The sequence below is a fragment of the Aeromonas sp. R5-4 genome (genome assembly GCF_040908215.1).
Classification (GTDB): Bacteria; Pseudomonadota; Gammaproteobacteria; order Enterobacterales; family Aeromonadaceae; genus Aeromonas; species Aeromonas veronii.
This window is the reverse complement of sequence record NZ_JBFODG010000004.1, coordinates 1-42,555: the sequence shown is the minus strand read 5'-3', so window position 1 is coordinate 42,555 and position 42,555 is coordinate 1. Positions and strand designations below refer to the sequence as shown.

The 42,555-nt window shown below is 60.7% G+C and carries 43 protein-coding genes; 18 read left to right on the top strand and 25 right to left on the bottom strand.

Annotated elements, in window-relative coordinates; translation table 11 throughout:
• Positions 1-321: 321 nt before the first annotated feature.
• Positions 322-861: a gamma carbonic anhydrase family protein gene (locus AB5Y83_RS02880; protein WP_110304598.1), complete on the top strand. Its 540-nt coding sequence runs from the start codon at positions 322-324 to the stop codon at positions 859-861.
• An 88-nt stretch (positions 862-949) separates the two neighbouring features.
• Here the strand turns inward: AB5Y83_RS02880 and polA are convergent, their stop codons facing one another.
• Positions 950-3,715, bottom strand: a complete 2,766-nt coding sequence (polA, locus tag AB5Y83_RS02875; RefSeq protein ID WP_368174668.1) for a DNA polymerase I — start codon at positions 3,713-3,715, stop codon at positions 950-952.
• 400 nt (positions 3,716-4,115) lie between these two features.
• On the opposite strand from polA, the gene elbB reads away from it, so the two are divergent.
• A complete protein-coding gene (gene elbB / locus AB5Y83_RS02870; RefSeq protein WP_005356063.1) occupies positions 4,116-4,766 on the top strand; it encodes an isoprenoid biosynthesis glyoxalase ElbB in 651 nt (216 codons plus the stop codon).
• 72 nt (positions 4,767-4,838) lie between these two features.
• Here elbB and AB5Y83_RS02865 read toward each other — a convergent pair whose 3' ends face one another.
• From AB5Y83_RS02865 to AB5Y83_RS02850, 4 genes are all read right to left on the bottom strand, one after another.
• The gene (locus AB5Y83_RS02865; RefSeq protein ID WP_005339554.1) at positions 4,839-5,048 is read right to left on the bottom strand and encodes a cell division protein ZapB; all 210 of its coding nucleotides are present in this window, start codon (positions 5,046-5,048) and stop codon (positions 4,839-4,841) included.
• Positions 5,049-5,294: 246 nt separating this feature from the next.
• Positions 5,295-6,575: a hypothetical protein gene (locus tag AB5Y83_RS02860; RefSeq protein WP_151286374.1), complete on the bottom strand. Its 1,281-nt coding sequence runs from the start codon at positions 6,573-6,575 to the stop codon at positions 5,295-5,297.
• 20 nt (positions 6,576-6,595) lie between these two features.
• On the bottom strand, positions 6,596-7,375 hold the full coding sequence (gene cysE, locus AB5Y83_RS02855) for a serine O-acetyltransferase (protein WP_005339552.1): 780 nt from the start codon (positions 7,373-7,375) through the stop codon (positions 6,596-6,598).
• 8 nt (positions 7,376-7,383) lie between these two features.
• Positions 7,384-8,295, bottom strand: coding sequence for a cation diffusion facilitator family transporter (locus AB5Y83_RS02850; protein WP_005339551.1), 912 nt, complete (start codon positions 8,293-8,295; stop codon positions 7,384-7,386).
• Between the two features lie 85 nt (positions 8,296-8,380).
• On the opposite strand from AB5Y83_RS02850, the gene AB5Y83_RS02845 reads away from it, so the two are divergent.
• The 3 genes from AB5Y83_RS02845 (at position 8,381) to trmL (ending at position 10,967) form a co-directional block, all read left to right on the top strand.
• Positions 8,381-9,076 (top strand): response regulator, encoded by a 696-nt coding sequence (locus tag AB5Y83_RS02845; RefSeq protein ID WP_005339549.1) that lies wholly within the window; start codon positions 8,381-8,383, stop codon positions 9,074-9,076.
• Entirely contained in the window at positions 9,058-10,428 is a 1,371-nt protein-coding gene (locus AB5Y83_RS02840; RefSeq protein WP_005339547.1) for an ATP-binding protein, read from the top strand. The genes AB5Y83_RS02845 and AB5Y83_RS02840 overlap by 19 nt, the downstream gene beginning before the upstream one ends.
• 74 nt (positions 10,429-10,502) lie before the next feature.
• Complete coding sequence (gene trmL / locus AB5Y83_RS02835) at positions 10,503-10,967, top strand: tRNA (uridine(34)/cytosine(34)/5-carboxymethylaminomethyluridine(34)-2'-O)-methyltransferase TrmL (RefSeq protein ID WP_368174667.1); 465 nt, start codon at positions 10,503-10,505, stop codon at positions 10,965-10,967.
• 13 nt (positions 10,968-10,980) lie between these two features.
• Here the strand turns inward: trmL and dinF are convergent, their stop codons facing one another.
• The 4 genes from dinF to lexA all read right to left on the bottom strand — a co-directional run bounded on the left by dinF (position 10,981) and on the right by lexA (position 14,505).
• The gene (gene dinF, locus AB5Y83_RS02830) at positions 10,981-12,342 is read right to left on the bottom strand and encodes an MATE family efflux transporter DinF (RefSeq protein WP_368174666.1); all 1,362 of its coding nucleotides are present in this window, start codon (positions 12,340-12,342) and stop codon (positions 10,981-10,983) included.
• 2 nt (positions 12,343-12,344) lie between these two features.
• Positions 12,345-12,971, bottom strand: coding sequence for an SCO family protein (locus AB5Y83_RS02825; RefSeq protein WP_005339543.1), 627 nt, complete (start codon positions 12,969-12,971; stop codon positions 12,345-12,347).
• A gap of 210 nt (positions 12,972-13,181) precedes the next feature.
• Positions 13,182-13,397 (bottom strand): hypothetical protein, encoded by a 216-nt coding sequence (locus AB5Y83_RS02820; RefSeq protein ID WP_019446524.1) that lies wholly within the window; start codon positions 13,395-13,397, stop codon positions 13,182-13,184.
• A 484-nt stretch (positions 13,398-13,881) separates the two neighbouring features.
• On the bottom strand, positions 13,882-14,505 hold the full coding sequence (gene lexA / locus AB5Y83_RS02815) for a transcriptional repressor LexA (RefSeq protein WP_005339540.1): 624 nt from the start codon (positions 14,503-14,505) through the stop codon (positions 13,882-13,884).
• A 204-nt stretch (positions 14,506-14,709) separates the two neighbouring features.
• Here lexA and plsB point away from each other — a divergent pair, with 204 nt between their 5' ends.
• Entirely contained in the window at positions 14,710-17,133 is a 2,424-nt protein-coding gene (gene plsB / locus AB5Y83_RS02810) for a glycerol-3-phosphate 1-O-acyltransferase PlsB (protein WP_164536707.1), read from the top strand.
• A 69-nt stretch (positions 17,134-17,202) separates the two neighbouring features.
• On the opposite strand, the gene ubiA is transcribed toward plsB, so the two are convergent.
• Positions 17,203-18,072 carry a 4-hydroxybenzoate octaprenyltransferase gene (gene ubiA, locus AB5Y83_RS02805; RefSeq protein WP_005339536.1) on the bottom strand — a complete coding sequence of 290 codons (870 nt, stop codon included), beginning with the start codon at positions 18,070-18,072 and terminating at the stop codon, positions 17,203-17,205.
• Positions 18,069-18,605, bottom strand: a complete 537-nt coding sequence (locus AB5Y83_RS02800; protein ID WP_005339534.1) for a chorismate lyase — start codon at positions 18,603-18,605, stop codon at positions 18,069-18,071. The genes ubiA and AB5Y83_RS02800 overlap by 4 nt, the downstream gene beginning before the upstream one ends.
• Before the next feature lie 145 nt (positions 18,606-18,750).
• Between AB5Y83_RS02800 and AB5Y83_RS02795 the strand changes: the two genes are divergently transcribed.
• Positions 18,751-19,185, top strand: a complete 435-nt coding sequence (locus AB5Y83_RS02795; protein WP_279489937.1) for a flagellar basal body-associated protein FliL — start codon at positions 18,751-18,753, stop codon at positions 19,183-19,185.
• Positions 19,186-19,297: 112 nt separating this feature from the next.
• A complete protein-coding gene (locus tag AB5Y83_RS02790; protein WP_005339525.1) occupies positions 19,298-19,462 on the top strand; it encodes a hypothetical protein in 165 nt (54 codons plus the stop codon).
• A gap of 20 nt (positions 19,463-19,482) precedes the next feature.
• Here the strand turns inward: AB5Y83_RS02790 and AB5Y83_RS02785 are convergent, their stop codons facing one another.
• From AB5Y83_RS02785 to waaF, 5 genes are all read right to left on the bottom strand, one after another.
• Positions 19,483-19,815 carry a DUF2799 domain-containing protein gene (locus tag AB5Y83_RS02785; RefSeq protein WP_042054791.1) on the bottom strand — a complete coding sequence of 111 codons (333 nt, stop codon included), beginning with the start codon at positions 19,813-19,815 and terminating at the stop codon, positions 19,483-19,485.
• Positions 19,816-19,952: 137 nt separating this feature from the next.
• Positions 19,953-20,078, bottom strand: coding sequence for a hypothetical protein (locus AB5Y83_RS02780; protein WP_255940094.1), 126 nt, complete (start codon positions 20,076-20,078; stop codon positions 19,953-19,955).
• Positions 20,079-20,151: 73 nt separating this feature from the next.
• Positions 20,152-21,132 carry an MDR family oxidoreductase gene (locus tag AB5Y83_RS02775; protein ID WP_368174665.1) on the bottom strand — a complete coding sequence of 327 codons (981 nt, stop codon included), beginning with the start codon at positions 21,130-21,132 and terminating at the stop codon, positions 20,152-20,154.
• A gap of 93 nt (positions 21,133-21,225) precedes the next feature.
• A complete protein-coding gene (waaA, locus tag AB5Y83_RS02770) occupies positions 21,226-22,491 on the bottom strand; it encodes a lipid IV(A) 3-deoxy-D-manno-octulosonic acid transferase (RefSeq protein WP_368174664.1) in 1,266 nt (421 codons plus the stop codon).
• Position 22,492: 1 nt separating this feature from the next.
• On the bottom strand, positions 22,493-23,527 hold the full coding sequence (gene waaF / locus AB5Y83_RS02765) for a lipopolysaccharide heptosyltransferase II (RefSeq protein ID WP_368174663.1): 1,035 nt from the start codon (positions 23,525-23,527) through the stop codon (positions 22,493-22,495).
• A gap of 287 nt (positions 23,528-23,814) precedes the next feature.
• On the opposite strand from waaF, the gene AB5Y83_RS02760 reads away from it, so the two are divergent.
• Complete coding sequence (locus AB5Y83_RS02760; RefSeq protein WP_033136376.1) at positions 23,815-24,591, top strand: glycosyltransferase family 2 protein; 777 nt, start codon at positions 23,815-23,817, stop codon at positions 24,589-24,591.
• A gap of 51 nt (positions 24,592-24,642) precedes the next feature.
• Here AB5Y83_RS02760 and AB5Y83_RS02755 read toward each other — a convergent pair whose 3' ends face one another.
• On the bottom strand, positions 24,643-25,680 hold the full coding sequence (locus AB5Y83_RS02755; protein WP_088868146.1) for a glycosyltransferase family 9 protein: 1,038 nt from the start codon (positions 25,678-25,680) through the stop codon (positions 24,643-24,645).
• Positions 25,681-25,814: 134 nt separating this feature from the next.
• On the opposite strand from AB5Y83_RS02755, the gene coaD reads away from it, so the two are divergent.
• Positions 25,815-26,300 carry a pantetheine-phosphate adenylyltransferase gene (coaD, locus tag AB5Y83_RS02750; RefSeq protein ID WP_005342079.1) on the top strand — a complete coding sequence of 162 codons (486 nt, stop codon included), beginning with the start codon at positions 25,815-25,817 and terminating at the stop codon, positions 26,298-26,300.
• 94 nt (positions 26,301-26,394) lie between these two features.
• Here the strand turns inward: coaD and AB5Y83_RS02745 are convergent, their stop codons facing one another.
• The 6 genes from AB5Y83_RS02745 to radC form a co-directional block, all read right to left on the bottom strand.
• On the bottom strand, positions 26,395-27,330 hold the full coding sequence (locus AB5Y83_RS02745; protein ID WP_323916117.1) for a VirK/YbjX family protein: 936 nt from the start codon (positions 27,328-27,330) through the stop codon (positions 26,395-26,397).
• 113 nt (positions 27,331-27,443) lie between these two features.
• Complete coding sequence (gene mutM / locus AB5Y83_RS02740; protein WP_021231536.1) at positions 27,444-28,256, bottom strand: bifunctional DNA-formamidopyrimidine glycosylase/DNA-(apurinic or apyrimidinic site) lyase; 813 nt, start codon at positions 28,254-28,256, stop codon at positions 27,444-27,446.
• A 24-nt stretch (positions 28,257-28,280) separates the two neighbouring features.
• Positions 28,281-28,736, bottom strand: a complete 456-nt coding sequence (locus AB5Y83_RS02735; RefSeq protein ID WP_279488678.1) for a hypothetical protein — start codon at positions 28,734-28,736, stop codon at positions 28,281-28,283.
• A gap of 93 nt (positions 28,737-28,829) precedes the next feature.
• On the bottom strand, positions 28,830-28,997 hold the full coding sequence (rpmG, locus tag AB5Y83_RS02730) for a 50S ribosomal protein L33 (RefSeq protein WP_005307500.1): 168 nt from the start codon (positions 28,995-28,997) through the stop codon (positions 28,830-28,832).
• An 11-nt stretch (positions 28,998-29,008) separates the two neighbouring features.
• A complete protein-coding gene (gene rpmB, locus AB5Y83_RS02725) occupies positions 29,009-29,245 on the bottom strand; it encodes a 50S ribosomal protein L28 (RefSeq protein WP_005307492.1) in 237 nt (78 codons plus the stop codon).
• Between the two features lie 136 nt (positions 29,246-29,381).
• Positions 29,382-30,056, bottom strand: coding sequence for a DNA repair protein RadC (radC, locus tag AB5Y83_RS02720; protein ID WP_118854398.1), 675 nt, complete (start codon positions 30,054-30,056; stop codon positions 29,382-29,384).
• Between the two features lie 147 nt (positions 30,057-30,203).
• On the opposite strand from radC, the gene coaBC reads away from it, so the two are divergent.
• The 5 genes from coaBC to pgi all read left to right on the top strand — a co-directional run bounded on the left by coaBC (position 30,204) and on the right by pgi (position 35,610).
• Complete coding sequence (gene coaBC, locus AB5Y83_RS02715) at positions 30,204-31,406, top strand: bifunctional phosphopantothenoylcysteine decarboxylase/phosphopantothenate--cysteine ligase CoaBC (RefSeq protein ID WP_193861455.1); 1,203 nt, start codon at positions 30,204-30,206, stop codon at positions 31,404-31,406.
• A gap of 81 nt (positions 31,407-31,487) precedes the next feature.
• Entirely contained in the window at positions 31,488-31,946 is a 459-nt protein-coding gene (gene dut, locus AB5Y83_RS02710) for a dUTP diphosphatase (protein ID WP_005339498.1), read from the top strand.
• 68 nt (positions 31,947-32,014) lie between these two features.
• Positions 32,015-32,611, top strand: coding sequence for a nucleoid occlusion factor SlmA (gene slmA / locus AB5Y83_RS02705; protein WP_005339495.1), 597 nt, complete (start codon positions 32,015-32,017; stop codon positions 32,609-32,611).
• A gap of 165 nt (positions 32,612-32,776) precedes the next feature.
• On the top strand, positions 32,777-33,613 hold the full coding sequence (locus tag AB5Y83_RS02700; RefSeq protein ID WP_005339493.1) for a mechanosensitive ion channel domain-containing protein: 837 nt from the start codon (positions 32,777-32,779) through the stop codon (positions 33,611-33,613).
• 347 nt (positions 33,614-33,960) lie between these two features.
• Complete coding sequence (pgi, locus tag AB5Y83_RS02695; protein WP_368174662.1) at positions 33,961-35,610, top strand: glucose-6-phosphate isomerase; 1,650 nt, start codon at positions 33,961-33,963, stop codon at positions 35,608-35,610.
• A gap of 156 nt (positions 35,611-35,766) precedes the next feature.
• Here the strand turns inward: pgi and ilvC are convergent, their stop codons facing one another.
• Positions 35,767-37,248, bottom strand: coding sequence for a ketol-acid reductoisomerase (gene ilvC / locus AB5Y83_RS02690; RefSeq protein ID WP_040069421.1), 1,482 nt, complete (start codon positions 37,246-37,248; stop codon positions 35,767-35,769).
• A 221-nt stretch (positions 37,249-37,469) separates the two neighbouring features.
• Between ilvC and ilvY the strand changes: the two genes are divergently transcribed.
• The gene (ilvY, locus tag AB5Y83_RS02685) at positions 37,470-38,363 is read left to right on the top strand and encodes an HTH-type transcriptional activator IlvY (protein ID WP_040069423.1); all 894 of its coding nucleotides are present in this window, start codon (positions 37,470-37,472) and stop codon (positions 38,361-38,363) included.
• Here the strand turns inward: ilvY and AB5Y83_RS02680 are convergent.
• Positions 38,352-39,212, bottom strand: a complete 861-nt coding sequence (locus AB5Y83_RS02680) for a hypothetical protein (RefSeq protein WP_368174661.1) — start codon at positions 39,210-39,212, stop codon at positions 38,352-38,354. The two genes, ilvY and AB5Y83_RS02680, sit on opposite strands and share 12 nt — an antisense overlap.
• A 192-nt stretch (positions 39,213-39,404) precedes the next feature.
• Between AB5Y83_RS02680 and AB5Y83_RS02675 the strand changes: the two genes are divergently transcribed.
• Both AB5Y83_RS02675 and AB5Y83_RS02670 read left to right on the top strand, forming a co-directional pair.
• The gene (locus tag AB5Y83_RS02675) at positions 39,405-39,596 is read left to right on the top strand and encodes a hypothetical protein (RefSeq protein ID WP_005339486.1); all 192 of its coding nucleotides are present in this window, start codon (positions 39,405-39,407) and stop codon (positions 39,594-39,596) included.
• A 73-nt stretch (positions 39,597-39,669) separates the two neighbouring features.
• Entirely contained in the window at positions 39,670-42,252 is a 2,583-nt protein-coding gene (locus AB5Y83_RS02670; RefSeq protein WP_368174660.1) for a GNAT family N-acetyltransferase, read from the top strand.
• Positions 42,253-42,555: the final 303 nt, after the last annotated feature.

The window sequence follows — 42,555 nt, the reverse complement described above, 5'->3', positions numbered from 1 at the left end:
GATTGCTTGATTCAAATTGTTAAAGAGCGACGCAACAGTGTGTTGCTGCGGGAGTGGAATTCTACTCAACCGCCTTCTCGAGTCAAGCCTTATTTTCAAAGGCTTTTCGAGGTTATCGACGAGGTTGTTTGCGTTGCCGCTTGCCCTGTCGATGGAGGCGCATTATAGGGAACAGATTCTTTCTGGCAACCCCTTATCGGCAATAAAATTGCAAAAAAGGGCACTTTTTTAGTTATTCATATCCAACCACAGTTTTTATACAAACTTATCCACAGAAACCGGTTCAAGATTGCTAGAATGGCCGGAAACAAGGAGGCCAAGATGGACTTGCGACTGAGACCCTATTCGGGAAAACGCCCGCAACTGGGCAAACGGGTGTATGTAGACCCCTGCGCGACACTGGTGGGCGATATCGAACTGGCCGACGATGCCAGCATCTGGCCCATGGTGGCGGCACGGGGGGATGTGAATCATATCCGTATCGGTGCCCGCAGTAACATTCAGGATGGCACCGTATTGCACCTGACCCGCAAGAGCGTCAGCAACCCGACCGGCTATCCGCTGCTGATCGGTGAAGATGTCACTGTGGGTCACAAGGCGATGCTTCACGGCTGCACCATCGGCAACCGGGTGCTGGTCGGCATGGGTGCCATTCTGCTTGATGGCGTCGTGGTTGAAGATGATGTGATGATCGGCGCAGGTTCGCTGGTGCCACCGGGCAAGCGACTCGAGTCGGGCTTTCTATATATAGGGAATCCCGTCAAACAGGCTCGTCCGCTCAAGCCCGCCGAGATCGCCTTCCTCAAGACCTCGGCCGACAACTATGTCCTGCTCAAGGATGAGTATCTGCAAGAGACCTGATAGGGCTGGCAGAAACAGGAAGCCCGGCATAATGCCGGGCTTCGCTTCTTATATAGCTATATAGCCGTGCAGAACGGCTGACCGGAAATCAGTGGGCCTGATCCCAGTTGTCACCGGTACCCGCTTCAACCAGCAGCGGCACATGCAGTTCGGCAGCGGCCGACATCTTCTCCTTGATGATGGCGGTGTACTCCTCCAGCTTCTCTTCGCGGATCTCGAACACCAGTTCATCGTGTACCTGCATCAGCATGCGGATCGACTCATCCTCGATACCGCGGATCCAGCTGTCCACGTTGATCATGGCGCGCTTGATGATATCGGCGGCCGTGCCCTGCATCGGGGCGTTGATGGCGGCCCGTTCGGCAGCCTTGCGCAGACCGGCGTTGCGGGACTTGATATCCGGCAGATAGAGGCGACGACCAAACAGGGTCTCGACATACCCCTGGGCTTCCGCCTGCTGACGGGTGCGCTCCATATACTCCAGCACGCCCGGGTAGCGTTCGAAGTAGAGATCCATGTACTTCTGCGCTTCGGCACGACCGATCCCCAGCTGCTTGGCCAGACCGAAGGCACTCATGCCGTAGATAAGGCCGAAGTTGATCGCCTTGGCGCTGCGGCGCATGTCGGTGGTGACCGCATCGAGCGCCACGCCGAACACCTCGGCGGCAGTCGCCTTGTGGATGTCCTTGCCCTCGGCAAAGGCGGTCAGCAGCCCCTTGTCACCGGAGAGGTGCGCCATGATGCGCAGCTCGATCTGGGAGTAGTCCGCCGCCACCAGCTTGTAACCGGCGCTCGGGATGAAGGCCTGACGGATCCGGCGCCCTTGCTCATTGCGCACCGGGATGTTCTGCAGGTTGGGATCAGATGATGACAAGCGGCCCGTAGCCGCTACCGCCTGATGATAGGAGGTGTGTACCCGCCCGGTCTGCGGCTTGATCATCAGCGGCAACTTGTCGGTGTAGGTGGACTTGAGCTTGGCCAGCCCACGATGCTCCATCAGCAGTTGCGGCAGCTCGTAGGTCTCCGCCAGCTCGGCCAGCACCTCTTCTGCGGTGGACGGTGCGCCCTTCGGCGTCTTTTTGATGATCGGCAGGCCCAGCTTGGTGAAGAGGATCTCCCCCAACTGCTTGGGCGAGGAGAGGTTGAACTCCTGTCCGGCCAGCTCATGGGCCTGCTTCTCCAACTCCCCCAACCGCAGCTCGATCTCCTGACTCTGCTGGTGCAGCAACTTGGGATCGATAGTGGTGCCGAGCAACTCCATCCGCGCCAGCACTGGCAGCAGGGGCAGTTCGATCTCGCTGAATACCTTGGCGAGACCCGGCACGGCCTCCAGCTGACCCCACAGGGTCTGGTGCAGACGCAGGGTGATATCGGCATCTTCCGCCGCATAGGGGGCGGCCTGCTCCAGCTCGATCTGGTTGAAGGTGAGCTGTTTCACCCCTTTGCCAGCGATATCTTCAAAGGAGGTGGTCTCGATCCCGAGATAGCGTTTGGCCAGCGAATCCATATCGTGACGGCTGGCGGTGGAGTTGAGCACGTAGGACTCGAGCATGGTGTCGTAGGCAATGCCCTGCAGGTCGATGTCATGGTTGAGCAGCACGTTGCGGTCGTACTTGAGGTTCTGCCCCACCTTAAGACGGGTCGGATCTTCCAACAGCGGCTTGAGCTTGCCCAACACCACGGCCTCGCTCAGCTGTACCGGTGCCCCCAGATAGTCGTGGCCAAACGGCACATAAGCAGCCTTGCCCGGCTCAACCGCGAAGGAGACGCCGACGATCCGCGCCTCCATGTAATCGAGACTGGTGGTTTCGGTATCGAAGGCAAACAGCGGTGCCGCTTTCAGCTGTTCCAGCCAGCCGTCAAACTCGGCTTCGTCCAGAATGCAGCGGTAGTCGGTTTCGATGGCGGCAACCGGAGCGGCGCTCTCATCGCCAGCCTCGTCTTGTCCGGCACTCTCGCTGCCCTCTTCACCACCGGATTCCAGCTCCTTGATCAGGTTGCGCAGCTCGTATTCGCGATAGACCGCCAGCAAGGACTCCTTGTCGACCGGCTTGAGCAACAGCTCTTCCAGACTCTGTTCCAGTTCGACGTCGGTCTTGATGGTCGCCAGTCGATAGGAGAGACGAACCTGCTCCTCCTGCTCGCGGAACTTGTCGGCGAACGCCTTGGAGCCACGAAAGCCGAGCGCGGCCACCTTGTCGAGGTTGGCAGCAATCTCGTCGATGCTGCCGATCCCCTGCAGCAGGGCAAGTGCAGTCTTTTCACCAACGCCGGTCATACCGGGAATGTTGTCGACCTTGTCACCCATCAGGGCCAGATAGTCGATGATGAGCTCGGGCGGTACGCCAAACTTCTCGATCACCCCTTCCCGATCGGTCTTCACATCTTTCATGGTGTCGATCAGGGTGACATGGTCGGAGACCAGCTGCGCCATATCCTTGTCACCGGTGCTGATCAGTACCGGCAGCTGCTTCTCGGTCGCCTGGCGGGCCAGGGTGCCGATCACGTCGTCGGCTTCAACCCCTTCCACCATCAGGAAGGGAAAGCCCATCGCCTTGATCATCTGGTGGATAGGCGCGACCTGGCTGCGCAGATCGTCCGGCATGCTGGCGCGGGTCGCCTTGTACTCGGGATAGATGTCGTCGCGGAAGGTCTTGCCCTTGGCATCAAACACCACGGCCACATGACAGTCAGGATATTGCTTGCGCAGGCTGCGCATCATGTTGGCCATGACACGGACGGCGCCGCTCGGCAAACCGGTCGATGTGCGCAGATCGGCCTGCTGGGAGGCGAAGAAGGCGCGGTAAAGATAAGAGGAGCCGTCGACCAGAATAAGGGGGTTGCTAGGGGCCATGAAATCGTCCTGCCAGAGATAAACAGCCGCTAGGATGCCACAGGGCCCCCCTCACACCAAGGGGCGCAGCAACAGCACACAGCGCCCGATAAAGGGACTCAATCTGTGGATAACTCTGTGTTCAAAAATGGGGCGCATCAGAGCTCACAGTGATAAAACTGTGTATAAGAAGATAAAAAGCCATTAAAAACAATGTATTGAGAACGTAAAAACCGATCGCGAGACAGTTAGAATGATCTCGATCAATGTGGAAAAAGATTTAAGGGAGTAGGTACGGCAGGATCCAAAACGAAACAATCCTAGCACAGCAAGATGACTTGACCAGCGGAGGGCGAGCGATAACCATACAAAAGTACAACAATCCATCCTGGCTCACATTTTCAACAACGAGGAGTTTGCCATGAAAAAAGTGGCCGTGATTTTGAGTGGCTGCGGTGTCTTTGACGGGGCCGAAATCCACGAGGCCGTCATCAGCCTGCTGGCGTTGGCCCGTCAGGGAGCCGCCGTCCAGTGCTTCGCCCCAAACGTGGCGCAGCTCCATGTCATCAACCACCTGACCGGTGAAGTGAGCGAGGGAGAGAGCCGCAATGTGCTGGTCGAAGCGGCCCGTATCTGCCGTGGCCAGATAAAGGATGTGGCCGAGCTGGATGCGGCCGATTACGACGCGCTGCTGGTGCCCGGCGGCTTTGGCGCGGCCAAAAACCTGTGTAACTTTGCTATCAAAGGAGCCGAGTGCCAGATCCAGCCCGATGTGCTGAAAGCATGCCAGAGCTTTGCCAAAGCCAACAAACCGGCCGCCTATATCTGCATCGCGCCCGCCATGATCCCGCTGATCTATGGTGCCGGGACGCTGGCGACCATCGGCCATGACGAAGGCACCGCCAACGCCATCGAGGCGATGGGCGGCAGCCATCTCAACTGCCCGGTCAACGAGTTCGTGGTGGATCAGGAGCGCAAGGTGATCTCCACCCCCGCCTACATGCTGGCCAACAATATTGTCGAGGCGGCAGACGGCATCGAGAAGACAGTCAAGCAACTGCTGGCGCTGTAATCTTCACCCTGCCAAAAACAGACGGGCCGCTCATGGAGCGGCCCGTTTTCAATTCTGCCTGAAGGCAATGAATTAGATGGTTTCGCCCATCTGATCCATTTTACCCAGCAGGGCACGCAGACGCTCCTGCCATGCAGTGTGCTCGTTGCGCAGCTGATGGTTCTCGTCTTGCAGCTTGCTGTTCTGCTCTTTCAGCTCGTCCAGCTCCATCTTCAGCAGGGAGATGTTGTCGACGGCGGATTGTACTTTGGATTCGAGTTGCTCAAGGACTTCTAGTGACATATGCATACCTGTTTGTTCAATTGCGATGCCCCACAGAGGGCGATTCAAGCGCGTGAAGCCAGCATACCCCGAGCGCATCGGCACAAACAAGCCAGTGCGCTGTAAAATGCGCCTTCCATAGATGTATTGTCTAAATATGCGTCTATTTTTCTCGCATCCTGCGCCCGAGCCGCGACAACACACTGAACCGTGCGTAAAAGACCCCGCCGCCCGCGCATCATTTGCACCCTCTCGACGGAATCGCCGTTATCCATGCAAGGCGATATAAGCCCCTAGCAACAGACAGGCGACGACATACATCAGCAGGCCGTAGAGCAGGTTCCAGCGCAGGATCAATCCGGCACTGAGGTTATAACGGGAGGCCAGCGCCAGATTGGAGCCGGAGAGCGGACTGGTGCCGGTGGCAAGCCCCCATCCCAGCAGGAAACACATACCGAGCAGGCTGGGATCCGGCGCCAGCGGCCAGAGCAGCGGCGCCAGCCCGGAGATACTGATGAGCGGATGCACCCCGACGATGGCCACCAGCAGGATCAGCAGCAGAGTGAGGGATGCTTCGAGCCAGCCAAAGTGGTTGAACAGTGGCAGGCCATGACCAGCACCGAGATCGATGACCGACAGCGCACTGTTGATGCCTGCCGCCAGCAAACCGGCCCCCAGAAACAACACCAGCTGACCGCCGATGGCGGGGAAGCGCTCCACCACCTGCCGCTTGAGGGCCGCCTTGCGCCCGGCCCTCGGCATAAAGAGCAACGCCAGCAGCGGGGCCACCAGCGCGATCACCGCCAGAATGCCGAGCTGGGGCCAAATCTGCTTGATGAGCAGCACCAGCAGCGCCAGCGTGACCGGCAACCCCAGGGTCTGCAGCCTCAGCGGATAACCGGCAAAGTCGGCTACCCCGATCCGCTCCACCTGCCAGGCAGTCAACCCCATCGCCAGCAAGGCGGCGAGGATCCCGAACGGCAGAATATGGGAGAGCTGCAAGCCCGGCGCATAGGTGAGCGCCACCGCCATGGCGACAAAGAAGGGTGACCAGAAGGCAGCGGCACAGAAGATCCGGCTCAGCACCATCACCTGACGCCGCTCCAGGGTGCCATTGCGCTCCAGTCGATCGCCGATGATAAAGAGCACCGAGAGGTTGATGACCGCCCCCAGCAGATTGAGGCTGGCCATGGTGCTCCACAGCCCCTTTCGCCCGGTCCAGGAGGTGGTGCCGGTCAAGAGACCCGAGGTGGCGAGGTTGAGGGTGCTCACCGCGGCAAACATGGTGAGCATATTGATGTTGGGCAACAGCCAGTCACCGGCGGTGAGGGTCGCTCCCCGCCACCAGGAGAAGATCAACAACAGCAGAGCGGCGCCATACAGGGCCAGCGCCTGCCGCTTGGCCGCCCCCACCAGCCAGGGCCAGGTGAGCAGTGACGCCCCCCAGGCCGCAATGGCAGCAGGCCAGGGGGAGAGTCCCAGATAGAGATGGAGCAGGTTGAGCAGCCACATCCCCAGGATCAGATAACCCGACCAGCGTTTGGCCATCGACTACTCCGGCCGGGAGATCAGAGACACTGATCCATATCCAGTGAAGGCTTGTCGCACTCCGGACGGCCGACGATCTTGGCGGGTACGCCAGCGACCGTGGTATGAGGCGGCACCGGGTTGATCACCACGCTGCCCGCGCCAATTTTAGCACCCACGCCCACTTCGATATTTCCGAGCACCTTGGCGCCCGCCCCTATCATCACCCCTTCGCGGATTTTGGGATGGCGATCGCCGCTCTCCTTGCCGGTACCGCCGAGGGTCACGCTCTGCAGGATGGAGACATCATCTTCAATCACCGCTGTCTCGCCCACCACTATGCCGGTGGCGTGGTCAAACATGATCCCCTTGCCGATGCGGGCGGCCGGATGCACATCCACCCCGAACACCACCGAGATCTGGTTTTGCAGATAAAGGGCCAGCGAGCGGCGCCCCTGACGCCACAGCCAGTTGGCGACCCGATAACCCTGCAGGGCATGGAACCCCTTGAGATAGAGCAGTGGGGTGGAGAAGAGATCGACCGCAGGATCCCGCTCCTGCACGGCGCAGATGTCAGCCGCCACTACCGTCAGCAGCTCGGGCTCGCTGCGCAGGGCCAGCTCGATCACCTCGCGCAGGGCGATGGCGGGCATGGTGGCGCTGTCGAGTTTGTTGGCCAGCTGGAAGCTGAGGGCCGAACGCAGATTCTTGTGATTGAGAATGGTGGAGTGGAAGAAGCTGGCCAGCATCGGCTCCTGGGCCGCCATGCACTCCGCTTCTTGCTGAATTTTGTGCCAGGTTTTGGCAACCAGTTCATCCATGTTGCAGCCTACTGTTGTTCTGGGTGAGGGCTCTGTTGTTCTTTTGTCAGCACCGAGATGGGGTCCATGTGGATGATGACATCCATCCGCTCGAATGCCTGGCGTACCGCCAGTTCGGCTTCATCGGCGATCTGATGGGCCTTGACCAGGGGGATCTGATCATCCAGTTCAAGATGCAACTGTACGAATCGGGTCGGCCCGGATTGACGGGTGCGCAGGTCATGTACGCCGTGTACACCTTCTACGGCACAGCAGAGCGCCATTATTCTCGCTTGTTCTTCCGCTGGCAACTGACGATCGAGCAGGGCCTGCACCGACTCGTAGCCGATGTGTCCCGCCCCCCACAACAGGAACAGTCCGATCAGGATGGCAAACAGGCCGTCGGCCCAGTACCACCCCTGCCCCGCCAGCACCAGCGCCAGCAAGACACCGGCATTGAGCAGCAGATCGGAACGGTAGTGCAGCATGTCGGCCTTGATGGCCACACTGTTGGTCTTGCGAATGACAAAGCTCTGGAAGCTGACCAGCAGCAGGGTCAGCACGATAGAGCCACCGCTGACCCAGAGACCCGCCTCCAGCCGCAGAATAGGCGCCTGATTGAGCAGGGATGAAATTCCGTGCATCACCAGCAGCAGGGCGGAGCCGGAGATAAAGGCCGACTGGATGAGGCCCGCCAGCGACTCCGCCTTGCCGTGACCGAAGCGGTGCTCGTCATCGGCGGGGGCAAGCGCATAGCGAATGGCCAGCAGGTTGATGATGGAGGCACTCACATCCATGAAGGAGTCGGTCAGCGACGCCAGCAGGGTCGACGAGTCGGTCATCAGCCAGGCGATCAGCTTGCCGATGATCAGCAAGGTAGCGGTGGTGACCGCCGCTATGCTGGCAAAGGTCACCCAACGGGAATATTGTTGATGGCTCAAAACCGGCTTTCCTCTGGCGATGAAAAACTTATTATACCCTGACCCCGGCGTCAGTTTGGCGCGAAAATCTGCGGAATAACACCAGATGAACAGAATACTCCTGGTCGACGACGATCTTGAATTGACCCAACTGCTCACCGAAATTCTGACCCTGGAGGGATTTCAGGTCACGGTCGCCGAGGATGGTGAAGAGGGGCTGCAACGGCTGGCGGAGCAGAGCTTCGATCTGGTGTTGCTGGATGTAATGATGCCCAAGCTCAACGGCTTTGCCATGCTGACCAAGCTGCGCAAGACCCACGACACCCCGGTGCTGATGCTGACCGCCCGCGGTGACAGCCAGGATCGGGTCAACGGTCTGGAAGCGGGCGCCGACGACTATCTGGCCAAGCCGTTCGACGACAGGGAGCTGCTCGCCCGGGTACGCGCCATCCTGCGCCGAACCCAGAGCGCCCCACCCCAGCGCGGCAACTCCTCGGACGAAGTGCACTTCATGGATATCGTGCTGCAACCCGGCCTGCAGCAGGCCCGCTGCGGCGAACAACTGCTGGAGCTGACCGCCACCGAATTCGGGCTGCTGGAGTGCCTGCTGCGTAATCCCGGCCAGATCGTCAGCAAGAGCCACCTCTCCGAGCAGGTGCTGGGCAAGAAGCTGGAACCCTTCGATCGGGCCATCGACATGCACCTGAGCAACCTGCGCAAGAAGCTGCCGGACCGCACCGATGGCCAGCCACGCTTCAAAACCGTACGGGGGCGCGGGTACCTGTGGCTAGAGCAAGAATAGAGCGCATCAACTCCCTCAACGGGATCTCGACCCACATCTTCCTCTGGTTCTGGTTCATGCTGCTGGTGATGCTGGCCGCCGTGATCAGCCTGCCGACCCTGGATCCCCGTAACCAGATCCCGCTGCCGACCCACGAAGTCGCGCGGATGCAGAACAACGTGCAGGCCCTGCTCAACGCCGCCGAGCCGGATCAGGATTTCGATCTGGCCAAGGCGATGGACAAGATCGCCATGCTGCCGGTGGACAACGTCTACCTGCGCGACGAGAAGGGGCAGATCCAGTCCACCACCCATCCGCGCAAGTTCGTGGTGCGCTTTATGGTGGATGCCGATGACCCGGCCAATCCCATGCTGGGCAACGAGGATCGCAAGGCGATCGCTGGCCCCTTCCTGATGGAGCACCACGGCCATCGCTATCACGTCTATTTCGGCCTCAATGCCGAGAATCCCTACCTGTTCCTGTTCATTCAGGTGCTGGATCACCCGATCCGCATTCTGGGCATCTCGATGCTGGTCAGCACCCCGCTCTGCCTGCTGCTCGCCTGGCGGCTGACCCGCCCCATCCTGCAGTTGCAGAAGTCGGTCTCCCAACTGGCGGCTGGCAATCTGGAGGTACAGATCCCCAACCTGGGACGGGGCGACGAGATCGGCCAGCTGGCGGATAACGTCAGCCGTATGGTGGAGACGCTCAAGAGCATGATCCAGAAGCAGAAACAGCTGCTTTCCGATATCTCCCACGAGCTGCGCAGCCCCCTCACCCGGATGCAACTGGCGCAGGCGCTGATCCGCCGCAAGCAGGGTGACAGCGCCGAGCTGGCGCGGATCGAATCGGAGATCGGACGGCTGGACAAGCTGATCGGCGATCTGCTGGATCTGTCGCGGGTGCAGCAGCATGTGGAGGCACCGGTGGTGCACCCGCTGGCCGACCTGCTGGAGCCCATCCTCGAAGATGCCATGTTCGAAGCGAATCAGAGCGGCAAACAACTCAGACTGCCGCCGCTGCCCGCAGAGTCGATCCAGATGTGGCCAGAGCTGTTGGCCCGGGCGGTGGAGAACCCCCTGCGCAATGCCCTCAAATATGCCCGCGAGTTCATCAAGGTGGACTGGTATCGGGAGGGGCAGGAGTGGGTGATGACCATTCGGGATGACGGCCCTGGCGTGCCTGACGAGCAGCAGGCGCTGCTGTTCCAGCCCTTCTTCCGGGTCGATGATGCCCGCAACGCCAAGACCGGCGGCACCGGGCTGGGGCTGGCCATCGCCTCGGAGGCAATACAGCGCCACGGCGGCACCATTGCGGCCAGCAACAATCATCCCACCGGGCTGACCATCACCATCCGCTTGCCCATCGCCTGATCCTTTTCATCCGGACGGGCGCTGGGTATGCTGGCGCCCCTTCTTGGCTTTACATCTCTTTGCAGGAGCTCGTCATGCTCGATATCGTCCTCTACCAGCCGGAAATTCCGCCCAACACCGGCAATATCATCCGGCTTTGCGCCAATACTGGTTACCGGCTCAACCTGATCGAGCCGCTGGGATTTGAGTGGGATGACAAGCGGGTAAAACGGGCGGGACTCGACTATCACGAGTTTGCCGAGGTGAAGCGCTGGCCGAGCTATGAGGCTTTTCTGGCCGCCGTGGCGCCCAAGCGGGTGTTTGCCTGCACCACCAAGGGGCGCACCGCGCACTCGGCAGCACAATATGCCCTTGGCGACGCCCTGCTGTTTGGCCCGGAGAGTCGCGGCCTGCCCATCGAGATCATCGAGAGTCTGCCATTCGAGCAGCGGCTACGCATCCCTATGGTGCCCCAGAGCCGCAGCATGAACCTCTCCAACGCGGTATCTGTATTTGTCTACGAGAGCTGGCGCCAGCTCGGCTACGACGGTGCCATGTAAGCGCCACCGATGATCAGTGGCGGGCGTCGAGCAGATGCCCGCTGCGCTCCAGCCGCCAGCAAGTGACCCCCAGCGACAGACCGCGCCCCACCATCAGCGCCGCCATCGCCGCCCATAACGCGGCCACGCCCCACGCCTGACAGAGCCACCAGATCGGGAAGAAGCCGCCAAACGCGGCCAGCAACATGCTGTTGCGCATCTCCCGTGCCCGGGTCGCCCCGATGAATACACCATCCAGCAGGAAACACCAGACCGCCAGCAAGGGCATGGCGATCAGCCAGGGAAGCTGACGATGTGCCTCCGCCACCACGGCCGGAATGTCGGTGATATAGCCGATAAGGTGGGCACCAAAGAGGGCAAACACCAGGGTAAAACCACTGGCGATGAGGGCGGCCCAGCCTAGATTGAGCACGATGGCCTCCTGCAGTTTCTGCCGATCCCGCTGACCGATGGCTCGTCCTACCATGGCCTCCACCGCATAGGCAAAACCATCGAGCCCGTAGGAGATGAGCATCAGGAAGTTGAGCAGCACCGCATTGGCGGCCACCGCCACATCCCCCAGCCGTGCCCCTTGCAGAGTCATGAAGGCGAAGCAGAGCTGCAAACAGAGGGAGCGCAGGAAGATATCGCGGTTGAGGCCGAGCAGTCGCACCATGGGCGCGAGCTGTCGCCAGCGCTGCCAGCCATCCTGCCACACCGTCGGTGCCAGTTGCCGCAGTTGACGGCGTACCAGCCAGATACCGACTGCCAGCGCGCAGTAGTCCGCCATGACCGAGGCCGCCGCCACACCCCGCACCTGCCAGCCGAGCCCCAGCACAAACAGGGCATCGAGCGCCATATTGACCAGATTGGTGAGGATCAACATCACCATGGGGCTGCGGGCATCCTGCATCCCCAACAGCCAGCCCATGACCACCAGATTGCAGAGCGCCGCCGGGGCGCTCCAGATCCGTACCGCCACGTATTGGCCCGCATAGAGCTGCACCTCGGGCGAACCGCCACTCAGGGCGATCAGTCGTGGCAACAGGGGGAAGAGCAACAGCAGCAGCGTCAGGCCGAGAGCAATGGCCAGCCCCAGCGCCCGCAGCAGGGTATCGAGCTGGGCACGACCATCAGCTGCGCCGTGCGCCTGCGCCGTCAGGCCGGTGGTCGACATCCGCAAAAAGCCGAGCAGCCAGAAGATGAGGTTGATCAGGGTCGCACCGACCGAGACGCCCCCCAGAAACCAGGCCTGACCGAGATGACCGATCACCCAGGTGTCCACCAGCCCCAACAAGGGGGTGGTGATATTGGAGAAAACCATGGGCAGGGCGAGCGCAAAGACGGCGCGGTGGCGAGAGGGATCTCGCCACCAGGGGGCAACAGCTGGGGTCACGCTCAGTGGCCTGCCAGCTTCAGGATGCGGGCGAAGTCAGAGAGCATGGTGGCCATCTGCACCCGTGGCACCTGACCCGGCGCCACCTGCGGACGGAATACCGCCTGCAGCTTGCCCTTGGGATTGATGAGCACGATGGAGGCGGAGTGATCGATCAGGTAATCCTTCTCCCCCTGATTGGCTATGGAGTAGATCAGCCCCAGATTGCGCACAAACGGGAACAGCTTGTCGTGGGGGGCGGTGGCCGCCTTGAATTCGGGATTGAAGAAGGCGGTATAGGTCTTGAGGCGTGGAATATCGTCACGCTGGGGATCCGCCGAGATAAACACCACCTGGCTGTCGGGCGCCATCTTCTTCAGCTGGTCATAGACGGAGCGCATATCTGCCAGGGTGGTGGGGCAGATATCGGGGCAGAAGGTGTAACCGACAAACAGGAAGGTCCAGTGCCCCTTCAGGTTGGCAGGAGTGAACGGCTGGTTGTCCGCATCGGTAAAGGCGAAATCGTTGATATCCCGCCCCGCCGGATAGTAATCAGCCTGTTCAGGCTGCTCTGGCTGCGTGGCGTAGAACACCAGGATCAGGCAGGCTGTCAGCAGAAGAAAGAGCAGGGGATAGCGGAGCTTCATCATAACAAGAGACCCTTTCAGTTCGAGGCAGATGGCCAGCAGTGACCGGACAAGAGGGAGGCATTGTACCCCAGCGAGCCGCCAAGGTGGTTCAACCTTGTGCAACGCCCTGTCAGGAGTCGACCATTTGGCATAATTAATCGCCAGTTGCGGCCATAAAAAAACCGGCCCCCTCGGGTGCCGGTTATGGATGGATTTGTTTGTCTCTTCTGCTCAGGGGCGAGCGTTACGCCCCTGCTGCAACATCTTGCCGATGGCCCGCACGCCGATGGGAATCACGGGGGCCAGCCAGCCCTCTTCCCCCTGGCGATCACCGTGACCACGTTTGAACAGCAGCACCAGACGCACCACCTTCTCTTTCGGGCATCCCAGCCAGAGCGTCCAGTGCGAACCACGATGGTGCAGCCAGAGACCATAAAACCAGGTCATCCGGCTACCTTTGACAAAACGGGTGATTGACGATTCCGCTGGCGCAGCCCCAGCCTCTGAATCCCATGGCGATCTTGATGCCATACCAGTCCTCCTTGACCGACAGGTCATGTTGCTTCGTCGGCCTGAACTGGGAACAGGCCCGTCACGACTATCTGCAACCATCACGAGTGGTCCCCTTTGCCTAACAAGGCTCGGGATCTCCCCACTCCCCCTTCATATCCCGTGAAGGTGTACTGCCCGATTCTCGTTGTTACCGGCCCTCCCGTCCCGGCGCATTGCGATGGTCAGAGGGAGGGGCCAAGCCCTGTCTCGGCGACAGGGCACTGATCTGAGCATATATCTGAAATGGATGATTGGTAGCCGGTCGCGCAGGACAAAAATGCCGCCACCGATGATCTGTTTGATATGACAAGGAAAGTGCGCCAGAAACAGCACGACCTCCCGAAGGAGGCCGTGTGGCAAACGCAGTTGGCGGGGATGATTACATCCAGTCGGCGTTGCGGATCACCCCGACAGCCAGCCCTTCGATGGTGAGCTGCTGGCAGGAGAGATCCACCTCGATGGGGGAGAGTTCTTCATTCTCCGGCAGCAGCCATACCTGACTGCCCTTGCGCTGGAAGCGCTTGACGGTGACATCCTCATCGAGACGGGCGACCACCACCTGACCGTTGCGCACCTCCTGGGTCTTGTGCACCGCCAGCAGATCGCCATCCAGAATGCCGATGTTCTTCATGCTCATCCCCTGCACCCGCAGCAGAAAATCTGCGCGCGGATGGAACAGGGCGGGATCAACCTGATAGTGGCTCTCGATATGCTCCTGAGCCAGAATGGGTTCACCGGCAGCGACCTTGCCGATGAGCGGCAGGCCGCTCTCTTCCAGCACCTCTTCCTCTTCGAGCAACAGGCGAATGCCGCGGGACGTGCCCGGCATGATCTCGATGACCCCTTTTTTGGCCAGGGCCTTCAGATGTTCTTCGGCCGCATTGGCCGACTTGAAACCAAGCTTCTGGGCAATCTCGGCACGAGTCGGCGGCATACCGGTCTCGCTCATGTTCACCTTGATCAGCTCCAGCACTTCGGCCTGGCGGGGGGTAAGGGGTTTCATAGAATTGGCACCTGTCTTTTTATACAGCACACTGGCAGTATATACAGTGCAGTGGCCAAGGCAAGGCGCAGCTGACATTTGTCGCAACCAACCCCTCATTTACTGCTGTTTTGATCCTACGCAGCTGACTCATCGTACCTCTCGGCGACAAGGGGCTGTCGATTTGCTATGCTCACGCCGCATTTTTTTGGAGAGCAGACGCACATGTCCCTAGGACAGAAGATTTCCAGAGCCATCTTGCAATGGCCGGTCAGCGGCTTGGTCAATCACAAGAGCCTGCCGGAAAATCCCATCACAGAACTCAATCTGGATCCGGCCAGACCCATCGTCTATGCCCTGAAAACCAGTTCGATCACCGACCTGATGACCCTGCAGCAGTGCTGCGAGGATCTCGGGCTGCCCGGCCCCTTCACGCCGCTGGAACTGAACGGCCAGCTGCTGCCGCGCTATGTCTGTCTGGATCGCCCGCCTCCCCTGTTTGGCAAACGCAGCAAACCGCTCCCCTTCCTGCAGGAGTTCCACCAGCTGCTGGATCTGCACAAGCAGGATCCCGAACTCGATATCCAGGTGGTGCCCGTCACCCTGTTCTGGGGCCGCGCTCCGGGTCGGGAAGGGGAAGAAGCCTCCGGCCTCAACATCATCAGCAGCCTGGCGCCGAACCGGCTGAAGAAGGCGCTCATCGTGATCCTCAAGGGTCGCGAGAATCTGGTGCGCTTCTCGCCGCCCCTCTCCCTGCGCTACATGGCGGACAAACACGGCACCGACGAGGCCATCGCCCACAAGCTGGCACGAGTGGCCCGAACCCACTTCAGCCGCCAGCAGCTGGCCGCCACCGGCCCGAAACTGCCGAACCGCAACCTGCTGTTCAAGCAGTTGCTCGACTCCGCGGTGATCCAGCAGGCGATTGAAGAGGAGGCCCAGCGCGAGGGGATCAGCCTCGAGAAGGCGCAAAAGCGCGCCCATGGCTACATGGACGAGATCGCCTCCAACTTCTCCTACCGGCTGATCCGCCTGGGCGAGAGCTTCCTCGGCTGGCTGTGGAACAAGCTCTACCGCGGTTTGTCGGTCAATGGCGCCGAGAAGGTGCGCCAACTGGCGCAGGAAGGGCACGAGATCGTCTACGTCCCCTGCCACCGCAGCCACATGGACTACCTGCTGCTCTCCTACGTCATCTACCACCAGGGGATGGTGCCGCCCCATATCGCGGCAGGCATCAACCTCAACTTCTGGCCGGCGGGCCCGATTTTCCGCCACGGCGGCGCCTTCTTCATTCGCCGCACCTTCAAGGGCAACCCGCTCTACAGCACGGTATTCCGGGAATACCTCAACCTGCTGTTTGCCAAGGGTTACTCGGTAGAGTTCTTCACCGAGGGTGGTCGCTCCCGTACCGGTCGCCTGCTGCCGCCCAAGACCGGCATGCTGGCGATGACCCTGCAGGCGATGATGCGCGGGCTGGACAGGCCGGTCACTCTGGTGCCGGTCTATCTGGGCTACGAGCACGTGATGGAGGTGAACACCTACCACAACGAGCTCAAGGGGAGTCGCAAGGAGAAGGAGAGCTTCCTGCAGGTGCTCGGCATCCTGCGCAAGCTGCGCAACTACGGCCGTGGTTTCGTCAACTTCGGCGAACCGCTGACTCTCAACAGCTACCTGAGCGAACACATCCCCGACTGGAAAAAGCACATCGGGGAAGAGGAGCGTCCGGAGTGGATGGCGGGCACCGTCAACAATCTGGCCGAACTGCTGATGACCCGCATCAACGGCGCTGCTGCGGTCAACGGCCTGACCCTGAGCGCGCTGGCGCTGCTGGCCGCCGAGCGCCACGCCCTGACCCGCGACGAATTGCAGGCCCAGCTCAACACCTATCTGGATCTGCTCAAAGCGGTGCCTTACAGCCCGCAGAGCACCATTCCGGATGAGGATGCCAAGACCCTGCTGGATCAGGCGATGGAGCTCAACAAGTTCGAGGTGAGCGAGGACAAGCTGGGGCAGATCATCAGTCTCGACCGCTATCAGGCGATCCTGCTGACCTACTACCGCAACAACATCCTCCACCTGTTCGCCATGCCCTCTCTGGTGGCGGCATTGATCGAACGGTGCGAGGGGATCTCCCGCAGCGAGATCATGGCCCGCTGCATCGACATCTATCCGCTGCTCAAGACCGAACTGTTCCTGCGTTATGAAGAGGATGAGCTGCCGGCGCTGGTCGACAGCCTGCTCGGCGCGCTGCAGACCCAGCAACTGATCGAGACCCGCGATGACGGCTACTGGGTCAATCCGGCCAACCAGATGCGCCTGCTGCTGCTGGCGGAGAGCATTCAGGAGACCCTGCAACGCTACGCCATCGTGCTGACCCGGGTACTGGCCCAGCCTCATATCGAGGCGGAGCAACTGGAAGCGGACGGCCTGATGATGGCGGAACGCCTCGGCACCCTGCACGGCATCAACGCACCCGAGTTCTTCGACCAGAAGCTGTTCAGCACCCTGATCCACACGCTGCGCAAGGAGGGCTACCTCTCCCCAGAGTGCAAGCCGGATCTCGGCCGCTTCCAGGCGCTGGCCGACAATATAGTGCCGCTGCTGAGCAACAAGATCCGCCGTACCATTCAGGCAGGCAATCAGCTCTAATCTGCAACGCAAACAAAGAAGGCCGCATGATGCGGCCTTCTTTTTTATCGGAGTCTGCGCGGGAACATGTCACGCCAGCAGGTAGTCGAGCACCAGACCGGCAAACACCAGCGCCCCCACATAGTTGTTGTTGAGAAACGCCTGGAAGCAGGCTTCCCGCTGCCGCTCACGAATGAGCCGCTGCTGATAGACAAACAGCACCGCCGCCCCCAGCAATCCCCAGTAATACCAGCCCCCCAGCGTCATCAGCTGCCCGACCGCCAGCAACAGCAGCAGTGTCGAGAGTTGCAGTGCGCCGATGATCCGCTTGTCGTAACGGCCAAACAAGATGGCGCTAGATTTGAGGCCGATCTTGAGGTCGTCATCCCGATCCACCATGGCGTACTGGGTGTCGTAAGCCACGGTCCAGAGCAGGTTGGCGAAGAAGAGCAGCCAGGCCACCAGCGGCAGGGCATCCGCCTGCGCCGCATAGGCCATCGGGATCGACCAGGAGAAGGCCATCCCGAGCACCAGCTGGGGATTCGAGATAAAGCGCTTCATGAAGGGGTAACTCACCGCCAGCAGCAGGGCGACAAACGACAGACCGATGGTGAGCGGATTCATGGTCAGCACCAGACCAAACGAGATAAGCGCCAGCACGAAGAAGAGAGCCAGCACCTCCCACGGTTTGACTCTGCCCGTGGGCAAGGGGCGACCAGCGGTGCGTTTGACATGGCCGTCGAAGTTGCGATCCGCATAGTCGTTGATCACGCACCCTGCCGAGCGCATCAGAAAGACCCCGACCACAAACACGGTCAGCACCCAGAGATTGGGCAGGCCACCAGCGGCCAGCCAGAGCGCCCACAGGGTTGGCCACAGCAGCAGCAGAGTACCTATGGGTTTGTCGACGCGGGCCAACTGCATATAGGCAAGTCCCCGCTCCTTGGTTAACAGATTCACTCCAGCTCCTTGTCACAGACGAGAGAGGGCAGAAACAGCTCGTGCACCAGCAGTGGCCACTGCCCCAGAAACAGACGGGAACGACGCCCCCAGACAGTGGCGGCCGGGCAACGGGGATTGGCAGCAATATCGAAACGGGCCAGTTGCAGATGATCGCGGCGGGCAGGCTCATGGCCAAATACCCGCTCACCCAGCGGCTGCTCGCCAAGCTCGGCAATGCCGCTCCCTTGCAATGCGTCATCGGCAAACAGGGTCCAGCCCAGCACGGCGGGCCCACGATCCCCGTGCAGGATCACCTCGCGGCAGGTACCGGCCGGAGAGGCCGAATCCACCAGCCACTGCTCATCGGCAGTAAGGGCGACCGGGTGATTGCCCAGCCACTCCACCGAAAAGTGGCGATTGTGCTGACGCAGCCGCCGGGTCATGGAGCCGGGCTCCAGCAGCCAGGGGCGCAAGCTGGCGGGCAATTCGCAACATTCGGGGGCCAGCCACCCGCTTAACGGCGTGAGGGGAACAGTCAACTCGGACTTCACAGCTTCACCATCCAGAGATTTCCGTGTTCAGGTTAAAATCCGGTTTATTATCCGTAAATCAATAGCGAAATGTAAGAACATCCGTGCTTGACGGCCCCGATGGCAACATCAAAAATGGGTTATCTCTTGCTGATGAGCCATCTATATGAAGATATTCAAAATTCTGCTGGTGTTGTTACTGAGCTGTGGCGCCCTGCAGCAGCAAGCTCTGGCTGAAGATGAGCCGCCCGCCGAGGGCGCAGAGGGGGCTGCCAAGCCCGGTTTCTCCTACCACGCGCTCGATCCCGACATCATCACCAACTACCTGAGTGATAGCAAAACCCTCGGTTATATCCGGGTCACGGTAGAGCTGATGGCGGAAAACGAAGCCGATCTCAAGCTGCTGGAGCAGCATGACCCGCTGATCCGCGATGCCATCATCCGTCTGATTGGCAGCAAAACTGCCGATCAAGTGAAGTCCCTGACCAACCGAGAAGAGCTGCGCAAGGAGTGCGAGACAACCGTCAACGAACTACTGGTGAAAGAGACCGGCAAGAAAGCGGTGCGCGAGCTTATCTTCACCAAGTTCCTCTACCAGTAATCCCTCCCGAAACAATCGCTTATTGACATATCGGCCAATAAGCGAGCTTTGCCGGTTTATTCGAAATGAAAATCGATTACAATACGGCCGTCAAGTCGTAGAGGTAGTCGTTATGGGCAGCAAAACCCTGTGTGAATGGCGCCGTCACGAGATCCCCACCGATCTCAAGGCGTTGCGCAAGATAGTCCGCAAACCCAAGTTTGTCTGCAGCAAGTGTGCCCGCAGTGCCAATGACAAGGGTTACCTCTGCCAACCGCTGCGCTTGAAAGAGGAGTAACGCCCCTCCCTGTCAGGGCGTTATTGGTCGGTCCACCCCTGACGTCCCTGTTCGAACAATCTGCGCGCCTGGGTATCATTCGGACAGACACCGCGATACTCCTCGCCTGAACGGCCAGCCAGATAGAGATGCTCGGGGCGGCAATACCATGCCAATCCCTTCTGATGTCCCTGCTTCCACAGTTCGGGATCCACCTTCTTGCCACACTGGCCCTGATGGAACTCGATCCGCTCGGTGGTGAAGCCCAGCTTGCCATCCGCCTCCCCAACCTCACTCCACACCTTCTCGCAAGGGTCATCGTTGGAGACACAGCCACCCAGCAGGGCAGCCAACAATATGATGGAGAGTCGCATAGTCATCCTTGAGCGTCATTTGGGCAGTTCATTCTACCCAGCGCCCCGCCCCTGACCAAGGACGAACGCTCAGCCGTGTGAGCGCGGCAAAAAAATCAGGCGGGCCCAAAGCCCGCCTGTTCGTTCAATGCCGTGGTTCACTGGTCATCGAAAGGGTCATCATCCTGCCAGCTTTCGTCTTCCCACTGATCCAGCTCCTCTTCCCAGGATTCCGGCTCCCAATCATCGTCTGACGAGTCGTAATCCGGCTTGTGTCCACCCATCTTCACTCTCCTTGGATAGTTCACCCGCAATCCAATTCTATCCGGAAATGTCGGGCTCGCCAGTCGTCAGAGTTCAAAGTTTGACCAGAGTCCGGCCGGCGATCTGGCCTTGCGTGATGGCCTCGGCAGCCTCGACCACCTGCTCCAGCCCGATCTCGGTGACCGCCTGAGCAAAGAAGCTGGCTGGCAGATCCCGTGCCAGTCGCTGCCAAGCCAATTGACGACGTGCCAGCGGGCACATCACCGAATCGACCCCCTGCAGCCGCACATTGCGCAGGATAAAGGGCATCACACTGGTCGGCAGATCGAAACCGCCCGCCAACCCGCAGGCCGCCACAGCGCCGCCATAGTTCATCTGGGCCAGCAGCTTGGCCAGCACCTGACTGCCGACGGTATCGATGGCACCGGCCCATAGCTGCTTCTCCAGCGGTTTGGCGGGCACCAGCAGTTCGCTGCGCGGCACGATGCGGCTGGCACCCAGCGCAGTGAGCATGGCGCCCTGCTCTTCGGGCCGACCGGTCAGCGCTGCCACCTGATAGCCAAGGGCCGCCAGCAGGGCAACCGAGGTGGAGCCAACACCGCCTGCCGCACCGGTGACCAGCACCTCGCCACTTGCGGGAGTAATGCCCGCCTCTTCCAGCGCCAGCACGCAGAGCATGGCGGTGAGACCGGCGGTACCGATGCACATGGCCTGGCGCTCATCCAGCCCGGCGGGCAACGGCACCAGCCAGTCCCCCTTGACCCGCGCCTGTTCGGCCATGCCGCCCCAGTGCCCTTCGCCCACGCCCCAACCGGTCAGCACCACCTTGTCGCCGGGCTGATAGCGGCTGTCGGCAGATTCGAGCACGGTACCGGCGAAGTCGATACCGGGCACCAGCGGCCACTGGCGCACTATCTTGCCCTTGCCGGTGATGGCCAGCCCGTCCTTGTAGTTGATGGAGCTGTAAGCGACCGCCACCCGCACCTCACCTTCCGGCAACTGGCTCTCGGCCAGCCGGGTCAGAGTCGGAACAGTCTTGCCGTCTTGGTTTTCCAGTAACAGAGCCTTGAACATGGTTGCCTCTTTGATGATGTGTGAAACGGGGATCAGCTGCTTTGACGCTTTTGCAGTTGAAAATCGAGAGCCAGCGCGGTGCCCATCATGGGTTCAGTCGTTCTCCAGCGCGGTGAGACAATGAGAGAGGGTGCATGCCAGGGCTCCCTGATTGCGCAGCACCACGGCGCGGGCCTGCTCGCCCATCTCGCGGCGGGCGTTGCCGTCGGCAAACAGCTGGCTCACCCGCTCGCCCAGCTCGGCGGCATCGGCCACGATGGCGGCGCCCCCCTGAGCCACCAGCTGGCGGGTAATGTCGCTGAAGTTGAAGTAGGCAGGGCCGGTCAGGCAGGGCTTGCCGAGCGCCGCCGGCTCCAGCAGGTTGTGACCGCCGATCTTCACCAGGCTGCCGCCGACGAAGGCCACATCGGCCGCCGCCAGCATCAGCGGCAGCTCACCCATGGTATCGCCGAGATAGACCTTATCCCCGGCACTCACCGCAGCACCATCAGTGCGCCGCACGCAGCCATAAGGGGCACACAGCTCGGCCACCCGGTCGAACCGCTCGGGGTGGCGCGGCACCAGAATGAGCAGCGCGTCGGGATGGCGTTTGAGCAGCAGCTCGAAGGCGGCCAGCACCTGCTCGTCCTCACCCAGATGGGTGCTGGCGGCGATCCAGACCGGCCGCTCGGCGCCCAGCTGCTGGCGCAGGGCGCGACCTTTGGCCTGCACCTCGTCACCAAACTGGATATCGAACTTGATGGAGCCGGTCACCGCCAGCCGCGAACGCTCGATGCCGAGGCGGGCGAAGCGGTCGGCGTCATCCTGATGCTGGCAGAGCAGATGGGTCAGCGGCCGGCTCAGGGCATCGAAGGCGCCGTGGAAGCGGGCATAACGCTGGCAGGAACGCTCGGAAAGACGGGCGTTGATGATGGTCACCGGCAGGTGGCGCGCCTCACAGGCGGCCAGCCAATTCGGCCACAGCTCGGTCTCCATCACCCAGAGCGCGCGCGGCTTGAAGGTGTCGAGAAAGGCGGCAATGGCCCAGGGGTAGTCGAGCGGCGCGTAGCGATGGATCACCAGATCCCCCAGCTTGGCAGCCTGATCGGCACCGGTGCGGGTGGTGGTGGTGAGCAGGATCGGCAGATCGGGCCGCTCCGCCTTGAGGGCGCGAATGAGCGGCGTGATGGCCAGCGTCTCCCCCACGCTCACCGCATGGATCCAGAGCGGCGCCTCCTGTCCGGTGGCGGGCTGCCGCCCGAGATGCTCGGCCCAGCGCTTGCCAAAGCCGGGCTTGCCTTTCTTCGGCTTGTAGAGGGCCAGCAACGCCAGCGGCAATCCGAGATGGATCAGCAGGTTGTAGAGCAGACGGTAGGGCATCTTACTGACTCTGCTCCAGCTTCTTGCAGGCATCGACCACCTGCTCCGGCGCCAGGTCGATCAGGCACTTGAGATGGCCGAACTTGCAGGTGCGCTTGAAGCAGGGGCGGCACTCGATGTCGGTGTGAACGATCTCGACCCGATCCGCCAGCGGCGGGGTATAGAGCGGCGAGGTGGAGCCATAGACGCCCACCAGCGGCCGGTTGAGAGCGGCGGCGATGTGCATCAGGCCGGAGTCGTTGGAGATGACCCGGCTGGCCAGCGCCATCAGATCGATCGCCTCGTGCAGGCTGGTCTTGCCCGCCAGCACATGGCAGTTGGGGCGAGTCAGCAGGTTGACCCGATCCCGGATGGTGTTGGCCACCGGTACATCCTTGTTGGAGCCGAAGATCCACACCTGCCACCCCTCGTCCAGATGCTGCTGGGCCACCACGGCATAGTGCCCTTCCGGCCAGCGCTTGGCCGGGCCAAACTCGGCACCGGGGCAGAGCACCAGCACCGGGCGGGCGCGATCCAGCCCCAGTCGCTCCAGCGCCTTGCTCTGGTTGACCAGATCGACGTGCAGAGAGGGATGGAGAATGGTCGGAATATCGGCCCGGCTCTTCATCTGCTCCTTGGGATAGGCGAGCGCCAGATAGCCCTCCACCATCAGCGGGAAGGCGGACTTGTTGCTGCGCATATCGTTGAGCAGGCCGAAGCGATGCTCCCCTTTCCAGCCGGTACGCACCGGAATGCGGGCAAACCAGGGGATCAGCGCCGATTTCATGGAGTTGGGCTGGACGATGGCCTGATCGTACTTCTCGGCCGCCAGCTGCTTGCCGAGGCGGCGGCGCGCCACCAGCTTGAAGTCACCGTGGCCAAGGGGCATGGTGATCGCCTTGTCCACCTCCGGCATCCGCTCCAGCAGGGCGCAGCACCAGGCGGGAGCCATCACGTGCAGCTCGCACTCGGGATGGTTGGCCTTGATCGCCTTGTAGAGACTCTGGGACATCACCATATCGCCGACCCAGGAGGGGCCGATCACCAATATTTTCATTACGCGTCTTCTCTCGGGTCTGGCCCGGCGGTTAATCATCACTGGGCGAGATTATGCCCCAAGAATGGTCGGATAAATAACAGAAGATCCTTGGTAGTCGCCTCTGCTTTGCCTCGGCCGGGCGAGATTACGCGCCACAAGCAGCGGCCGGATAAATAACAGAAGCTCCTTGGTAGTCGCCTCGGCCAGCCGCCACCCGGGTCATGCCCCGGCCACGCTTTTAGGCTAGAATGGGCGCCAATTCGAGCATGTCCCGCCAGACGGGCAACAACCGAGAGCCCCATTTCGTGAAAAAACCGACTCTGGCTGCCGTTCTGATCGTCAAGAATGAAGCCGACAACCTGCGCAAGTGCCTCGCCTCCCTCGACGGACTGGTGGACGAGATCGTCATTCTGGACTCGGGCAGTCAGGACGAGACCCCGGCCATCGCCGCCGAATTTGGGGCCCGTTTCTTCGTCAACGCCAAGTGGCCGGGCTTTGGCAAACAGCGCCGACTGGCCCAGTCCCACGTGCAATCCGACTGGGTGTTGTGGCTGGATGCCGACGAGCGGCTCACCCCCGAGCTGAAAACCGCCATCGCCAACGTGATGGCCAATCCGGCCAGCGACACCATCTACTCGCTGCCGCGCCTCTCCTGGGTCTTTGGCCGCTTTATCCGCCACAGCGGCTGGTATCCGGATCGGGTGCTGCGCCTCTATCCCAAGGCACTCACCAGCTACAACGAGGCGCTGGTGCACGAAAAGGTGGAAGTACGGGCCAACATGAAGATCGTCAACATTCATGGTGACCTGCTCCACTTCACCTATCGGGATCTGGAGCACTATCTGGTGAAATCCGCCGGTTATGCCCGCGCCTGGGCCGATCAGCGCACCGCTCGCGGCAAGAAGGGCTCTCTCAGTCAGGGGCTGATCCACGCTGTCGGCTGCTTCCTCAAGATGTACCTGCTCAAAGCGGGTTTCCTCGATGGCAAGCAGGGGCTGCTGTTGGCGATCCTCTCCGCCCACTCCACCTTCGTCAAATACGCCGACCTCTGGGTGCGCCAACAGCCGCAGCAGCCGGAATAACCGTCATACGAAACAGGGCCCCACGGGGCCCTGTTTGCATTGCTGCATACGTTATTTGCGCCAGAAAGGCGCCGCCCAGCGGGCCATCACCGGCACCATGGTCTTGGGATCGAGCTGGCTCATATCCTCAGGATGGTCGCTATCCTCCGGCGGGCTGAAGGCAAGGTGGCGCCCTTCGCTGTTGAGGGGCTTCCAGCGCAGCGGAGTGGCGGAGCGGCGCATCGGGAAGAAACCGATGGTCGGCACGTCGAGCGCCCCAGCGATATGGAGCGGGCCGGTACTGCCGGCGATAAACAAAGCGGCGTTGGCCAGCACCTGACAGAACATCGGCAGACCATCGCTGGAGCGGTAGATCCAGCCGTTGCCGCCGTGAGCCAGTAGCTCGGCTGCCAGCTGTTCAGCCATCTTCTCCTCGCCCGGGCCTGCGGTCAGCACGCACTGCAACTCGGGGCAGGCCTGATTGAGCTTGATGATGATGCGGGCGTACTGCTCGATGGAGAGGTTGTTGGCCGAGCCACCGCTGCCGGCGTGTACCATCAGCCAGGGGCGGCTGGCATCGAGCTTGAGCTTGAGTGCCAGCTGTTCGCGCACCTGCCGCAGAGTCTCCTCATCGAACTGCAGGAAGGGGGTCGTGGGCTCCACCACGGCCACCTGCTGATCGGCCAGGAAGCGGCGGATCAGCTCCAGGTTGTACTCGGACTCCGGCTTCTGGGAACGGGAGCGGCGCTGCACCAGTCGCTGGTTGTAGAGCACCTGCGCCAGCTTGGTCGCCGGCGCCAGCCGGTAAGGGATATGTGCCTTCCACACCAGCATGGCGTTGCGGGAGTTGGAGAAGAGGCAGATGGACGCGTCGAACGCCGCCGCCTTGATCCGGGCCAGCAGTGCCCGCTGTTGCTCCTTGTCGGCTCGCACGCCCGGATCGATGATCACCTCGTCAATCCAGGGGCAGAGCCGGGCCAGCGGCGCCGTGTAGGCCGGAACCAGGGCAGTCACATGACACTCCATGGAGCCTTTGAGCATGGCGAAGCTAGGCCACGCCAGCATGAAGTCACCAATCTTGTCATTGCGAACGACCAGAATACGTTTCATAAAAAATCCCTTTGCTCCCTGTCACCAATGCAAGGAGGCTTGATGCGCGATGGCGTATTCTTGCCTGATGCACTGCTATTCTCAAGCGACGACCTTATAATGCGACCAAATTTCCAGGTTGCAGGACCACAAAGATGACTACCAGGGTGATCTATCCCGGGACATTTGATCCCGTTACCAATGGCCATGCCGACCTGATCGGCCGCGCCGCCAAGCTGTTTGACGAGGTGATCGTCGGTGTCGCCAACAGCCCGAGCAAGCGCCCGCTGTTCGATCTGGCGGAACGTGTCCAGCTTGTCCAGCAAGTGACCAGCACGCTTCCCAACGTCAAGGTGGTCGGCTTCTCCGGGCTGCTGGTCGATTTTGCCAAAGAGCATCAGGCCAACGTGCTGATCCGTGGTCTGCGCGCCGTCTCCGACTTCGAGTACGAGTTCCAGCTGGCCAACATGAACCGCCGCCTGATGCCCACGCTTGAGAGCGTCTTCCTCACCCCGGCCGAGGAGAACTCCTTTATCTCCTCCACTCTGGTGAAAGAGGTGGCGCTGCACGGTGGCGACATCCGCCAGTTTGTCGACCCCGTGGTGGCGCAGGCCATCGCCGCCAAACAGCAGCAGCGCTAATCCCTCCCCTGATGGGCAGAAACGAACAAGGGCTACCCGCGGGTAGCCCTTGTTCGTTTCTGTCTCGCTATGGAGAGGTCAGCCTGCTTGCCGGTTACTTACGGGCAAACCGCTCGCTCATCTCCTGCACCAGCTGATCGAGCCACTCGTAGCGGCGCCGATACATGGCCCGCTTCTTGGAGGCGATCTCCTCCAGCGGCTTGCGCGGCTGGGCTTGCAGAGCGACGAAGTTGGCATCCACATCCCGGGCGTCGAACTCCTGCCACAGCTCGTCATAATCGGCCTGCAAATTGGCTTTCTGCTTGCTGCTATAGCGCTTGGCCTGAAACACGTGGGCCCGCTTGCGCACCGCCAGCACCTCCGCCGCCCCCATGCTCCGCGCCAGTTGCAGCACCAGCTGCACCAGCAGGGATTTGGGCCGCAAGCCGTGTCCCTCTTTGGTCAGCTCGCGCACCCGATCCTGGGCATTGTCGACCGCAGGCTCCGGCCCCTGCATGGAGCCGATCATCAGAATCAAACGATCCACGCTGCCCGCCAGCGAAAAGGCGCAGCTGTAGAGGCGCTGCCCCTCGCCGTTGACGATAGAGAGCGCCAGCTCGGCCTCGCGGCGGAAGGTGCCATCGTGGCGCAGCAGAATGCGGCAGTCACTCTGGAGATAGCGCCCCAGCGCGATCCCCTCGCCCAGATAGAGCGGCTCAATCAGCTGCGGGTAGCACTCCAGCAGCAACCGATAGTGATTTTCCAGCATCTCGGCCCGTTGACGGGCGCTGGCACAGGCGAAGCGATAGGGACGCATCGGCTTGTCGAGCAGCTCGGGATAGACAGCTGGCAGCGCCTTGAGCGAGTCGCACTGAAACAGGCTGAAGACCCGGCTCAGCGACTTGCGATAGAGCAGGCTGCGCAGCACGAACTTGCCGCGATTGAAGGTTTTCCGGTCACATCCCTCGGGGTAGAGGAAGCGGGCCATGGATTTTGCGCAATAGCGCTCCTGCCGGGATAAATATTCCCAGTCTATTGATTTAACTGTCATTTTTATATTCTCAAACCGCCTGAACGGTCGGGATACTAGTGACAGCTGTGCAAATCTTCAACAGAGTGGAAATACGCTGTTACAACTTCCCCCTGATCGGGGCAAAAAGTGCCTCAGCGCTGGCAATGACTGCAAAAAACCGTGGTGCGCTGGCCCATTCTTGTCTCGGTCAGCAGGGTGTGACAGTGGAAACAGGGCTGACCGCCACGGCCATAAACCTGCAACTGCTGCACGAAATAGCCCGGCTTGCCATCGGCGCTGGTGAAATCCTTGAGAGTAGTGCCGCCCTGGCGAATCGCCTCGGCCAACACGCGCTTGATCTCGGCCACCAGGGTTCCCAGCCGCTCGGCACTGATATTGCCCGCCGCCCGTTTGGGGTGAATGCCGGCAGCATAGAGCGCCTCGTTGGCGTAGATGTTGCCCACCCCGACCACCACCTGATTGTCCATCAGGAACTGTTTGATGGCGGTGCTGCGTCCCTTGGCGCGCTCACGCAGGTAATCAGCACTGAAGGCATCGGTGAGTGGCTCGGGCCCCAGCTTGGCGAGCAGCGCATGGGCTTCGGCCGGTTCCCGAGTCCAGAGCAGGGCGCCGAAGCGGCGCGGATCGTTGAGCCGCAGCAGCTTGCCATTCTCCAGCTCGATATCCACGTGGTCGTGCTTCTCGGCCGGGGTGCCGATATCCAGTACACGCAGGCTGCCGGACATCCCCAGATGAAGGATGGCGGTGCCGAAATCGGTCTCCAGCAGCAGGTATTTGGCACGGCGACGCACCCGATGGATGGTGAGGTCCACCAGCTCCTGAATCTCACCGGGGATCGGCCAGCGCAGGCGGCCATCCCGCACCACCACGCGCGTCACCTTGATACCGGTAAGCCAGGGGGAGATCCCCTGACGACTGACTTCAACTTCTGGCAATTCGGGCATGGGCACCTCGCAAGGAAAAGGAACTCAGGGGGCAGGACGCAGCAGATCGCGATACTGCTCGGCAGTGAGGGCGAGCCAGAGACCGGAGGGCAGCTGAGCGCCATATTGGCCGCTGTTCTGATAGAGGCCGATCTCGACCGGATCGTTCTGGCCAGCAATCCACACCTTGATGGCCACCGGGGTGCCGCGCACCACCTCGCCGGGGGGCAGCAACCAGCTCTGCCAGCGCGCCAGCCGGGCATCCAGCTGCACCGTGTCGAGCCCCAGATCCGGCACACTGCGCCAGCCCTGACCAATCCGCTCAATCTGCCAGCTCGGCCCCTGCCAGGTGAGCACCACGGCCGCATCCGGCAGCAAGGGGCGAGCGCGCTTGGCGCTGTTCTCCTGCTGGGCAGTCTCCATACGATGCAACAGGGTGATCACGATCAGCACCACCACAATGATCACGTTATTCCAGCCTTTGCGGCTCAATTTGAACATGGCAAGCCTCCCTTTGAACCGGCAGTGTACTGAATTCGGCGCATAAAAAAACCCGGCACGAAGCCGGGTTTTTGGGAATGCAGCATCAAGTAATTACTTGATTTTGCCTTCCTTGTAGATCACATGCTGACGAACAACGGGATCAAACTTTTTGATCTCCATTTTTTCGGGCATGGTGCGCTTGTTTTTGGTAGTGGTATAGAAGTGACCAGTACCGGCGCTGGAGTTCAGGCGAATTTTCTCGCGAATACCTTTAGCCATGATCTAATTCCTTATACCTTAACACCGCTGGCGCGCAGTTCAGCCAGAACCACTTCAACGCCACGCTTGTCGATGATACGCATGCCTTTTGCGGATACGCGCAGGCTTACGAAGCGTTTTTCACTCTCAACCCAGAAACGGTGAGTGTGCAGGTTCGGCAGGAAACGACGCTTGGTGGCGTTGTTAGCGTGCGAACGGTTGTTACCAACTGCCGGGCGCTTGCCGGTTACTTGGCATACTCTAGACATGTCAGTCTCTCCAAATCTTACTTCATTGCTCGAGCAAATATCTGCCCCGCTGGCCTTCGATTGCGGGGCAAACAGAAGGCGGCATTTTATACAGCATCCGTGATCAAAGATCAACTAATACGGTGCCAGAGCACAGTTATAGCCAACCGCGCTCGGCAAAAGAAACCGTGATGCCATCACCGATCACCAAGTGATCCAGCACTCTGATATCGATCAGGGCCAAAGCGGCCGTGATCCGATCCGTGATCTGGCGGTCGGCCCTACTGGGCTCGGCGACGCCTGACGGGTGATTATGCGCCAGAATCACCGCGGCTGCATTATGTTTGAGCGCGATCTGCACGATTTCTCTTGGCCAGACGCTCGCCGAATCGATTGTGCCGAAAAAAAGCTCAACAAATTGAATGACTCTGTGCTGATTGTCGAGCAGCAGCAGGGCAAACACCTCGCGCTGCCGATCCCGCAGCTGGGCCTGCAGATAGTCGCGGGTCAGCTGGGGCGAGGTGAGGGCATCGCCCCGTTGCAACTGCTCGGCCAGATGGCGTCTGGCCATCTCCAGCACCGCCTGCAACTGGGCATATTTGGCCGGGCCAAGGCCGTGCGCCTCGCAGAATGCCCGTTGATCCGCGCCCAGCAAGCTGCGCAAAGAGCCGAATTGATTCAATAGATTACGTGAAAGATCCACTGCACTCAGGCCATTGACGCCGGTGCGCAGAAAGATGGCGAGCAGCTCGGCATCGGAGAGCGCCGCGGGCCCCTGACGCAGCAACTTCTCTCTGGGGCGTTCATCTTCCGGCCACTCTTTGATGCTCATTTGTCTCTTCCTCATCCCTGTTGAGAAAAAACATAGCAAAAAATTGCGCGCGCCCGACCACACCCCTTGATGCCAACCCCTGTCGTCATCCATTGCCTGTGGTATCTTAGCCGACCAGTCAGAATGAGCCGGATAGAGAAACAGCAGATGAGATTGGCCGATAAACGCATCCTGTTGGGTGTCAGTGGCGGGATCGCCGCCTACAAGAGTGCCGAGCTGGTACGCCGCCTGAAAGATCAGGGTGCCGAAGTGCGGGTGGTGATGACCCGCTCCGCCAAGGAGTTCATCACCCCGCTGACCCTGCAGGCGGTCTCCGGTCATCCGGTGGCCTACAGCCTGCTGGATCCCTCTGCCGAAGCGGGCATGGGTCATATCGAGCTGGCCAAGTGGGCCGATCTGGTTCTGATCGCCCCCGCCAGCGCCAACCTGATGGCGCGGATGGCTGCAGGCATGGCCGACGAACTGTTGACCACCCTTTGTCTGGCCACTCCGGCGCCCATCGCGCTGGCACCTGCCATGAACCAGCAGATGTATCTCAACGCTGCCACCCAGGCCAACCTCAAGACCCTGGCCAGCCGCGGCATTCTGCTGTGGGGGCCGGATGCCGGCAGCCAGGCCTGTGGCGATGTGGGCCCGGGGCGGATGCTGGACCCCCTCGAACTGGTGGATCGCTGCTGTCAGCAGCTGGCCGCTGAGCCCTTGCTGGCAGGCGTCAAGCTGCTGCTCACCGCAGGGCCAACCCGCGAGGCGCTGGATCCGGTGCGATACATCAGCAACCACAGCTCCGGCAAGATGGGCTTTGCTATCGCTCGCGCTGCCCGTGAAGCGGGCGCCGAAGTGACGCTGGTGAGCGGCCCGGTAACGCTGGCTACACCAGCTGGCGTCACCCGCATCGATGTCGAGAGCGCCGAGCAGATGCATCAGGCGGTGATGAGCCGGGTCGGCGAGTGCGACCTCTTCATCGGCTGCGCCGCGGTGGCCGACTATCGTCCCGAACAGGTCGCCAGCCAGAAGATCAAGAAGACTGGTGACAACGACCAGATGGTGGTGAAGCTGGTGAAAAACCCCGACATCATCGCGGCCGTCGGCGCCCTTTCAGACAAACCCTTCACCGTCGGATTTGCCGCCGAAACCGTGGATGTGGAACAATACGCCCTCGACAAGTTGCAGCGTAAGCGGCTGGACATGATTGCCGCCAACGATGTGTCCCGCGAGGGGCAAGGCTTCAACGCCGATGACAACGCCCTGACCGTGTTCTGGCAAGGGGGCCAGGCCCCGCTGCCGCTGGCTGACAAGCTGACGCTGGCACGTCACCTGATCGCCCTGATTGCGCGCCACTATCGGCACTGAGCGTCCCGAAAGAACAAGACTCACGGCGCCCCGCCTTGCCAAGAGGGGCGCCAACACAAGATCCAACTGAAAAAGCGATTCATGACTACACAAATTGAACTGAAGATTCTGGATGCCCGTATCGGTACCGAGTACCCGCTGCCCGCCTACGCCACACCGGGCTCTGCCGGCATGGATCTGCGCGCTCTGCTGGATGCACCGCTGACTCTGGCTCCGGGTGATACCACCCTGGTGCCGACCGGTCTGGCCATCCACATCCAGGATCCGGGTCTGTGTGCCACCATTCTGCCCCGCTCTGGTCTCGGCCATAAGCACGGCATCGTGCTGGGCAACCTGGTCGGTCTGATCGATTCCGATTACCAGGGTCAGCTGATGGTCTCGGTCTGGAACCGCGGCAAAGATGAGTTCACCATGCAACCCGGCGAGCGCATCGCCCAGCTGGTGATCATGCCGGTAGTTCAGGCCAGCTTCCAACTGGTCGATGAGTTCAATCAGAGCGAACGGGGTGAAGGCGGTTTTGGTTCTTCTGGTCGCCAATAACAGACCACACCAGCCCGATGGGCGGTGCTTAATAACAGAATCAAGCCATTGTTTTTTTAGGGGAATCCATGGCAAGCAGTAATCAGAAACAGAGTCGGCGCGATCAGATCCTGCAAGCGCTCGCCCATATGCTGGAAACCAGTCCGGGTCAGCGCATCACCACGGCCCGTCTGGCGGCCGAGGTCGGCGTCTCTGAAGCAGCCCTCTATCGACATTTTCCCAGCAAGGCGCGGATGTTCGAGGGGCTGATCGACTTTATCGAGGATTCCCTGCTGTCACGGGTCAATCTGATCATGGCGGAAGAGAAGGACACCATGGCGCGCTGCCACCACATCCTTCAGCTGCTGCTGGTGTTTGCCGAGCGCAATCCCGGCATCACCCGCATCCTCAACGGCGACGCCCTGCTGGGTGAACACGATCGGCTGCGGGATCGCATCAGCATCCTGTTCGACAAGCTGGAGACCCAGATCAAGCAGGTACTGCGCGAGAAGCGGCTGCGCGAGGGGCAAGGCTTCCAGCTCGACGAGACCATGCTGGCCAATCTACTGCTGGCCTACACCGAAGGCCGTATCAGCCAGTTCGTGCGCTCCGAGTTCAAGCTCAAGCCCACCGCCGGTTTCGAAGATCAGTGGCAATTTATCCGCAGCCAACTGCTGCAGAGCTGATGGTTTTTTCGCATCATTCAGCAAAAAGAAGGGAGGCTTTGGCCTCCCTTCTTTTTTGTGTCAGGTTTTTATGGCAGAAAAGAAGTACCAGATGCGACCCGTACTGTCGCGCTGCGGTGTTAGATTTATCCACCATAAACCTTTTAGAACCTGACAGGACATCCTATGGAACCCGAAATCATTACCGAAGCGCAGACCTGGCTGGTCAATAATCAGGGACTGCTGATCGAATACGGCGTCAATATCGCCGCCGCCCTGCTGACCCTGCTGGTCGGCTATATCGCCGCCAACCTCATCAGCGGTGGCGTGGTCAAGGTGATGCAGGCCCGCAAGCTGGACACCACAGTCACCCACTTCGTCGGCAGCATCCTCAAATACGCCATTCTGGTGTTCGTGGTGATCGCCGCGCTGGGCCGTGTCGGCGTGCAGACCGCCTCCTTCGTCGCCATTATCGGTGCCGCCGGTCTGGCCATCGGTCTGGCGCTGCAAGGCTCGCTCTCCAACTTCGCTGCCGGCTTCCTGCTGATTATCTTCCGCCCCATCAAGGCGGGCGAGTTTATCGAAGTGGCAGGCACCGCGGGTGTGGTGCAGTCCGTTCAGCTCTTTACCACCACCCTCACCTCCGGTGACAACAAGATGGTGGTCGTCCCGAACTCCGCCATCCTCAACGGCACCATCGTCAACTACTCGCGTATGGATACCCGCCGCGTCGACATGACCTTTGGCATCGGCTACGGCTCTGACCTGCGCAAGGCCAAACAGATCCTCGAGCGTCTGGTAAGCGAAGAGCCGCGCATCCTGAAAGATCCGGCCGCTACCATCGCCGTTGCCGCGCTGGCCGACTCCTCGGTCAATATCGTGGTGCGCCCCTGGGTGAAAACCGCTGACTACTGGGGTGTCTGGTTCGACTTCCACGAGAAGGTGAAACTGACCTTTGATGCCGAAGGGATCGAAATTCCCTTCCCGCAGATGGTGATGCACATGCAAAAACCGCAGGCGTGATCGCAGTTCTGCTGCAACAGACAATGCCAGCCTTCGGGCTGGCATTGTCGTTTCTGGCCCCAGCCCATGGCCATGTCGGTGCATAACCACGCCAACCGGATGAAAACAATTTCAGGCTATCGGGGTGGCCCCAATCATGAGCAAGCGCAAGATCCGCCTTGCTTTCGTGACACATAATCCCAATGTTCTGGTTGTATGCTCCCGACAGTGACCCATTGCGGTAAAAGACAATCGGTAAAAATCTGTTACACGGGCCGCCCGATCGGCTCGCTATAATGCTCGGATAATAAGGTTTGGCGGGACCTTGCCTGCAAGGTTCAAACACAACTTGGCATTTCAGGAATCCTATGAAAAATATCAATCCAACCCAAACCCAGGCCTGGCAGGCACTGGAAGCCCACTTTGCAGCAAACAAAGAGACTCGACTCAAGGATCTGTTCACGCAGGACCCGAAGCGCTTTGACAAGTTTTCCCTTACCTTCGGCGGCGACATCCTGGTTGATTACTCGAAGAACCTGATCACCGAAGAAACCCTCAAGTTGCTGGTTGATCTGGCCAAAGAGACCGATCTTCGCAGCGCGATCGATGCCATGTTCAATGGCGACAAGATCAACATGACCGAAGGCCGCTCCGTACTGCACGTGGCCCTGCGCAACCGCTCCGACCGCCCCATCGAGTGCGACGGCAAGGACGTGATGCCGGAAGTGAACGCCGTACTGGCCAAGATGAAAGGCTTCTGCGAGAAGATCATCTCCGGCGAGTGGAAAGGCTACACCGGCAAAGCGATCCAGCATGTGGTCAACATCGGTATCGGTGGCTCCGATCTCGGCCCGGTAATGATCACCGAGGCACTGCGCCCCTACAAAAACCATCTGCAGATGCACTTCGTCTCCAACGTCGATGGCACCCACATCGCCGAGACCCTGAAGAAGATCGATCCGGAAACCACCCTGTTCCTGGTGGCCTCCAAGACCTTCACTACCCAGGAGACCATGACCAACGCCCTGACCGCCCGCGACTGGTTCATCAACATCGCCGGTGACAAGGCCCACGTTGCCAAGCACTTCGCTGCGCTCTCCACCAACGGCAAGGCCGTGGCCGAGTTCGGCATCGACACCAACAACATGTTCGAGTTCTGGGACTGGGTTGGCGGCCGCTACTCCTCCTGGTCTGCCATCGGCATGCCCATCGCCCTGTCTGTCGGTTTCGAGAACTTCGAAGCCCTGCTGCAAGGCGCCTTCGAGATGGACATGCACTTCGCCACTGCCTCCTATGAGCAGAACGTGCCGGTGCTGCTGGCGCTGATTGGCCTGTGGTACAACAACTTCTACGGTGCCGAGTCCGAAGCCATTCTGCCGTACGACCAGTACATGCACCGCTTCCCTGCCTACTTCCAGCAGGGCAACATGGAGTCCAACGGCAAGTACGTGGATCGCAACGGCAAGCCGGTTGACTACCAGACTGGCCCCATCATCTGGGGTGAGCCGGGCACCAACGGCCAGCACGCTTTCTACCAGCTGATCCATCAGGGCACCAAGCTGATCCCCTGTGACTTCCTGGCGCCGGCCATCAGCCACAACCCGATCGGTGACCACCACCCGAAACTGCTGGCCAACTTCTTCGCCCAGACCGAGGCGCTGGCCTTCGGCAAGAGCAAGGAAGAGGTCGAAGCCGAGTTCCTGGCTGCTGGCAAAACCCTGGAGCAGGTCAAGGATCTGGTGCCGTTCAAGGTGTTCGAAGGCAACCGCCCGACCAACTCCATCCTGTTCAAGAGCCTGACCCCGAAAACCCTGGGTGCCCTAATCGCCATGTACGAGCACAAGATCTTCGTACAGGGCGCAATCTGGAACATCTTCAGCTTCGACCAGTGGGGCGTGGAGCTGGGCAAACAGCTGGCCAACAAGATCCTGCCGGAGCTGGGCAACAACGAGGCTGTCACCAGCCACGACTGCTCCACCAACGGTCTGATCAACACCTGGAAAGCGTGGAAAGCCTGATTTATCCGGCCTTTCTGAATGCAAAAGCCCCGCTCGATGAGCGGGGCTTTTTTATGACTGTCAGGCTGATTTTTCTGGCTGACCGGTCGGGTGTCCAGTCCGACCGGCGACGGGGATCGTCATCCCCGCCCCTTCATCCTCCAGCCCGATGCGGGCTTAACCGCCAACGGCGATGCGTTTCATGTCCTTCATGTAACCGCGCAGTACCTGGCCGATCTTCTCGATCGGGTGGTTACGGGTCGCTTCGTTGGCCGCCAGCAGCGCCAGGTTATCCACGCTCTGCTCTTCCGCCTTGCTGGCACCCAGATCGCCCGCTTTCAGGGTCGGCATGAAGTGCTCGCGCAGCAACGGCACTGCAGCGTTGGCGAACAGGTAGTTACCGTACTCGGCGGTATCGGAGATGACCACGTTCATCTCGTACAGACGCTTGCGGGCAACGGTGTTGGCGATCAGCGGCAACTCGTGCAGGGATTCGTAGTAGGCGGACTCCTCGTAGATACCGGAGGCCACCATGGTCTCGAATGCCAGCTCGACACCCGCCTTGACCATGGCCACCATCACCACGCCATTGTCGAAGTACTCCTGCTCGGCAATCTTGCCTGCGAACGCCGGGGCGTTTTCGAAGGCAGACTTGCCGGTCTCTTCGCGCCAACCGAACAGCTTGGCATCGTCTTCGGCCCAGTCGGCCATCATGCCACGGGAGAACTCACCGGCGATAATGTCGTCCATGTGCTTCTCGAACAGCGGGCGCATCAGGGTCTTGAGCTGCTCGGAGAGCTCGAAGGCGCGCAGCTTGGCCGGGTTGGAGAGGCGATCCATCATCAGGCTGATGCCACCCTGTTTCAGGGCTTCGGTGATGGTCTCCCAGCCGAACTGGATCAGCTTGCCGGCGTAGGCCGGGTCGGTGCCTTCGGCAACCAGCTTGTCGTAGCAAAGCAGGGAACCGGCCTGCAGCATGCCGCAGAGGATGGTCTGCTCGCCCATCAGATCGGATTTCACTTCCGCCACGAAGGAGGATTCCAGCACCCCGGCACGGTCGCCGCCGGTGGCAGAGGCCCACGCCTTGGCGATGGCCATACCTTCACCTTTCGGGTCATTTTCCGGGTGAACGGCGATCAGGGTCGGTACGCCGAAGCCGCGCTTGTACTCTTCACGCACTTCGGTACCCGGGCACTTGGGCGCCACCATAACAACTGTGATGTCGGAACGGATCTGCTGACCCTCTTCCACCACGTTGAAGCCGTGGGAGTAGCCCAGCGCGGCGCCTTGCTTCATCAGCGGCATCACGGTTTTCACCACGTCGGAGTGCTGCTTGTCCGGGGTCAGGTTCAGCACCAGATCGGCGGTCGGGATCAGCTCTTCATAGGTACCGACCGCGAAGCCGTTGTCGGTAGCCTTCTGCCAAGAGGCGCGCTTCTCGGTGATGGCGGCCTTGCGCAGGGCGTAGGAGATATCCAGCCCGGAGTCGCGCATGTTCAGACCCTGGTTCAGACCCTGGGCACCACAGCCCACAATCACCACCTTCTTGCCCTTCAGCACGTTGCAGCCGTCCGCGAACTCTTCGCGCTGCATGAAACGACACTTGCCCAGCTGGGCCAACTGCTGACGCAGGTTCAAGGTGTTGAAATAGTTAGCCATGGTGATTGCTCCGTTCGATTGATTCCATGCCGGATAGCGGCGTTGTCTGAACCACTATAGCGCGGGACACTTATTGCCTGAACTGATATATTCGAAACAGTACGTTGCAATAACTGAAACGATCACCCTTCATAATTGCCTGCTGAATGTACCGCGAGATGGCAGAAACAAGCCGCCAACCGCTGGATATCGGGCACACAAGCCGCGCCAGGAGCTGAAAGATGGACCTTCGCAATCTCGAGCTGTTTCTCCACCTCGCCGACTCCCTCCACTTCGGCAAGAGCGCCGATGCCATGGCGGTCAGCCCTTCCACCCTGAGCCGCGCCATCCAGCGGCTGGAGCAGGAGACCGGCTGCATCCTGTTCGAGCGGGACAACCGCTCGGTACGGCTCACCCCCGCCGGCGAGAAGCTGCGCGAATTCGGCGGCGGCCTGTTGCAGGAGTGGCGCCAGCTCAAGCAGGAGCTCAAACGCAGCGATGAACCGCTGCAGGGGCGGCTGCGGGTCTTCTGTTCGGTCACTGCCAGTTACTTTCTGCTGCCCGAGGTACTGGAGCGCTTTCGCCGCCGCTACCCCCAGCTGGAGATCAAGCTGGAGACCGGTGACCCGGCGCTGGCGGTGGACAAGATCCTGGCCGACGAGGCAGATCTCGCCATCGCTGCCCGCCCCGACGCCCTGCCCGCCAAGCTGGAGTTCGCCAGCCTGCAGCAGGTGCCGCTGGTCTTTATCGCGCCGCGCAACGCCCCGCAACTGAACCAGTGGTTCCGTCAGGGAGAACCTGATTGGGAGCAGCTGCCAGTCATCCTCTCCGAGCAGGGCTTGGCCCGCAAACGCAGCGATCAGTGGTTTCGCAACAAGGGGATAGCGCCCAACATCTACGCCGAAGTGGCGGGCAACGAGGGGATTGTCGCCATGGTGGCACTTGGTTGTGGCGTGGGGCTGGTACCGGCGGCGGTAATCGACCACAGCCCGCTCGGCGACAAGGTGCGGATCATCGACCTCAAGCCAGCCTTCAAACCATTTGATGTGGGGATCGGGGTACTCAAGAAGCGGCTGGAAGAACCGCTGATCCGCGCCTTCTGGGATACCGCGCAGAATCAGGGCTCACTGCGCTGACACCGGTTTATAGATAAGGGCCGGATCGGCCATCATGATGCGGCTGGGCAGCGGCAAGTCGGGGTTGTGCAGCTCGAGGCGCACCCGCTCATCCAGTTTCAGCCGCCGAATGGTACTGCCAAATCCCTCTTCAAAGACCCGGTCAAAAGCACCAGACTGCCGCGCCCGCAGCAGGCCAAGCTCGATGCGCTGGGCCAGCTCCGGATATTTTGGCGAGACAAAGAAGAGCAGCGCCAGCGGATAGCGAAACACCAGACGGGGCTCGATGGCGAGATCCGGATGCTGCCTTAGTTCATCCTCGACCTCGATGACCGAGCGCAGGAAGCAGTCAAAGCGCTTCTTGCGCAGCATGTTAAAGAGCGCCTCATAAAGATTGCCCACCGTCACCTTGAGACCGTTGGCCCGCAGCAACTGGGTGTCTGGCCAGGACCTGTGCTGACCGATGGAGAGCCCGGCACGATGCCAGTCCGCCAACGACTCGATCGCGGCAAAACGCCCCTCATCCCCCTGCCGAACCAGACACACCCGCCAGCCGAGCAGCCCCTTGGCCAGCGGAATGTGGATTGCCAGCAACTCCCGCTCTCGCTCACCATCGGGGGCAAAGACACCGACCTGAACCAGCTCACCGCTGCGCAGCTCCTTCACCGCCCGCCCCTGCTCCATCTGCGGGCTGGATACCAGCTGATAGGGGCCATATTCGGGCACGGTGAGATCGAGGGAGAGGCGCAGCAACTGGACGACGGCGGGGTTGGGATGATCCAGCAGCAGATTCCAGGCGCGGATAGGCTGCTCGGTTGCCGATACGCCAACCGTCCACAGTACCATGCACCACCACCAGACTCTGATCATCCTGTGCACCATCCGTGCCTCGTGCTCCTCGCCATACTATAACGCCAGCCAGCGCCTCAACGGCGCCCTCGCTGAAAGATGTGTGAGCGCTCTCGTGTCAAATCTCGTGTCAAAAGTGACAATAGGCAAACCCGGCAGGTCATCGCAGACTGGGCATTCATCAACAAACACCAAGGCGCAGGGAGGAGAGCCATGAAACAGCATCTGGTAGAGATCAAGGGTTCAACCCTGTTTGACGAGTATCTGCAAAGCATGGGCGTACCCAGCACGGCGCTCGATCGGGAGCAGGATATCTATCTACAGGAACGCCACCTGGGAGCCATTCGTCGGGTGCAAGGCGAACTGCGCTTTTATCTGCGTGCCAATGCCCTGAACAAACGGTGATCAGGATCCGGTCACAGAACCCGCAGCAAAGGCGTATTAGACTGGTATCTTCCCCCTTTTGTCGGGAGTGCCCATGAAAGCAAGCGGTCTGGATCGGCTGTTCAAACCCCACTCAATCGCCGTGATCGGCGCCTCGACCGATCCGCTCAAGGCGGGTCATGTGATCGTGCGCCACCTGCTGGCAGGCCAGTTCAAAGGGCCCATCCTCCCCGTCACTCCGCGCAACAAGGCCATCGCCGGCGTGCTGGCCTATCCCGACATCGCCAGCCTGCCGCTGACCCCGGATCTCGCCATCATCTGCACCAGGCGGGAGCGGGTCTTGCCGTTGCTGGAAGCGCTCGGCCAGAAGGGTGCGGGGGCTGCCATCATACTGGCCGCCGACTTTTCCCCCGAGGAGCGACTGGAGCTGAAACGGGTCTGCCAGCAATATGACATTCGCCTGCTCGGCCCCAACAGCATGGGAATGCTGCTGCCCGGCCAGGGGATCAACGCCAGCTTTTCCCCCATTGCCGCCAAGCCGGGGCAGGTCGCCTTTCTCTCGCAATCCGCCGCCGTCAGCACCACCATTCTGGATTGGGCCAAGCAGCATGAACTGGGCTTTTCCGCCTTCATCTCCCTTGGTGATCACTGCGATATCGACTTCGGCCAGCTGCTGGATCAACTCTCCCGCGATAGCGTCACCCGCGCCATTTTGATCTACATGGACAAGTTGCACGACGCCCGCCACTTTCTCTCGGCAGCGCGAGCAGCCTCGCGCAACAAGCCGATCCTGGTACTGAAAAGCGGGCGCCACGAACCGGCCCACGGTCTCGACAATGTCTATGATGCAGCCATCCGCCGTGCTGGCATGCTGCGGGTACGGGATACCCACGAACTGTTTGCCGCGGTGGAAACCCTCAGCCACTCCATGACCCTCAAGGGGGAGCGGCTTGCCATCATCTCCAACGGTCGCGGGCTGGCTAATATGGCAGTGGATGTACTGCTGGAGCGGGGCGGCAAGCTGGCTCGCCCGCCACTCGATATCGGCAGCGATGCCACCATCACCACCTATCAGGAGGCGCTGGACAACGTGTTGCAGGAAGATGGCATCGACGCCATCCTGATCATCCACGCCCCCTCGCTCACGGCACCGAGCGCGCCGCTGGCCAGCCATCTTATCGCCTATCTGAAGCAGCATCCCAGAGCGCGCCGTTTCAATATCCTCACCAACTGGGCAGGCGAGTACTCGGCGCAGGAGGGGCGCAAACTCTTTACCGAAGCGGGCATCCCGACCTACCGTACCCCGGAAAGCGCCATGGCCGCTTTCATGCATATGGTGGAGTACCGCCGCAACCAGAAACAGCTGATGGAGACCCCCGCCTCCCTGAACGGCAACCAGCTCAATATCGAGCTCTGCCAGCAGCTGATCCGCCAGGCGCAGGAGCGCAAGCAACTGAGGCTGGATACCCATCTGGTACACCCGATTTTGCAAGCCGCCGGTCTCTCGACTCTACCAACCTGGATCGTTACCGATGCCATCGAGGCGACCCTGACCGCCGAGCAGATCGGCTATCCGGTGGCGGTAAAACTGCGCTCGCCCGACATCCTCCACAAGTCTGCCGTGCACGGCGTGGTGCTCAACCTGCGCACCTCGGCCGAAGTGGCACAAGCCGCTGATGCCATTCTGGACAGGGTCAAACAGCACGATCCGGGCGCCCGTATCGAAGGCTTGCTGGTGCAGCGGATGGCTCGCCGCAGCGGCGGCCTCGAGCTGCGGGTACGGATCCAGCAAGACGCCATCTTTGGCCCCGTCATTCTGCTGGGTGAGTCGGGTGCGGAACCGCAAGAGATGGTGGCAGCCTTGCCACCGCTCAATCAGGCGCTGGCCCGTTACCAGATCATCGGCGCCCTCAAAAGCCGCAAGATCCGCGAACAGGCCACGCCGGAACGACTGGATATCGATGCCTTGGGCCAAGTGCTTTGCCAGCTCTCCGAGCTATTGCTCGCCTTTCCTGAGATTCAGGAACTGGACCTGCACCCGCTGCAAGCGTGCGGCGCAGAGATGGTGGTGCTGGATGCCAGCCTCACACTGGCTGACCCCGCCATCCCGACCAGCAACCGACTGGCGATCCGCCCCTATCCTACCGAACTGGAGGAGGGTGCCTGGCTTAAAGATCAGCGCCATATCCTGCTGCGCCCGATCCGGCCGGAAGATGAACCGGCTCACAAGCAGTTCGTGCTGCAGGTCTCCGATGAAGACAGGTACAAACGCTTCTTTGCCGATGTGGGCGAGCTGGGCCATGAAGAGCTGGCTCGCATGACCCAGATAGATTACGACCGGGAGATGGCCTTCGTTGCTGTGGGGCAAGATGGCGAGCTGCAGGATCAGATCCTCGGCGTGGTACGCGCCATTTCGAGCCCGGACCAGAGCGATGCCGAGTTTGCCATTCTGGTGCGATCGGACTTGAAAGGGGTGGGTCTCGGCAAATTGATGATGGAGAAGATCATCCGTTACGCCAAAGAGCAGGGGATTGGCCAGTTATCCGGCATGACCATGCCCAGCAATCGCGGCATGGTCAACCTCGCCAAACGGCTTGGCTTCAAGATCGACGTGCAGATGGAAGAGGGGGTGGTCAATATGGAACTGCTCTGTAGCCAGCAAGCGACAGAAGCCTGATTTGGCCGCCTGTAAACTCGCTCAAATGGCTGATAAGGCTCGGATATAGCCAGAAAATGGTGGAAATAATCGGCTATCTGGCACTCTTACTTGGCAGAGAAAGCCAGATATTGGTGGTTTAAGGCGCTAAAAATACAAAAGCCCGGTCGTGAAGCCGGGCTTTTGTATTCGCTCTGGTGTGAAAGTCTTGGGTCGCTGGGTAAAGAGTGCCCATAGCAAAAAGGCCTTCCCAATCGGGAAGGCCTTCAAATTAGTGGCGGAGCGGACGGGACTCGAACCCGCGACCCCCGGCGTGACAGGCCG

Excerpts from the sequence above, each read along its gene's own strand:
- AB5Y83_RS02880 (WP_110304598.1), top strand. The coding sequence starts at position 322 with ATGGACTTGCGACTGAGACCCTATTCGGGAAAACGCCCGCAACTGGGC.
- AB5Y83_RS02860 (WP_151286374.1), bottom strand. The coding sequence starts at position 6,575 with ATGGCCAAACGCTGGTCGGGTTATCTGATCCTGGGGATGTGGCTGCTC.
- coaBC (WP_193861455.1), top strand. The coding sequence starts at position 30,204 with ATGAGATTGGCCGATAAACGCATCCTGTTGGGTGTCAGTGGCGGGATC.
- AB5Y83_RS02865 (WP_005339554.1), bottom strand. The coding sequence starts at position 5,048 with ATGTCACTAGAAGTCCTTGAGCAACTCGAATCCAAAGTACAATCCGCC.
- coaD (WP_005342079.1), top strand. The coding sequence starts at position 25,815 with ATGACTACCAGGGTGATCTATCCCGGGACATTTGATCCCGTTACCAAT.
- AB5Y83_RS02795 (WP_279489937.1), top strand. The coding sequence starts at position 18,751 with ATGAAGATATTCAAAATTCTGCTGGTGTTGTTACTGAGCTGTGGCGCC.
- dut (WP_005339498.1), top strand. The coding sequence starts at position 31,488 with ATGACTACACAAATTGAACTGAAGATTCTGGATGCCCGTATCGGTACC.
- cysE (WP_005339552.1), bottom strand. The coding sequence starts at position 7,375 with ATGGATGAACTGGTTGCCAAAACCTGGCACAAAATTCAGCAAGAAGCG.
- ilvC (WP_040069421.1), bottom strand. The coding sequence starts at position 37,248 with ATGGCTAACTATTTCAACACCTTGAACCTGCGTCAGCAGTTGGCCCAG.
- polA (WP_368174668.1), bottom strand. The coding sequence starts at position 3,715 with ATGGCCCCTAGCAACCCCCTTATTCTGGTCGACGGCTCCTCTTATCTT.
- AB5Y83_RS02820 (WP_019446524.1), bottom strand. The coding sequence starts at position 13,397 with ATGACCTGGTTTTATGGTCTCTGGCTGCACCATCGTGGTTCGCACTGG.
- radC (WP_118854398.1), bottom strand. The coding sequence starts at position 30,056 with ATGAGCATCAAAGAGTGGCCGGAAGATGAACGCCCCAGAGAGAAGTTG.
- AB5Y83_RS02745 (WP_323916117.1), bottom strand. The coding sequence starts at position 27,330 with ATGACAGTTAAATCAATAGACTGGGAATATTTATCCCGGCAGGAGCGC.
- pgi (WP_368174662.1), top strand. The coding sequence starts at position 33,961 with ATGAAAAATATCAATCCAACCCAAACCCAGGCCTGGCAGGCACTGGAA.
- elbB (WP_005356063.1), top strand. The coding sequence starts at position 4,116 with ATGAAAAAAGTGGCCGTGATTTTGAGTGGCTGCGGTGTCTTTGACGGG.
- waaA (WP_368174664.1), bottom strand. The coding sequence starts at position 22,491 with ATGCCCTACCGTCTGCTCTACAACCTGCTGATCCATCTCGGATTGCCG.
- AB5Y83_RS02680 (WP_368174661.1), bottom strand. The coding sequence starts at position 39,212 with ATGATCAGAGTCTGGTGGTGGTGCATGGTACTGTGGACGGTTGGCGTA.
- AB5Y83_RS02825 (WP_005339543.1), bottom strand. The coding sequence starts at position 12,971 with ATGATGAAGCTCCGCTATCCCCTGCTCTTTCTTCTGCTGACAGCCTGC.
- ilvY (WP_040069423.1), top strand. The coding sequence starts at position 37,470 with ATGGACCTTCGCAATCTCGAGCTGTTTCTCCACCTCGCCGACTCCCTC.
- AB5Y83_RS02735 (WP_279488678.1), bottom strand. The coding sequence starts at position 28,736 with ATGTTCAAATTGAGCCGCAAAGGCTGGAATAACGTGATCATTGTGGTG.
- AB5Y83_RS02775 (WP_368174665.1), bottom strand. The coding sequence starts at position 21,132 with ATGTTCAAGGCTCTGTTACTGGAAAACCAAGACGGCAAGACTGTTCCG.
- lexA (WP_005339540.1), bottom strand. The coding sequence starts at position 14,505 with ATGAAACCCCTTACCCCCCGCCAGGCCGAAGTGCTGGAGCTGATCAAG.
- slmA (WP_005339495.1), top strand. The coding sequence starts at position 32,015 with ATGGCAAGCAGTAATCAGAAACAGAGTCGGCGCGATCAGATCCTGCAA.
- AB5Y83_RS02785 (WP_042054791.1), bottom strand. The coding sequence starts at position 19,815 with ATGCGACTCTCCATCATATTGTTGGCTGCCCTGCTGGGTGGCTGTGTC.
- rpmG (WP_005307500.1), bottom strand. The coding sequence starts at position 28,997 with ATGGCTAAAGGTATTCGCGAGAAAATTCGCCTGAACTCCAGCGCCGGT.
- AB5Y83_RS02700 (WP_005339493.1), top strand. The coding sequence starts at position 32,777 with ATGGAACCCGAAATCATTACCGAAGCGCAGACCTGGCTGGTCAATAAT.
- waaF (WP_368174663.1), bottom strand. The coding sequence starts at position 23,527 with ATGAAAATATTGGTGATCGGCCCCTCCTGGGTCGGCGATATGGTGATG.
- AB5Y83_RS02790 (WP_005339525.1), top strand. The coding sequence starts at position 19,298 with ATGGGCAGCAAAACCCTGTGTGAATGGCGCCGTCACGAGATCCCCACC.
- trmL (WP_368174667.1), top strand. The coding sequence starts at position 10,503 with ATGCTCGATATCGTCCTCTACCAGCCGGAAATTCCGCCCAACACCGGC.
- plsB (WP_164536707.1), top strand. The coding sequence starts at position 14,710 with ATGTCCCTAGGACAGAAGATTTCCAGAGCCATCTTGCAATGGCCGGTC.
- AB5Y83_RS02670 (WP_368174660.1), top strand. The coding sequence starts at position 39,670 with ATGAAAGCAAGCGGTCTGGATCGGCTGTTCAAACCCCACTCAATCGCC.
- AB5Y83_RS02845 (WP_005339549.1), top strand. The coding sequence starts at position 8,381 with ATGAACAGAATACTCCTGGTCGACGACGATCTTGAATTGACCCAACTG.
- AB5Y83_RS02780 (WP_255940094.1), bottom strand. The coding sequence starts at position 20,078 with ATGGGTGGACACAAGCCGGATTACGACTCGTCAGACGATGATTGGGAG.
- AB5Y83_RS02675 (WP_005339486.1), top strand. The coding sequence starts at position 39,405 with ATGAAACAGCATCTGGTAGAGATCAAGGGTTCAACCCTGTTTGACGAG.
- AB5Y83_RS02755 (WP_088868146.1), bottom strand. The coding sequence starts at position 25,680 with ATGAAACGTATTCTGGTCGTTCGCAATGACAAGATTGGTGACTTCATG.
- rpmB (WP_005307492.1), bottom strand. The coding sequence starts at position 29,245 with ATGTCTAGAGTATGCCAAGTAACCGGCAAGCGCCCGGCAGTTGGTAAC.
- mutM (WP_021231536.1), bottom strand. The coding sequence starts at position 28,256 with ATGCCCGAATTGCCAGAAGTTGAAGTCAGTCGTCAGGGGATCTCCCCC.